Below are 56,401 nucleotides of genomic sequence, written 5' to 3'. Positions count from 1 at the left end.
CAACGGGACGCCCTGCTGCCGCCCGAGCCGATCGCGCTGGCCGGGCTGATCGTGATCGCGCCGTCGCTGATCTGGACGATCACCGACTGGATCATGCCGTGGGTGCGGATGACGGCGCTGATCGCCGCCACCGTCGTCCTGCTCATCGAGCCCGTGCTCCCGGATTTCGCGCCGTTGCTGCTGCTGGTCGCGGCCACCGAAGCGGGCAGTGTCCTGCGGACGACGTGGGGGATCGCGATCGTCACCGTCACGGGTGAACTGGTCCTGGTCGTCGCGGGGATCTGGGGTGGGCTGATCGGCGGGCCGGTGTACATGGTCGCGATCCTGCTCGGTCTCAGCGGCGGGCTCATGGTCCGCTGGTACACCAGGGTGCTGGACGCCGAACGCGTCAACCGTGACGCTTCCCGTGACAAGGCCCTGCTGGCCGAACGCCAGCGGATCGCGCGCGAGGTGCACGACGTCGTCGGCCATTCGCTCAGCATCACGCTGCTGCACCTGACCGGGGCCCGGCGCGCGTTGCAGCAGGATCGCGACGTCGACGAGGCGATCGAGGCGCTCACCGAGGCCGAGCAGGTGGGGCGCGCCGCGATGGCCGACATCCGCCGCACGGTCGGCCTGCTCGCCGACACCCCGTCGGGCAACACCCCGCTGCCGGGGGTGGAGGACATCGCGACGCTGGTGGAACGCACCCGGGTCGCCGGTCTGGCGGTGCGCTATACACAGGAAGGCGACCTCGGCCGGGTAGGCGCCTCGGAAGGATTGGGCCTCTACCGGATCGTGCAGGAATCACTCGTCAACGTCGTCAAACACGCCCCCGGCGCGACAGCGGAGGTCCGGCTGGACGCCGGCCGCTCGGGCGCGAAGCTCATCGTCAGCAACACCCTTCCCGCCGGTGCCCGTCGCACGTCCGAGGACGGATCTGGACTGGCGGGGATGGCCGTGCGCGCGGCCCAGCTCGGCGCCGACCTCAGCGCCGGGCCCAACGGCAGGCAGTGGATCGTGGAGGTCACCGTGCCGGGAGCCAAACCGTGACCGCCGCCGAGATCCGCGTGCTGCTGGTCGACGATCAGGAGCTCGTCCGCTCCGGGCTGCGGCGCATCCTGCGGCGCCGCGACGGATTCGTCATCGCGGGGGAATGCGGCGACGGCGCGGAAGTGCCCGCGGCGCTGGCCGGAGGCGAGGTCGACGTCGTCGTGATGGACCTGCGGATGAAGAACGTCGGCGGCGTCGAGGCGACAAGCAGGTTGCGGCGGTCCGGTGGTCATCCGCCGGTGCTCGCGCTGACCACCTTCGACGACGACAACCTCTTGGCGGACGCGCTGCGGGCGGGTGCCGCGGGCTACGTCCTCAAGGATTCCCCCGCCGAAGACCTGATCCGGGCCGTGCGAGCGGTCGCCGGGGGCGACGCCTGGCTCGACCCCGGGGTCACCGGCCGCGTGCTCGCCGCGTACCGGCAGGCCGCCGGGAACGGCAGCGGCGGACGTCCCCTCGAACTGCTGACACCGAGGGAACAGGACGTGCTCCGGGCGATCGGACGCGGGCTGACCAACGCGGAGATCGCCGCGACACTCGTGATTTCGGAGGTGACCGTGAAAAGCCACATCGGCCGGATCTTCACCAAGCTCCAGCTGCGGGACCGCGCGGCGGCGATCGTCTACGCGTTCGACCACGGGATCGTGGTGCCGGGCTAGCCATGCGAAACGAAGGGGGGATCATGCAGGACTCGCGGCTTCGCTTCGAGGTGCTCGGCCCGTTGCGGGCCTGGCAAGGGGAGACGAGACTGGACCTCGGTCCGGTCCGGCAGCAGGCCGTGCTGGCCGCGCTGCTGCTGCGCCCGGACGTGACCGTCAGCCACCACGAACTCACCGACGGGCTCTGGGAACGGCCGCCGGAGTCGAATGTGCTGCCGGTGTACGTCCGGCGGCTGCGGGATTGCCTGGACACCTCCGGGCAGAAGCCGCGGGACTCGGTGATCGTGTCCGACCGGGGCGGCTACCGCTTCGCCAGTGGCGGGGTGCGGCTGGACGTGGCGCGGCTGGAGGAGATCGCGGTCGTCGCGGCCGCCGCCGAGGAGACGGGCGACTTCATCACCGCGGTGGACACCTTCGCCGACGCGCTCGGGCTGTTCCACGGCGAGCCACTGACGGGACTGCCCGGCGCGTTCGTCCAGGGCGAGCGGCGACGGCTGGAGGAACGCAGGCTCCTGCTGCTGCGCCGGAAACTGCGCGCACAGCTGAAACTCGGCCGCTTCGACGAGGTGATCGGCGAACTGTCGGCGCTGGTGTCCGCGGACCCGCCGAGCGAGCCGCTGGCCGCGTTGCTGATGCGGGCGCTCTACGGCGGCGGGCGTCAGGCGGAGGCGCTGGAGGTGTTCACCGACGTCCGCGAGCGGCTGGTGGAGCAACTCGGTGTCGAGCCGGGCGAGGAACTGCGGCAGGTACAGGAAGCGGTGCTGCGCGGGGACGACGCGCTGCTCGGTGTCTCCCAGCGCAAGGAGACGCCGCGCCGGATCCGCAACGAGCTGCCCGCCACCAACGGCGAACTCGTCGGCAGGGAACGGGAATTCGCGCTGCTCGTCGAGGACGGCGACCCGGAGGCGGTCACGGTCGACGCCGTCGACGGCGTGCCGGGCGCGGGCAAGACGACGCTCGCGGTGCGCGCGGCCCACCGGCTCCGCGAGTCCTATCCGGACGGTGCGCTGTTCGTGGATCTGCACGGGTACACCGAAGGTCGCGAGCCGGTGACGCCGGAGCGCGCTCTCAGGCGCCTGCTGCGCGCTGTCGGTGTCGAAGACGGCGCCATGCCGGACGATCTCGACGAACTGGCCGCGTCGTGGCGGGCGGCGACAGTGCATCTGCGGTTGCTGCTGGTACTCGACAACGCGGAGTCCGCCGGCCAGGTGCGGCCCCTGCTCCCGTCCGGGCCGGGCAGCCGTGTGCTGGTGACCAGCCGCCGTCGACTGTCCGGTTTGGACGCCGATCGCCGCGTTTCCCTCGGCGCGCTGGGACTCGAGGCCGCGGAACGGCTGCTCGGCCGCATCGTGGGGGCGCCGAGGGCCGAGGGTGAACGGTTCGCCGTGCGCGCGCTCGCCGGACTGTGCGGCAGGCTGCCGCTCGCGTTGCGGATCGCGGGCGCCCGGTTGCAGAACCGTCCGATGTGGACGTTCAAGGATCTGGTGGACCGGATGTCGGACGACGAGCGGCGCCTCGGCGAACTGACCGCCGAGGACCGCAGCGTCGAGGTGGCGCTGCGCCTGTCGTACGAGCAACTGCGGCCCGCCGAGCAACGCGCTTTCGGCGTGCTCGGCCTGACCCCGACGCCCGAATTCGACCGGCTTTCGGTCGCCGCACTGCTGGACTGTTCGCCCGCCGAGGCCGAGCGTCAGCTGGAAAGCCTCGTCGACGCGAGCCTCGTGCAGGAACCGGCGAGCGGCCGCTACCGGCTGCACGATCTGGTGGGGGTCTACGCACGACGGCTCGCCGGGGAACTGCCCGGTGAGGTCGTCGAAGAGGCCCGAAAACGGGTGTACGGTCTGTATCTCGGCGCCGCTCGCCGGGCGAGCGAATGGGGTGTCGCGCGGTTCCCGCTCGAATCCGGCGATGGACCTTTCACCGGGCAACGTGACGCGTCCGCGTGGCTGGACGCCGTCGGTGACCTGCCCGAGGTCGTCACTCAAGCGGCTGAGGCCGGGCTGGACGGCCTCGCGTGCTCGATCGCCGAGGGGCTGGTCGACTATCTCGCGCGCCAGCAGCGGTACCACGAATCCCGGACGGCACTGCAGATCGCGCTGCCGCTGGCCGAACGGGCCGAAGACGAGCGCTTGGTCTCGTCGCTGCGGTTCTGCCTCGGCTACGCCTATGCCATGCAGGGGCAACTGGACCGGGCGCGCGGCTGGTTCGACGAAGCGCTGCGGGCGGGTCAGGCGTCCGGCGACCGCGGAGTGGAGGCGCGGGCGCTGGGCGGGCTCACCATGGCCGATCTGATCGCGGGGCGGCACGATCTCGCGATCCCCGGCATGCGGCGGGTGATGATCATGGCCGAGGAAGTGGGGGACGGCTGGCTCGCCGAACGGACGTTGTCCGCGCTCGGATATCTCGCCTATCTGCGGGGCGAGCACGACGAAGCGCTCGTCCACCTCGGCCGCGCCCGTGACCTGAGCGAGGAGATCGGCAGCCCCGGGATGCTGGCGAGGGTGCTGTGCCACAGCGGCACCGTCCGCCTCGAAACCGGCAGGTTCGCCGAGGCCGTGCTGGACCTCCGGCGTTCGGTCGAACTCGCCGAGGAGACCACGGACGGCCTGCTGATCGCGACCAGCCTGGCTCGGCTCGGCGCCGCGGAACTGGAACTCGGGAACCTCGGCGAGGCGTTCGAACTCCAGCGGCGGGCGCTGACGGCGGTCACCGAGGAGACCATCATCGGGATGGAGTCGGAGATCCGCAACCGGCTCGGCCGCACCCATCTCGCCGCGGGCGACCCGGCGGCCGCCCGCGAGCATTTCGAATGGGTGCTGACCACCATCGGACCCGACGGTGATTCCCTGCAACGGTCGCTCGCGCTGGAAGGCCTGGACCTCACCAGACAGTCGGCCCACCGGCGTTGATGATCGTGAAGCGGTGCCCCGCCATGCTCTTCCGCCACCGCGCGAAATAGGCGTCACCGGCGTCGGTCACATGGACCCCGGCGCGGACCTTGTGGACGACGCACGCCCAGTCCGCGGCGTCGCACAGCACCAGTTCCCGCGGTGCCCCGCGCTTCCGGAGCACGGACGAGCACAGGGCACCGCGCCTGCCGACGTTGCCGTCGTCGAGACAGCGACGGAGGTCGTCGACGGCCTGGGCGGCTGTCTCGAACAGCGTCCACCGGTACCGGGGCGACGGTCGGCCGTCGGCCCACGGCGTGGAGAACGCGACCCAGCTCCAGCCCGGCCCGAAGACCCCGGCCCGTTCTCCGGGGCTCGGCCGGTCGTCCCTGGGCATCACCATGTTGTACGGGGTCCGGCTCGCCGGGCTCATGCACGTCTCCTCGTGGCCTCCGGTCCGCCGGTGCGGATCCGTGCCCGGAACCGTAGGGCGGCGCCATGAAATCCCGATGAAACGCTTGCGGTGCTTTAAAAAGGGGGCCGGCCGGCACGGCAGGCGAAGGGCCGCTTCGGTCGCCTCAAATCTGCGGCACCGCGGTGAGGTGCCGTCCGTTGAGCGGCTGCGGCGCGCGGGCGTTGCCGCCGCCGAACAGGCCCTGGAACCGCGCGATCGTCGCGGGCGAGACGGTCCGCTCGGACATCAGGAACCACTGCACGCCTTCGATGAACGGGGCCGTGGTGAGCGAGCCGTCGTACCGGAGCGTGCCGCGGTCGCGGGGCAGGAGCGTGTCGAGGTCGAAGTCCGCCAGCGCCACCGTCTCGCCGCATTCCGGCGCGAGCTTCGCCAGGACGCGATCCACCGGCGACGCGGCGCCCGAGCGCAGCGGGACGCCGATCACCAGCAGTTTCCCGGCGGCGCTGCGGTGCACGAAATGCATTTCCAGCGGATCGGTCCGACCCTGGAAGCGATGCTCGGACGGGGTGTGGAAATGGAACTGTTCGAGTTCGTAGCGGACCCCGGCGAGCGTGACGTGCCCGGAGCCGGGTCTGACCACGGCCTCCTCGGTTTCTTCGTGATTTCTCGTACCGCACCCGTTGGCGTCCGATGCGTCCTTTCGGACGTATTCCAGGTCCAGATCCGAATGGCCGTAGGAGACGTTCAGCTTCGGCAGGGTGGGATCGAACCGGATCGCGCCGAGTGAGATGTCGACAGGGCTCTGTGCCGGTTGCCGCGACTGGGCGGTGCCGCCCGCGGTCAGCAGGAATCCGGCGAGGGCGAGGGGAACGACGAATGCGGTAAGGCGCCTGTGTGTCACGCTCTGAACCTTTCGAGGACCGCGCCAAAGGGGTGGGCGCGCGAGAGAAGAACACATCTTTTTCCTGCGCTGGAAATTGCGCAAGCCCCCTGAGTGGGGCAATTTCCGACATATTCTCTCCTTTCGTGCGAAACGGAGCGTGATTTGTGTCGGCCGTCCGCGAAAGATTCACTGTGCGCAGCCGGGTGGGCACCCGTAGTATCCGAACGTGTCGATCTTGTCTGTACTCCTCAGCCTGGTGGCCCTTTTTCCCGCCGTGGACCCGGTTTCGCGAACCGGCGCCTGTGACGGAGCGGAAGGGGTGACCGTCGCGGTGAGCAGGGAGACGGAAGTGCTCGTGCGCTGCGTGTCCGGCTCACCCGGTGACGCGCGGACCGCGCTCGAACACTCCGGGCTCGCGGTGCGGCTGGGGAGCGGAACCGGGCCGTACGGGGATTCCGGCTACGTCTGCCGCGTCGAAGGCTTGCCCGCGGACGACTCCTGTACCGGTCATCGGGACGGGGCGCCGTTCTGGAAGGTGTGGCGGGTCGGACTGGATCCCGTCGCCTGGCGGGAATCCCGGACTCAGGGCGGGCCCGCCGCGGTTCGGGTCTGCCCCGGCGGACTCGTCGGATTCGGCTACGGGTCGAAGACTTCGCAGATGACCGTGGCGCCCGAGAAGGTCGTCACCACTCCGGGCTGGCTTCCGCCACCGTGTTGACGGCTCAGGTCGCCGGGATGATGAGGGAGGCCATCACCTTCGGGATCAGTTCGCTCACGAATCGTCCGTCGCCGGGCAGTTCGGTGCCTTCCAACAGGTAGTTCTGCAACCCCTGCTCGTACAGGGCGACCAGGACGAGTACCGCGTCGTCCGCCGAGATCGTCAGTTCCCGGCCGATCCGGTCGAGCGCGCCGACCAGTACCTTGCCCAGTTCGGTGTGGAAGTAGCGGAACGCGGCGGCGATCCGGTCGCGGATCTCCGGCTGCCGCAGTCCCTGCGTGCGGAATTCCGCGCACAGCAGGTACCAGTTCTTGTCCGCGCTGAGCGCGACCATGAACAGGTCGGCGATCCGCCCGAGGGTGGGGGAGAGGTCGTCGTCCACGTGGACCACGAACTCGCCGAGCACGCTTTCGGTGGCCTCGCGGAATCGCTCGAGCCGGACCGAGGTCTCTTCTTGGAACAGGGCCAGGAAGAGATCCTCCTTCGAGCTGAAGTTCGAGTAGAAGGCGCCGCGGGTGAAGCCGGCGCGCTCGCAGATCAGCTCGACCGGGGTGTCCCGGATGCCGCGTTCGGAGAAGGCTTCGTACGCCGCGTCGATCAGCCGTCGGCGGGTGTCCGCCCGGCGCCTGGTCATGGTGGCGCCCCGCTCCTCGGTCATCTCGCCATTCTCCCGTATGCGTCCGGTTCACCCGGCTGTGGGACAGGATACATCGTGAATCGGATACAGAGTGTATTACGATACGCCATGTATCCAACGAGTGCCGGGAGCCGATCGTGTCGTCATTCCTCTACCGCCTCGGCAGGCTGGCCGCTCGCGGACGCGTACTGGTCACCGCGTTGTGGCTGGTGGTGCTGTGCGTCGCGGGCGGGGCGGCGCTACTGTTCGGCCAGGGCACCGACGACACGTTCGCGATCCCCGGCTCGGAATCCCAGGAGGCACTCGACCATCTCGGCCGGGTTTTCCCGCAGGTGAGCGGGACTTCGGCGCAATTGGTCGTGCTCGTCCCCGAAGGACAGCGGGCCGACTCGGCCGCCGTTCGCGACGCGGTCGGCGCCGTGGTGCCAGAGCTGACCAGGGCCCCACAGGTCTCGACGGTCGTGAATCCCTTCGACACCGCAGTGCACGACGCGGTGTCGAAGGACGGCCGAGCCGCTTTGGTCACCGTGCAACTCGACGTCGGGCTGGCCGACATCCAGCCGTCGACCCGGACCGCGCTGGCCGGCGTCGCGCAGGACCTGGAGAACCGGATCGGCCAGGGCACCGAGGTGCTCACCGGCGGCGACGCGTTCTCGGACAAGGTGCCGAAGCTCAGCCCCACCGAGGGGATCGGCCTCGTCATCGCGCTCGTGGTGCTGCTGATGGTGTTCGGTTCGTTCATCGCGGCGGGGATGCCGTTGCTGACGGCGATCCTCGGCGTCGGCGTTTCGGTGGCGCTCGTCTACGCGGCGACTTCGGTGGCGACCGTGTCCTCCACGGCGCCGATGCTCGCGGTCATGCTCGGACTGGCCGTCGGCATCGACTACGCGCTCTTCCTGCTTTCCCGGCACCGAGACCAGCTCGCCGAAGGGCTCGATGTCGAGGAGTCCATCGCCAGGGCGACCGCGACCGCGGGATCCGCCGTCATCTTCGCCGGGCTCACCGTGGTGATCGCCCTGCTGGGCCTTTTCGTCGCGGGGATCCCGTTCCTGACCACGATGGGAATCGCCGCGGCGGGCGGGGTCGCCGTCGCGGTGATCGTGGCCATCACCCTCATCCCCGCGCTGCTGGGTTTCGCCGGTGAACGGCTACGGCCCAAGAAACCGAAGAAGACCAAGCGCAAGAAGAAGTCGCGCTTCAGCCTGCGCTGGGTCCGTCTCGCCACCAAGTCGCCGTGGGTGACGATCGCGCTGATCGTCGGGGTGCTCGCGGTGGCGTCGGTGCCCGCGCTGGATCTCCGGCTCGCCTTGCCGGACAACGGAACCGACGAGGACGGCACCCCGGCCCGCGTCGCCTACGACGTCGTCGCCGAGCATTTCGGGCCCGGGTTCAACGGCCCGCTGATCGTCACCGCGGACATCCTCTCGACCACCGATCCGGTCGGGATCACGAACGGCATCGCCGACGACATCCGCCGGGTTCCCGGCGTCGCCGTCGTCCCGCTCGCCACGCCTAACCCCAAGGGCGACACCGCGATCATCCAGGTCGTACCCACGACCGGTGCCTCCGACGAGGCGACCGGAGATCTCGTCGAGCGGCTGCGGTCGATGGAGGGGCAGTTCAAGGACCGGTACGGCGTCCAGACCGCGGTCACCGGCTTCACGGCCGTCGGCATCGACGTGTCCACGCAGCTCGGCAGCGCGCTGCTCCCGTTCGGCATCCTGGTCGTCGGGCTTTCGCTGGTGCTGCTGGCGATGGTGTTCCGCTCGGTGCTGGTGCCGCTCAAGGCCACCTTCGGCTATCTGCTCTCGATCGGTGCCGCGTTCGGCGCCACGTCGTTCGTGTTCGGGCAGGGACATCTGGCCGAGGCGCTGGGCGTGACCCGGACCGGCAGCGTGATCAGCTTCCTGCCGATCATCCTGATGGGTGTCCTTTTCGGACTAGCCATGGACTACGAGGTGTTCCTCGTCTCCCGGATCCGGGAGGACTACGTCCATCACGGCGACGCGTACAAGGCGATCGAGACGGGTTTCGTGTCCGCGTCGAGAGTCGTGACCGCGGCGGCGGTGATCATGCTGGGCGTGTTCGCCGCGTTCGTGCCCGACGGCAGCGCCACGATCAAACCGATCGCGTTCAGTCTCGCCGTCGGCGTGTTCGTGGACGCCTTCCTCGTGCGGATGACCCTCGTCCCGGCGATCCTCGCGCTGCTGGGCCCGCGCGCCTGGGGCCTGCCGCCGTGGCTGGACCGCAAACTGCCGGTGTTCGACGCCGAGGGTGACGGCCTCGTCCACGAACTCCGGCTCGCCGACTGGCCAGCACCCGGTTCGGCCGAAGTGATCAGCGCCGCCGGTCTCCGCGTCGACGACGACCGCGGCCGCACCGTCTTCCGCGACGTCGAACTGCACCTCGGACCGGGCGAGATCCTCGCCGTGCACGGTTCCGGCCCGGCGGGCAAGAGCGCCCTGCTCTACGCGCTCGCCGGTCGCGTCCCGAACGTCCGCGGTGATCTCAAAGTCCTCGGCCGCGTGCTGCCGCAGCACGCGCACGCCGTCCGCCGGAGCGTCGCCTTCATCGCCTGCAAGGAGACCGACGATCCCGCCGGAGAGGTCCGCCGTGCGCTCGAGGAAGGCGTGGGTCTCGTCTTCCTCGACGATCTGGACACGGTCGTCGCCACCGCTCAGCGTGCCGGGTTGAGAGAGGCGTTCGCGAGCAGGGCCGCGACGTTCGCCGTGTCCTGCCAGAGCCTCGCCATCGTGCGGGATCTGCTGCCCACCACCGCCGTCGCGGGTCTCGCCATGACACCCGCGCTCGTCCCCGCCGAGGTCCGCTGATGTCCCGCTTCTTCACCGGTTCCGTCCGTGCGACCGCCTTCGGCCCGCTGACCTGGAAGACCTGGCTCGGGATCGTGCTCGTCCCGGTGATCGTCGCGCTCGGGCTGGCCTGGGCGTTCTGGTCGCCCGGCGACAACCACGGCGCGGCCAAGGCCGCCGTCGTCAACACCGACGAACCCGTGACCGTGAACGGCCAGCTGATCCCGCTCGGCCGTGAACTGGCCGGAAATCTCGTGCACGGCGAGGATTCCGCGTACACCTGGGTGCTCACCGACGCCGAGGACGCGAAGGAAGGCATCTCCGACGGGACGTACTCGGCTGTCGTGACCATCCCGCCGAACTTCTCCGCGCAGGCCACGTCGACTTCGGGCAAGCCGCTCGACGCGCGGCAGGCGATCATGCGCGTCGAGACCTCGCAGCGGACCGGCCTCGTCGATCCGGTGGCGAGCCGGGAGGTCGCGAACGCGACGCTCACCGCGCTCAACCGGCAGATCGTCGAGACCTATGTGGACAATCTGTACGTCGGGTTCTCCTCGATCCACCAGCAACTCGTGACCGCGGCCGACGGCAGCGACCAGCTCGTCGTCGGCTTGCGCGGACTGGCCGACGGGACGGGGAAACTGGCCTCCGGCGCCGGTGAACTCGCCGGTGGGGCGGGAAAGCTCAGTGGCGCGGCCGGACAGCTGGCCGACGGCGCGAGCAAACTCGCGAGCGGCACCGGGCAGCTCGCCACCGGTTCCGGGCAACTCTCGTCGGGGCTGACCCAGGCCGAGAAGGACACGGCCCAGCTGCCCCGGCTGACCCGGGAGCTGGCCGACGGGGCGCAGCAGGTCGCGAACGGCAACAAGCAGCTGGCCGACAAGATCTCGCCTTTGGCGGACAAGGTCGTCCGGATCATCGACGCGCTGCCCACCGCGGGTGATTCGGCGCGGAAGTTCGCCGAACTCGCGCAGAAGTGCAGTGGTGACACCAAGTTCTGCGCCGATCTGAAAGCCGCTTCGGAGAAGCTCACGGCCGACGCCGCGATCCTCGACGGCAAGCGCGCCGAAATCCGCGACGCCGTCGTACAGACGAAGAAGGCGGTGCAGGACCTGTCGGCGGGCTCCCAGAAGGTCGCCGACGGGAACAAGCAACTCGCGGACAAGTCGAAGGAGCTGGCAGGCGGTATCGGCTCGGCGGCCGACGGCGCACGGAAACTCGATGCCGGTGTCAAGGCCGCCGATTCCGGTGCTCGCCGGCTCGCCGGTGGTGCCGGCCAGCTCGCAGGCGGCGCGACGACGTTGTCCACCGGCGCGGGCGATCTCGCCACCGGCGCCCGCTCCGCCGCCGACGGCGCCCGGCGCGCCGAATCCGGCGCCTCGGAACTGGCCAAGGGCCTCAACGAGGGCCGAGGCAAGGTGCCCGACTACACCCAGACCGAACGCGACCACCTCAAACAGGTCGCCGCGACCCCCACGATCGCCGACTCGGCGGGCTCGGGATCGTTCGGCGAAGGCGCGGTGGCGCTGATCCTCGTGCTGGCGCTGTGGGGATGCGCGCTGGCGACGTACCAGGTGATCCAGGCCGTGCCGCCGAGCGTGCTCACCACCCGCGAACCGAGCTGGCGGATCATCCTCGCCGCGGCCGTCCCGGGCGCGACGCTGGCCGTGCTGACCGCCCTGATCCTGACCGGGGTGTTCTGGGCGTTCCTCGGCCTGAGTTTCGGCAAGGCGGTGACCCTGCTCGCGGTGCTGGTACTCGCGGCCGGAACGTTCACCGTGGTCAACCAGGCGCTGGTGGCGATCTTCAAACGCCCTGGCCGCTTCGTCGCGCTGGCGATCCTGGTGCTGACCGTCGGCGCTTCGCTGGTCTCGACCGTGCCCGGCTTCTTCGGGACCGTGCTGGGAATCCTGCCGACCAACGGCGCGTTGGTCGCGCTGCGTTCCCTGCTGACCGGGACGGACGGACTGACGTCGGGGATCGTGCAACTGGTGGTGTGGCTGGGAATCGGGACGCTGGCGATGATCCTGGTGACGGATCGGCGACGGTCCTTGCCGGGGCGGGAACTGCGGCTGGCTTGAGTGGCGCTCAGGGACGTGGCGGTTCAGGTGGGCGAACCTGCTCGTTGCGCCGCTGCTGGAGAGGCCCCGCCAAGCGCTCGTGTTGCCCGACGCCACGCTGACAAGGGAGAGCAGCCGTCGGTCACGCCGCCGGTGAGCAAACTCGCGACCGAGCTCAAGGTGAATCTCGGCTTAGGCGTGTTTCATGAGCCTGTTCGATGGGCTTCGTGATCCTGGTGGTGCGGCGGGATCGCCCTCGTACCGGGTCGTACTCGGGCGCATCTCGCCGTGCCGCCAGGGACCACCTGGGCGCGAAGACCGCGAACTCGGCTTATGAAACACGCCTTAGGTCAAGGGAACCGATGCCGGAGGGCGGATCCGGAAGCAGGACGTCAGGCGGCGCTACTTCGAGGTTCGGTCCCCGGGTTTGCGGCGCGAGAAATCCACGACCGCTGACTTCCGGTCGCTTTCCCGACTCTCAAGCACAACGGCCTATGTCCTGAGGTGCATGGTGTTGCGCCTGGGTTGGCCGGTGGGGTCAAGGTAGGCCGGGGCCGTGAATTCGGGCAGGCCATCCTGAGCGATCCGGACTTTCCATTCACTGTGGTGGATGAGCCGGTGGTGTTTGGTGCACAGCAGCACGAGGTTGTCGATTTTCGTTTCGCCGTGGTGTTCCCAGAAAACAATATGGTGAGCGGTACAGCGTGGTACCGGCATATCGCAGCCCGGGAACGCGCAACCACCGTCGCGAATGGTGAGCGCGTACTTCTGCGCCAACGACACGGTCCGTTTCGAACGGCCGATGTCCAAGGGTTCGCCCGCGGTGCCGAGGACTCCGGGCCGGACGCGGGCATCACAGGCGAGGATGCGGGCGTCGGTGGCGCTGATCGGACCGACCAGATCCAGATGGGCCTCGCCGATGTCTCGGATGAGGTCCTCGTAGGACATGGTCACCAGGATGTGGGTGGCTTCCCCGGCTTGGCCGGGAAGGTTCCGGCTGGTGGTCTTCAACCTCACGTAGTCGGTGAAAGCGTCCCCGTAGCGTTCGTCTTGGGTGCGGGAGTCCCGGACTCCGTCGATGGCCTTGTGCGGTTTGGCCATGGGGTCGAGGTCGGACTTCAGTCGTGCGTAGGTTTCGAGGTCGAGGGTGCCTTTGAGGCCGAGGGTGCCGTTGCGGTGTTTGACGAACCGCAACTCCGGCCGGGCGTCTTTCGGGTTCTCGTCCCGGGGCTCTTTCCCGTCCGGGTCCAGCTCATCCAGGAGTCGTCGTCCGGCTTGGGCGATCGCGCGGGGCCCGGCGTGGCGGGCGAGATCCACCAGGATCTTCTCCCCACCCCGCACATCGTCCTCCGGAACGAAGGACGGGATCCGCGCCAAAGCCCCGATGATCGCATCGATCTGCGAACCACCGATCGCGCCCTCCGCAGCGGCGTCGGCGGTCAGCGGCGCCAGAGGCGGGGCGGGATCGCCGCCGATCGACGGGCCGGGATACAAGGCCAGGACCCGGTCGGCGCGAGCATCGGCCTCCTTCGTCGTGACATGGAAGTCCTCGAAAATCATCGCCGCCAACGTCGAATGACCCGAACACCCCCGCACCCCACGGATATTGATTTCCGCGAGGATCGCGTTCTGCTCGGCATCCAGTTGGCGTTTGAGGACTTCGAGTTCCTGTTTACGGGCATGCAGCGTCGCCGTGTCGACACGCCACCACTCGGCGGGTGTCGTCTGGGGTGCATCGTTGCTGGCCACGACTCCAACGATACCCGCAGTCGAACACCTGTGCTATCACATATTCATGTGACACGGCTCGATTTCACATGGTCAATGAGCCGTGGCTGCTCACGAAGTTCGCGCTCGCTCTATCATCGACGGGGAGCAACCGCGGCGAGATAGAACAGCCCAAAGAATCACGGCGATCGCAGCCGTTGAGTCAGAACCTTTGTCAGGCTGTCGTCTCATCCCGGCGGAAGTCGCGTCTCTCGATGGTGGCGCGATTCGTGGTGTTTCAGAGGTCGCTTTGGTCGATCCACTCGATTGTGGAGACGGGCGTCGCCGAGTTCTTGAAGGGTTTGGATTGAGCACAGCTGTCCGAAACTGTTCAGTGTCGGCAGGGCGCGACGCTGCCCGCGCCGAGCCAAAGAACCGCAGCTCGATCTCGCTACTGTCCATCCCCTCCTCTGTTCGCCCAGGAGTTGTACATCTGGTTCGGAACGTTCGCCGTCTCGTCGGTTCCGTGACGACCGCGAGCGCGGCGTAGCCCACCATCCACCAGGTGAAGCCCGGCGGCGACCGGTGACTGAAGAACGGGTCGGTCAGGCTTGCGACCGCGAAGGCCGCGGGCGGTGCGAGCCAGCTGTCCTGGAAGCGCAACTCCCGGTCGACGGCGATCGACGCGGCGGCCCCGGCGCGTCACGGCCCAGATGAGGATCGTCGTGCATCAGAGCGCAGGCCAGCCGAGCGCGGCCAGCCATGTCCAGGCGAAGGTGCGCGACGAGGTCGTGAGATACATGGCCACGGCCAGCGCCGCGCCACCGACGAAGGTGATCTGGAACGAGGCCAGGTACCAGCCACCGACGACCCCCGTGGCGGACGGCCGCCGGGTCGGCGCCGGAAGGCCGCCCAGTTGCCGTTCTCGGTGGAGGATCGACGCCCACAGTCCGAGCATGATTGAAATGGACGTACCGGCTTTCCGGCATTTCCACGCCTCGCACACCGGGGAGTTTCTGCAGGTAATAGAACGTGATCGTGAGCGCGGAGGCGACGACCACGGCGATCATCAGCCAGAGGAACTTGGTCCTGGTCGCCCTCGCCTGCCGCGCGGCGATCCTGACCGTGAGCGGCCTGGACGGTGTTCTGACCCGGATGCCGCGTTTGCTCAGCCACGCGCTGGCCTCGGCTACTTCGATCGCGGTCGGTTGACTCCTCATGCTGAACGCACGTTCGCGACCCGGCCGGGGTTGCTCAGAGTCGCTCTATTCCCGCGAACCGGTCAGCGAAACCCGCCCCGCTCGCCGAGCCGGAACCCAAGCCGCCAGCGGAGCGGCGACCAGAGCCGCTGCCACCAGAACCCCCAACCGCCCCCAAGGCGGCGCGAACACGATCGGCTCGCCGCCGCCCGACGCCACCTCCGTGATCAGCCAAGCCGACCCGATCCCGACCAGCAGTCCGCAAGTGGCCCCGAGAACCGCGACGAACACCGACTCCACGGTCAAGGCGGCGCCGAGCCCGCCGCGGGTGAGGCCGAGCGCGCGCAGCAGCGCCGACTCCCGCGTCCGTTCCAGGACGGACAGCGAAAGCGTGTTCGCGATCCCGGCGAAAGCGATCAGCACGGCCAGCGCGGTCAAGGCCCACATGAGGTTCAGGGTCTCCCGCAGTGGCGCGGCCGCCTCTTCCTCGATCTCGTCGACACTGCTCAGTTTCGCGATCGGCGTGCCGGCCAGTTCCCGCTCCAGCAGCGGCCGCGCCCGATCGGGATCGTCGACCTTGACGAGCACGCTCCCGTCGTGGTTCTCCTCGTTCATGGCGATCTTTCGCTGCTCTGAGAGGTCGACCAGCGCGAATCCCAGATCGATGCCCGGTGCGTCCACGCCGTCATAGACCGCCACCACGCGCAGGGAGCGCACGGTGTCGCCGACGGCGAGCCCGGACTGGTCGGCGAGGTCCTTGCTGATGGCGATCTCGCCGGGGCCGAGCCGGTCGAGACGTCCGGAGAGCACTGTGGGGCGCAAAAGATCTCCGCTGACGGCGGTGAGTTGATACGTGCCGTACTCGCCGAGGTCGCCGGAGAAGGAGTGGCGGATCTCGGTGGCGGTCACGCCGGGAACGGTCGCCAGGGTGCCGGCGAGGGTGGCGGGCAGTGACCGGGCCGGGAGGACCGAGGTGACGGTGAAATCGGCGGCGAGTTGCTCGCCGATGCCGTGGCTCCGGCCCGCTTCGACGCCCGCCGCCACGGTGGTCGCGAGTGCGACGACGGCGAGGCCGATGGTGAGCGCGGCGGCGCTGGCGGCGGTGCGCTTGGGGTTGCGGTCCGCGTTGAGCGCGGCGAGTTTCGCGGGCTGCCCCGGTACGAGCGAGCCGAGCGCCCGGACGACCGGTCCGGCCACCAGCGGTCCGGCGGCCAGTGTGGCGCCGAGCAGCGCGACCATCGCCACCACGGCGAGGGCGGCGCCATCCTCCACTGTGGACCGAAGGGCCAGCACGCCCGCGCCGATACCGGCGGCGAGCAGGATCGCCGCGACGACCATACGGGGACGCCCGGCGCGCGCGGACTCGACAGGGGTCCGGAGTGCCTCGACAGGCGCGACCCTGGTCGCGGACCACGCCGGGATCGCCGCCGCGAGCGCGGTCACCAGGATGCCGATCGCCGGCGCGGCGGCCAAGGTCCGCGCGGTCAGCGGGACGTACACGGTCTCCTGACCCGCGACTGTCTGCAGGAGAGCGGCGACACCCAGCCCGCCGAACAGCCCGGCCACGGAGGCGATCGCGCCCACCACGGCCGCCTCGGCGAGCACACTGCCGAAGACCTGTCGTTTACCGGCGCCGACGCAGCGCAGCAACGCCAGTTCACGCGATCGCTGGGCCACGAGGATGGTGAAGGAGTTGGTGATCACCATCGCGGCCACCACCATGGCGAGGACCGCGAAGGCGGTGAAGAACTTCGCTATCCCGGCCGTGTTCGGCGCTGTCTCCCGGAGCAGCCTGGCAGCGGCCTCTTTCCCCGTGACCACCGGTGCGCCCACCGCCTTCTTCAGATCCGCGACGAGCTGTGCCGGGCCGACACCCGGTGACGCGTGGACGACGATCTCGCCGAAGGTCGCCGCCGGACTCAGCTGCCGCAGTGTTTCCTGCGACACCACCAGCGTCGCCCCGCCCAGCCCCGCGTCGGTGGGGCGGCTGAAAGTGCCGACCAGCGTCAGCGCGTGACGGCCGCCGGTCTCGTCCAGCACGGTCACGGGCTGCCCCGGCGAGAATCCCTCGGCACTGTTCCGTTCCATCGCGATTTCCCCCGCGCCCTGGGGAAAGCGGCCGTCCGCGAGGTCGTACGGGCGTAGGCCTTCGGTACCCAACGCGGTCGCGGCGGCGTCTCGCGGACGGCCGTCAGGGCCGAGGATCGGTGCGCTGACGGTGGCCCGGCCGTCCGCGACGGCGACACCGGGCACCGCGCGGGCCTTCGCCAGGGCCGTGTCGTCGAGTACGGCCCGGCTGGTGGCGTCGATCGACGCGTCCACGCCGCGCGTTTCGAAGGCGACCGCTTCCCGCAGCCCCGCGCCGACGGAGTCCGTGAGCACGAACGACCCCGCCACGAAGGTCACGCCGAGGGTGACGGCGACGGCCGACAGCAGCAGCCGCAGCGGCCGGGCCTTGAGCCCGGCGAGCACGGTTCGCAGCATCACGCCCCCAGACCGGAGAGCTCGGTGATCCGGCCGTCGGCCAGTACCACCCGGCGGTCGGTATACGAGGCGGCCACCGGATCGTGGGTCACCATCACCACCGTCTGGCCGAGTTCGCGGACCGAGGTGCGCAGGAAGTCCAGCACTTCGGCGCCGGAACGCGAATCGAGGCTGCCGGTGGGCTCGTCGGCGAACACGACGTCCGGCCTGCCGACGAGCGCGCGGGCACAGGCCACCCGCTGCTGCTGGCCGCCGGAGAGTTCACCCGGTTTGTGCCGCAGGCGCTGCCGGAGGCCCAGCGTGTCCACGACGGTGCCGAACCACGCCGGATCCGGGCGCCGCCCGGCGAGCCGGAGCCCGAGCAGGATGTTCTCCTCGGCGTTCATGGTCGGCAGGAGGTTGAACGACTGGAACACGAACCCGACGCGGTCCCGGCGCAGCCTGGTCAGGTCGGCGTCGGACAGGCCGGTGAGCTCCGTCCGTCCGATGTGGACTCGGCCGCTGTCGACGGTGTCCAGGCCGGCGAGGCAGTGCATGAGGGTCGATTTGCCCGAACCCGACGGCCCCATGATCGCGGTGAACCGGCCGCGGGGGAAGTCCAGCGACACGTGATCCAGCGCCCGGACCGCCGTGTCGCCCCGGCCGTAGACCTTCGAGACATCGATCGCGCCCGCGGCGGGACCGTCCATTGTGTTCATTCCGCGATCATGGCGGGAAGCACCTGAACGGTTCCTGAAACAACCTGAAGAACGCTTCAGGAAGGCTTTCGGCGATCTGAGAAGATCGAGGTATGCGCGTGCTCGTGGTGGAAGACGAAATGCGGTTGGCCGAGACCCTCCAATGGGGACTCGAGGCCGACGGTTACGCGGTCGACCTCGCCCACGACGGTCTCGAAGGGCTCGAACTCGCGCAGCTGTACCCGTATCAGGTGATCGTGCTGGACATCATGCTCCCGAAGCTGAACGGCTACCGCGTCTGCGCGGCGCTGCGGGAACGCGGGGTGACCACGCCGATCCTCATGCTGACGGCGAAGAACGGCGAGTACGACGAAGCCGAGGCGCTCGACACCGGCGCCGACGACTACCTGAGCAAGCCGTTCTCGTACGTGGTCCTCACCGCCCGCCTGCGGGCCCTGGTCCGCCGGGGCGCGGCGGGTTCGGCGGGGGTGCTGGAGTTCGGTGATCTCGTGCTGGATCCGGCGAAGCGGACGTGCCGCCGCGCTGGTGCGCAGGTGTCGTTGACCACCAAGGAGTTCTCGGTCCTCGAATGCCTGTTGCGCAACGGCGGGCAGCTGGTGACGAAGCGGGAGATCCTCGAGCAGGTCTGGGATCTGGCCTATCGGGGCGACCCCAACATCGTCGAGGTCTACGTGAGCGCGTTGCGGCGCAAACTGGACGCGCCGTTCGGACGGCACACCATCGCGACCGTGCGCGGCGCCGGCTACCGGCTGGTGACCGAATGACCGGCTGGTGGCCCTCGTCGGTGCGGCGGAGCACCGCGCTCTCGGCGGCGCTGCTCTGCGCGATCGTTTTCACCCTCGGCTGGCTGGGCACCCGCGAGCTGCTGAGCAGGCAACTGTCGGGCAGCGCCATCAGCGCCACCCGTGCCCAGCTGGACGGGCTGGCCGAGACGTACCGGGCAGGGAAGCCGATGCCGCCCTCCGGCGACGCCCTGTTCGAGGTGGTCGACGACGCCGGGCGGCCGGTGGCGAGCAGCGAGAACCTGCGTCGCTGGGATCCCGCGTGGACGACGCTGCCGCCCGCGCCCGCCGGGGCGCCCTCGGACTGGTCGGTCACCACCAAGGCCACGTTGAAGCCCGGTGACCATCCACAATGGCGCGAGTATCGCGAGTACACCGTGCTGGGCAAAGTGATCGGCGGCGGCGAGCAGCGGCTCACGCTCTACCTGTTCGTGCTGCCGTGGGACACGCTCCGGACGCTGGGGACCTTCGACGACACCCTGGCCTTCTTCGTCCCGCTCGCGGTGCTGATCACCGCACTGGTCGCGTGGCTCGCGGCGGGCCGGGCGTTGCGGCCGGTGGAGGCCATCCGCCGTGAACTGGCCGAAGTCAGCGGGAGCAGACTCGACCGCCGGGTTCCGGTACCCCCGTCCCGCGACGAGGTCGCCAGGCTCGCGACCACCACGAACGCCACCCTCGACAGGCTGCAGCAGGCGTATGACCAGCAGGAACGGTTCGTCGCCGATGCCAGCCACGAGCTGCGCAGCCCGCTCGCGAACCTCCGCGCCGGGTTGGAGGTCGCGCTCACCCACGTCGATCGCGCGGATTGGCCCGCCGTCGCCCGCCGTTCGCTGCTCGACATCCAGCGGCTCCAGCGCATCACCGCGGATCTCCTCCAGCTGGCCGTCGATCCGGCCGAAGTCCCGGCACCGGAAGGCGTCGTCGACCTCGCCGACGTGGTGGCGGAGCAGGTCGCCGAACGCGCCCTCGAAACGGGACCGGCCGTCGTGTCCGATGTGGAGGGTCGAACCGAGGTCGCGGGAGAACCCGTGCAGCTGGAACGGTTGTTGCGCAATCTGCTCGACAACGCCGTGCGGCACGCACGCTCTTCCGTCACCGTGCGGCTCCGGCGTGACGCGAGGGAGGCGGTCCTCGAAGTGACCGACGACGGACCCGGGATCCCCGCCGCGGATCGCGAGCGCGTCTTCGACCGGTTCGCCCGGCTCGACGACGCTCGCGCACGGGACGCGGGAGGCACGGGTCTCGGTCTCACGCTCGCACGGGACATCGCCGTCCGGCACGGCGGATCGCTGCGGGCGGAGGATGCCGGAACGGGCGCGCGCCTGGTGGCGAGATTACCCCTCGGGGGTATGTGACCCACGATACCCTGCTGGGGTATCCCCGGGCCATTGCGGTACCCCCCGGGGGTATGTACGTTGGGTTCATGAGCGAAACGACTTACACCGTCACCGGCATGACCTGCGACCACTGCGTGCGTTCGGTCACCGAAGAGGTCTCGAAGATCGACGGCGTCACCGGCGTCCGGGTCGATCTGCCGACCGGTGCGGTGACCGTCACCGGTTCCCGTGAACCCGCGGCTGCGGATGTCCGCGCCGCCGTGGAAGAAGCCGGATACCAGTTGACCGCCTGAGCGGCTCCACGATCGCGGGTGACCCCCGCACTAAGGACTCCCACGATGAACACAGCAGCGAAGCTCTCCGCCTACGGTGTGGCACTCGCCCTGGTCGCCGGTGGCGGCTGGGCGGCCGGCACCGCTGTCGGTCCGCATCCCGGCGCCGCCGGTGTGTCCGGTGGCGAGGACGCCGGGCATTCGGACACCCACAGCGGCACTGTCGCGGAAGCGGCGCAGGTCAAGCAGGACCATGAGCCCGCCGGGCTCGCGTCGTCCAGGGGCGGCTACACCCTCACGCCCACCACCACGACGCTAGTTCCGGGCACGACCCGTCCCTTCACCTTCCGGATCCTCGGCGCCGACGGCGCGCCGGTGACCGCCTACGACGTCGAACACGAGAAGCGGATGCACCTCATCGTCGTCCGCCGCGACACCGCCGGTTTCCGGCACGTCCACCCCGAACTCGGCGAGGACGGCACGTGGACCGTGCCGCTGGCCGTGGGTGAGGCGGGCGTCTACCGCGTCTTCGCCGACTTCAAGCCCAGCGGCGGAGAGGCGACGACCCTGGGCGCCGACGTCTTCGCCGGTGGCGACTTCCGGCCCGCCGAGTATCGGCCCTCGTACGTCGCGGAGGTCGACGGCTACCAGGTCCGGCTCGACGGCGAACTCACGCCGGGCACGTCGTCGAAGGTGGCGCTCACCGTCACCAAGAACGGTCGCGACGTCACCGATCTCCAGCCGTACCTCGGTGCCTACGGGCATCTGGTCGCGTTGCGCGGCGGCGACCTCGCGTACCTGCACGTCCACCCGGACGGCGAACCCGGTGACGGCCGGACCGCGCCCGGACCGGCGATCACCTTCTTCGCCGAGGTCCCGACGGACGGCACGTACCGGCTGTTCCTGGACTTCCGGCACGAGGACGAGGTCCGCACCGCCGAGTTCACCGTCACCACCGGGGAAGGAAGCCACCGATGACCACGGAAACCGCCAAGGTGGCCGAAACCGAAGTCGAACTCGCGATCACCGGCATGACCTGCGCTTCGTGCGCCCTGCGCATCGAACGGAAGCTGAACAAGCTCGACGGTGTCACCGCCACGGTCAACTACGCGACGGAAAAAGCGAAGGTCAGCTTCCCGGCGGACATCGAACCGAGACTGCTGATCGAGCAGGTCGAGGCGGCCGGGTACTCGGCCGCCCTGCCCTCACCGGAGAAGGAAGAGCCGGCCGAGGAGACCGATCCCATCGCGCCGCTGAGGCAGCGGCTGCTCGGTTCCGCCGTGCTGTCGGTGCCGGTGATCGTGCTCGCGATGGTGCCCGCGTGGCAGTTCACCTACTGGCAGTGGATCTCGCTGACGCTGGCCGCGCCGGTGCTGGTGTGGGCGGCATGGCCGTTCCACAAGGCGGCGTGGGCGAATCTGCGCCATGGCGCGGCCACAATGGACACGCTGATCTCGATGGGCACGCTCGCGGCGTTCCTGTGGTCGTTGTACGCCTTGCTGTTCGGCTCAGCGGGAACGCCGGGGATGACGCATCCCTTCGAGCTCACCGTGCAGCGGATGGCCGGTGACGGCAACATCTACCTCGAGGTCGCGGCCGGTGTCACGACGTTCATCCTCGCCGGACGCTATTTCGAAGCGCGGTCCAAGCGGAGGGCGGGCGCGGCGTTGCGCGCCTTGCTCGAACTCGGCGCGAAGGACGTCGCGGTGCTGCGCGACGGCGAGGAAATCCGTATCCCGATCGGCGAACTCGCGGCGGGCGAGGAATTCGTGGTGCGGCCGGGGGAGAAGATCGCCACCGACGGCGTGATCACCGAAGGCGCGTCGGCGGTCGACGCGAGCATGCTCACCGGTGAGAGCGTTCCGGTGGAGGTCGTCCCCGGTGACACGGTGGCGGGGGCGACGGTCAACGCGGGCGGCAGGCTCGTCGTCCGCGCGACCCGGGTCGGCGCCGATACGCAACTGGCGCAGATGGCGAAGCTCGTCGAGGCGGCCCAGACCGGGAAAGCGCAGGTCCAGCGGCTGGCGGACCGGGTCTCGGCGGTGTTCGTGCCGATCGTGATCGCGCTCGCCGTCGGCACGCTGATGTTCTGGCTCGGCACCGGCGGTTCGGTCGCGGCCGCGTTCACCGCGGCGGTCGCCGTGCTGATCATCGCCTGCCCGTGCGCACTGGGCCTGGCGACCCCGACGGCGCTGCTCGTGGGTACCGGGCGGGGCGCGCAGCTCGGCATCCTGATCAAGGGTCCGGAGGTGCTGGAGTCGACCCGCGCGGTCGACACGGTCGTCCTCGACAAGACGGGCACCGTGACCACGGGGCAGATGTCGCTGGTGGCGGTCCACGTCGCCGAGGGCGTCGACACGGAGAAGACGCTGCGACTGGCCGGGGCGTTGGAGAACGCGTCGGAGCACCCGATCGCGCAGGCCATCGCCCGCGCGGCGCGGGAACGCAGCGGTGAACTCCCGGCGGTCGAGGGATTCACCAGCCTCGAAGGCCTTGGCGTGCAAGGGATCGTCGAGGGTTCGGCGGTGCTGGTCGGCCGGAGCGCGTTGCTGGAGCAGTGGAGTCACCATCTGACGGCCGAGCTGGCGGAAGCCAAAGCCGCGGAGGAGAAGCTCGGCCGTACGGCGGTCGTGGTCGGCTGGGACGGCGAGGCCAGGGCGGTCCTGGTCGTCGCGGACACCGTGAAGCCGTCGTCCGCCGAGGCGATCTCGCGGTTGCGTGAGCTGGGGCTGACCCCGGTACTGCTCACCGGCGACAACGAGGCCGTCGCCCACGCGGTGGCCGCCGAGGTCGGGATCGACACGGTGATCGCCGAGGTGCTGCCGAAGGACAAGGTCGACGTCGTCAAGCGGCTCCAAGACGAGGGCAAGGTCGTCGCGATGGTCGGCGACGGCGTCAACGACGCGGCGGCGCTGGCCCAGGCCGATCTCGGCCTGGCGATGGGCACCGGCACCGACGTCGCGATCGAGGCGGGGGACCTGACCCTGGTCCGCGGTGACCTGCGGTCCGCGGTGGACGCGATCCGGCTTTCCCGCCGGACCCTGCGCACCATCAAGGGCAACCTGTTCTGGGCCTTCGCCTACAACGTCGGCGCGCTTCCCCTGGCGGCGGCGGGCCTGCTCAACCCGATGATCGCCGGTGCCGCGATGGCCTTCAGCTCGGTCTTCGTGGTGTTCAACAGCCTGCGCCTGCGAGGCTTCCGGGGCATCGCGGTCTGATCGCCCTGGTTGATCAACCGGCGTTCTGGGTAACCCGATCGTGCGACTTCAGCAGCGAGGCCGCGCGATCGGGAAGGGTGGCTCCATGATCAGTATCGCGGAGCATCCGGTGCCGGGAACCTGGGTGCTAGACCTGCGAGCCACGACGCCACGAGCGTTGCCGGACATGCGTGCCTGGGTGGTCAGATGCCTTGCCGACCTCGGTGAGGGCCATCGTGACGACGTCCTGCTGGCGGCGACGGAGCTGGTCGCCAACGCCTACGTGCACGGTGGAGGCGCCCGCCACATCCAGGTGTGGCGCGGCGTCTCCCCGTGCGCGGTCCGCATCGAGGTCGCGGACGTCAGCCTCGAACAACCCCGGGCGCGCCGCTCGCAGATCGAGGACCCGCGCGGACGCGGGTTGCTCGTCGTGGACGGGGTGGCGGTGCAGTGGGGCGTCCGGCGCGAGCGGGTCCGCGGCGGGAAGCTCGTCTGGGCGCATATCCGCTGTGACGGCGGTTGCCCGGAAGTGCCTCCGCGCGTGCGCGGGAAGCGCCCCCGGAGCTGATCGGTCACGCGTTTTCCTCGCTGTCGAAGGGATTGCGCTTCGCATCCTGTCGGCGCGGGGGCCCCGGTGATCGGACAAAACAGACGTGAATCACGTCACGTTTTCGTGCGGCCCTCGATGACGACACGGGCGGCCTCGACCGACTTCCGGACGACGACTTCGGTGGAATAGCCCTGTTTCGTGAAGACGCCGTCGAGGTAGAACGTGCCGTAGCCGTGGGCCTGGGTGAACAACTGCTCCATCAGTTCGAGCCCGTCCTGCGGCTGGTCGGCGACGGTGAGGCAGAGCATGACGAACTGGTCGGTCAGGCGGCGGGTCTGCTCGTGCAGCGCGGCGTGCTCCGGACCCTGCAAGCCGTCCGAGTAGATGACGTTCATCCCGGCGCGGCGTTCGATGAGGTACTCCGTGTACGCGCCGGCGGCCGCGGCGAGTGCCGCGACGGGCTCGCTCTCGGCCTCGATGGCCTCGTGCACCTTGTCGGCCAGCTGGCAGGCGACGGTGGCCGCGATCGCGGCCAGCAGGCTCTCCTTGCCCGGGAAATGCCGGTACGGCGCGCCGGGACTGACCTTCGCGCGCCTGGCGACCTCGGCGACGGAGAACGCGCCCAAGCCCTGCTCGGCGATCAGGTCGAGCGAGACCCGCACGAGTTCGGCGCGGAGGTCGCCGTGGTGGTACTTGCCGCCCATGTCGTGGATCACACCGTCCCGGTCGCGGAATATGTAAGAGGCCTCTTACGCTAGTTGTAAGTGACCTCTTACATGGTCTCACTGTTTCATCGGAGGGTTTCATGACGACGACCACGCACGCCATCGCCGCGCCGTCCCCGGGTGCCGCCCTGGCGCCGACGACCATCGAGCGTCGCGACCTGCGTCCGGACGACGTGCTGATCGACATCGCGTACGCGGGGATCTGCCACAGCGACATCCACCAGGTGAAGGAGGATTGGGGCAGCGCGATCTTCCCGATGGTGCCCGGCCACGAGATCGCCGGCGTCGTCGCCGCGGTCGGTTCCGGCGTGACGAAGTACCGGGTCGGGGACCGCGTCGGCGTCGGCTGCATGGTCGACTCCTGTGGCGAGTGCGAGTACTGCCTCGCTGGCACCGAGCAGTTCTGCGTCAAGGGCAATGTCCAGACCTATAACGGAGTCGGCTTCGACGGCGAGAACACCTACGGCGGCTACAGCCGTCAGGTCGTCGTGAAGGACGGTTTCGTCTGCCGGATCCCGGAAGGGATCGGCCTCGACGTCGCCGCCCCGCTGCTGTGCGCGGGCATCACCACCTACTCCCCGCTGAACCGCTGGGGCGCCGGACCGGGCAAGAAGGTCGCCGTCGTCGGCCTCGGCGGGCTCGGCCACATGGCGGTCAAGATCGCGGTCGCCATGGGCGCCGACGTCACCGTGCTCAGCCAGAGCTTGAAGAAGCAGGAGGACGGCCTGAAGCTGGGCGCGAAGGACTACTTCGCGACCGGTGACGCGTCGACGTTCCAGACGTTGCGCGGCCGCTTCGACCTGATCCTCAACACCGTTTCGGCGACCCTGCCGATCGACTCCTACCTCGGCATGCTGCGCGTCGGCGGCGCGATGGTGAACGTCGGCGCACCCGGCGAACCGCTGTCCTACAACGCTTTCTCGCTGCTCGGTGGGAACAAGGTGCTCGCCGGTTCGATGATCGGCGGTATCGCCGAGACCCAGGAGATGCTCGACTTCTGCGCCGAGCACAAGATCGGCGCGGAGATCGAGACGATCTCGGCCGACCAGGTGAACGTGGCCTACGACCGGGTCGAGAACAGCGACGTCCGCTACCGGTTCGTCATCGACGCGGCGACCATCGGCGCGTAACTCACGTGACCAGGCACGGATCTCGCGTGATGGGGGACGGAACACCGAGTGCGGTCTCCAGTCACGTGAGTTCCGTCCCTGATCACGCGAGTCACGTCACATCAGTAACAGGGGCAGGGTGTTCATCGCGGTGTGCGCGGCGATCGGCGCCCACAGGTTGCGGTACCGGGACCACAGGTAGCCGGTGAACAGGCCGAAGAACCCTTGGAAGGCGACGATCGCGCCCAGGGTCAGGGGGAGCGATCCCTGTCCGTGCGTCGGCAGGTGCAGCCAGGCGAACAGCAGTGACGCCAGCAGGATTCCGGGCCAGCGTCCGAAAAGCGCCTCGAGCCTGGTTTGCAGCATGCCGCGGAAGAAGACCTCTTCGAGGACGTTGGCGGTGAAGAAGGTCAACGTCGCGCCCACCGCGAGGTACACCGGATCGGGATAGTCCTCGGCGCTGGGGAGCGGCGGGGCGAGCGGACCCAGAACGGACAGCCAGCCGAAGACGGCCACCGCCGGAATCGGTGCGAGCCACTGCCAGGTCTGGCGAGGCCGCCACATGTGCCTGAGCAGGAACGGATCCGGCCGCGGGGTTCGCAGGAGAACCAGCGGCAGCACCAGGAACACGAGCGGTTTGGCGAGCGCCCAGATGTCGCGGACCAGCGCCGAATATCCCACCTCGGACACCACGAACAACGCCAGCGGCCACAGGAAGGCGATCAGCGCCAAGGTCGTCGCCTGCCTGAGCAGGATGCGCCGGTCGGTCGCCTCGGGCAGCAGTCTCGGTGCGTGGAGCGGGATCCCGTGGATCAGCAGGATCCCGGCCAGCGCGGGAATCAGCGCACCCGCCAGGGAAAGTTCCTTGGCCGAATCAGCGGACGGCTTGATCGTGTCGTGCCCGGTCGCCAGCAGCAGCGCGGGTGCGGCCACGAAGACCGCGAGCCCGCCGAAGAGGATTCCCCAGGCGGCACCCGTGCGGGTGCCGGTTTTTTCCATCACGGGGAAAGGATCATCGAAGCGGCGCGCGTTCGCGTCCTCCCTTCGGAGGACAGAAGTCCTCCTTTCTGGACGGCCCTTCGGCTCTTGCTCTGCTTTCCCGACCTCGCGAAGCTGCTGGAATGGTCGGTATGAAGCTGGGGATCAGTGTGCTGTGCGCCGAAGTACCGCCACGGGGCGCGTCGCTGGATTGCCGGGATCCCTACCTTTCCGGCTCGGGTTACGCGCTTTCCTGCTCGGGAACGGACTTCCACGTCTTCGTCGACTGTTCGAACGGTGACCGGTACGCCTACGGCCGGGGCGCGGGGGAGTACCGGATCATCTTCACCTGCCCCGGTGGTGCCACGGCGCTGCGCGGCGGCGCTTACGGCGACTGAGGTCTCAGCCGATCGCGATGACCTTTTCCAGGCTGCGCAAGCACAAAGTGAGCGCTTCGTGCTTAGGCGTCTTTTCGCGGACCATCTCCCACGCCGTGTAGAGCAGGCTCCACAGCAACTGCAGCAACCATTCCTTCGTCATCGCCGGGTCGATCGTGCCCTCGCGGTGCCCGCGTTCGACGAGCCGGAGCAGGTCGCGGTCGTCCTCGCTCTCTTCCTCCCATTCGGGCCTGGTCATCAGATCCGGCATGGTGAACAGCAACTGGAAGACGTCGGCGTGTTCGAAGTACTCCTGGCACAGCCTCGCCAGCGCCGCCGGGGCCGGGCCCTCGTCGAGCCGCGCCCGTTCGGTGCCCTGCGAGATCTTGTCGAGGGCGTCGTGGCTGATGGCGTCGATGAGGTCCGAGCGCTCCGCGAAGTACCGGTGCACCGTGGTCCGCCCGACGTTCGCCGCCGCCGCGATGTCGGCCAGCGTCGCGCTCGGTTGTTTCGTCAGCTTCTCGATGGCCGCGTCCAGGATCGCGCGCCGGGTCCTCGCCCGGACACCCGTCTCGGTGGCCACACCCTCACTCATGGCCGGTACCGTACCTCGCTCCCCGATATGGAACTCGCTTGACGATTTTAGAACATGCGTGTTCCATTGAGAACCATGAACACTCCACGATTGAAGGTGCTGTGGTCGTTCGCCCGGCCGCACAAGGGGGCACTCGCGATCGGCCTCGTACTCGCCCTGCTCGGCTCCGCGACGGGCCTCGCCACGCCCATGGTCACCAAATGGGTGCTCGACTCGCTCGGCTCCTCGGCGTCGCTGGCCGGGCCCGTGCTGGCCCTGCTCGGCCTGATGCTGGTGGGCTCGGTGATCTGGCTGACGCAGTGGATCCTGCTCGGCACGATCGGCGAGCGGGTGGTGCTGAAAGCGCGGGATTCGATGGTGCGGCGGTTCTTCCGCGCGACGATCCCGGCGATCACGAAGCGGCCGACGGGAGAACTGGTCACCCGCGTCACCTCGGACACGGTGCTGTTGCGCGAAGCGGCGTCGTCCAGCGTGATCGGCCTGATCAACGGCGTGGTCATGCTCGTCGGCACCCTCGTGCTGATGAGCGTGCTCGACCCGGTGCTGCTGGGCACGACGGTGGCGGCCGTGGTCGTGGTGATCGCGCTGTTCGCCTGGCTCATGCCCGCCATCGCGAAGGAACAGGAGAAGGTGCAGGACCGGGTGGGCCGTCTCGGTGGCGTGCTGGAGGGCGCGCTGCGGGCGATCCGCACGGTGAAGGCCAGCCGCGCCGAAAGCCGTCAGTCCGAGCGGATCTTGGTCGACGCGGAGGCCGCCACCGTGCACGGTATCCGGGCGGTGCGGCGGCAGGCCGTCGCCTGGGTGGTGGCGTGGTCGGGAATCCAGGGCGCGATCCTGGTGATCCTCGGCCTCGGCGCCTGGCGCGTCGACGCGGGCCTGCTCGAGGTGTCGAGTCTCATCGCGTTCCTGTTGTACGCGTTCGCGCTGATGGAGCCGATCACCGAACTGAGCCAGAACATGACCGCGTTGCAGTCGGGGATCGCCGCGGCCGGGCGGATCCGCGAGATGGACACGCTGGAGATCGAAGAGGACAAGGTGCCCACGCGGCCGGAACCGGTGGGGGACCAGGACGGCCCGGTGCTGGAACTGCGCGGGGTGACCGCGGGCTACGGCGGCGACCCCGCGCTGCGGGAAGTGTCGCTGAAGATCCCGAGACGCGGGCACACCGCGATCGTCGGGCCGTCCGGCGCGGGCAAGACCACGATGCTGTCGCTGATCATGCGGTTCGTGCGGCCGCAGTCGGGTTCACTGCTGCTGGACGGGCGTGAGTACGCGGACCTGCCGTACGCGGAGGTGCGGACACGGCTGGCCTACGTCGAGCAGGAGACGCCGATCGTGCCGGGGACGATCCGCGAGAACCTGCTCTTCACCCATCCGGACGCGACCGAGGAGGAGGTGCTGCGAGCACTCGGCGAAGTCCGGCTGAGCGACAAGATCGCCGCCCTCGAGGACGGACTGGACACGCCGCTGTCATCGACGTCGGTGTCCGGTGGGGAACGCCAGCGGATCGCGCTGGCGCGGGCGATCCTGCGCACGCCGGACGTGGTCCTGCTGGACGAGGCCACAGCGCAGGTGGACGGCCGGACCGAGAGCGCGATCCACGACTGCATCCGGCGGCGGGCCCGCGAGGGCGCCGTGGTCACCGTGGCGCACCGGCTGTCCACGGTGATCGACGCGGACACCATCGTGGTGATGGAGGACGGCCGTGTGCGGGCGAGCGGCAGCCACGAACAGTTGCTCGCCACCGACACGCTGTACCGCGAACTGGTGGAGGCGCTGCGGATCGCGGGGGAGGGCGCCCCGGTTCCCGGCTGATCCGCTCAGGCGGGGACCGCGCGGACTCCCGGCGGCATCTCGCGGTTGACCTCGTCGAGCCGGGCGGCGACGGTCCGGCAGGGTTCGCAGCCCGCCAGATGCGCGGTGATCAGGTTCGCCCGGCGGCCCGGCACCCCGCCGCGGAGCCACGCGCCCATCCGGCGCCGCGCCTCCTGGCAGCACGGCGTTCCCGTTTCGGGGACCTGCGCCTGCAGGAAGGCTTGGCGCAACCCTTCGCGGGCGCGCAAGGCGAGGACGGAGGCGCCGTTGGGGGACACGCCCAGCAGCGGGGCGACCACCTTCGGCGAATCGCCTTCGGCCTCGGTCCGCCACAGCACTGTCCGCCAGCGGCCGGGGAGCGCGCAGTACGCGGTCCACGCCAGCCTGGCGTTCGATCGGAGGATGAGGAGTTCCTCCGCGCCGACGGCCCCGGCGGCCTCCTCGGTCGCCGGGGTCGTGCCGTACAGCTCGACCCGTTTGTGGTGGTGGCTCCATTTGGCCACGAGGTTCCGCATGGTGACCGCGAGATAAGGGCGGAGGTTCTCCCGGGGGCCGCCCCCGGCGCGGATGACGCTCAGGACACGCACGAAGGCCTCGGCGACGAGGTCGTCCCGTTCGGCGGGCTCGGCGACCCAGCCCGCCGCGATCCGGCGTAGCGGCTCGGCGTGCCGCCGGAACAGCGCTTCGCCGGCGGCGATGTCACCGGCGCGGAAGGCGTCGAGCAGCGCCGCGTCCGCTGCGTCCGGCTCGACGTCGTCCCTCATCACGGGTCACGGTAACCCGGACGGTGGCGGATCGCGATGACCACGGTGTCATCGGCGTGCAAGACGATGTCGAGCATCTCGGTGGCCAGGACGTCCGGGATCTCCGCGGTCGGCCGTCCGGCGTTCCGCCGCGCGGCGGCGAGCAGACGTTCCTCTCCTTCGTGGAAGTCCTTGCGGCTTTCGACGAGCCCGTCGGTGTAGATGACGATCAGGTCGCCGTCGGCGAGGGTGCGGTGGATGAGGCTTTTGCTGCCGGGATCGGGAAATCCGACGCCCCGGCCCGAGGTCGCCGCGGCGAGCAATTCGGTACCGCCGGCGGTGACCAAGACCGGACGAGGATGGCTGCCGTTGGCGAAGGTGACGTCGCCGGTCGCCGGATCCAGCCTGGCCAGCAGCACGGTCGCCATCAGATCGGGTTCGATCGTCGCCAGCGTGCGGGCGGCGCGGCCGATCAGGTCGCGGAAGGGATGGCCTTCCAGCGCCAGGGTCCGGATGGCGTGGGTGACGGTCAGGGCGTGCCGGGTCGAAGTGACACCGTGCCCGACAGCGTCGACGAGGGTGATGTGGACGCAGCCGTCCGGCAGGACGAACCAGTCGTAGAGATCCCCGCCCGTCGGGGAATCCTGCTGGCTCGGTGCGTAGTGCACGGCCAGTTCGAACGGCCCGGCGGGCGGTGGCGGCGGGCGCAGCGCGTCTTCCAGCTCGCGGAAGATCACCGCGTGCGCCTTCCGGAGCTGCTCGTCTCGTTCCTCCGATTCGACGTACATCGCGAGCACGCCGCTGTTCGTCTCGGCCAGTTCGTGTTTGAGTTCGCGCTGGTCCTTGGCGACCGCGTCGGCGCGGGCGACCAGCGCCAGCATCTCGTCCCTGGTGGCCGTCTCGTCGTCGGCGGGCACCGGCACCGGCCCGGCGCCCGCGTCGAGATGCCAGGTCAGGCTCACGCCTTCGCCCGCGGAGGGGAGCAAGGGGAGGGCGTTGCGCTGACGCTGTTCCACCGGCCGCGACGACTCCAGCGTGACGGACAGCCTGCCGTCGGCGACGGTGGTCGAGAGTTCCGGCACGGGGCCGTTTCCGGCGAGCAGGGTCACCGCGAGTACGAGCCGCGCGCGTTGGTCCGCCGGGATCCCGGCGGCCGCGCAGGCTTCGCGCACCCGGCTCCGCAACCCGGCGGCGGAGGTGTCTGTCACGGAAGTCCCTTTCCCGGACCGAAGGCGATCAACGCGGCGTCGTCGCGAAGGTCACGGTGACGGTGGGCGAGATCCGCGGCGAAGAGGGTGGTGGCCGGGAGCGGCCCGAGCGCCGCCGGACCGCGCCAGGCGGCGCGGATCCCGTCGGTGTGCAGGACGAGGAGTTCGTGGCCGGTCAGCGGCAGGGTCCGCACCCGGACGGACGGCAGGGTGAAGCCGACGACACCGGGGATGCTCAGCAACGGCCGTGTGTGCCCCGGCGTCAGCACGAGACCGCTGATGTTGCCGACTCCGCAGAACTCGAGCCCGCTCTCGGAGAGCCGGGCGAGCGCGACGGCCGCGCCGCGGGTCTGCCGCAGCGTCCGGTGCATGGCGTTCAGATGCTCGGGCAGCGGCCTGTCGGGATCTCGCCGGAACACGGCGATCGCGGCTTCGGCGGCGTCACTCGCTTCGGGGCCGTGGCCGAGCCCGTCGACGAGGGCCGCCGTGCGGACGCCGGGAATCGCCGAGACGGCCAGCGCGTCACCGCACCGTTCTTCGCCTTCGCGGGGGAGCCGGACGTGCGCGAGATCGGCGACCTCGTGCCCTGGCGCGAGGATCCTGGCGGCCGCGACCGTGCCGACGCCCGCCGCGGACCGGATGCGGAACTCGGTCGCGAGCCTGCCGACGGCGCCGAGGCCGGTGCCCAGCGTTTCCGTGGTGCTGTTGCCGTCGACGCGCCAATGGTCCAGATCGGCCATCCCGGGGCCGGTGTCCACCGCGTGGATGTCCACCCCCGGCCCGGCCAGCGAGCACTGGACGAAGACCGCGCCGCCGCCGGCGTGCTTGTCGAGATTGCTCGCCAGTTCCGAGGCGACGACGGCGCTCCGTTCGGCGAGGACTTCGGGGAGTCCCGCCTCGTCCGCGACCTCGCGCGCGGCCCGCGTCGCCGCGTAGACCGCGCTGATGTGGTCGATGTGGATCAGCCGCGTGAGCGACGCGGCGGTGGTCGTCACGGCTTCCAGCGGACGACGGTGACCGTGGTGCCCTTGCCGGGCGCGGTGTCGATGGTGAACTCGTCGACCAGCCGCCGGGTGCCGCCGAGACCGTGTCCGAGACCGGCGCCGGTGCTGAACCCGTCGGTCATGGCCTGCTCGACGTCTCCGATGCCGGGGCCTTCGTCGCGGACGGACAGTGCCAGCCCCGCCCGCCCCCGCCGGTCGCGGACGACGGCGATGGTCATCGTGCCGCCACCGCCGTGGATGTAGGCGTTGCGCACGAGTTCGCTGGCGGCGGTCACGATCTTCGTCTGGTCGACGATCGAGAAGCCGGCCGCGACCGCGTCGGCCCGGACCGCGTGCCGGGCGGTGAGCAGATCCTCCTCGGCGCGCACGGCGTGTTCGCGCGCTTCAGGGGCGGTGAGCTCGTCAGGAAGCACGAGGTGCCTCTTCGGCGGCCTCGACGGGACGGCGCCACCCCAGCAGTTCCATGGCCTGTTCCGCGTTGAGCGCGGTCTGGACGCCGGTGAGCCCCAAACCCAGTTCGGACAGCGTGATCGCGACGGCGGGGCGCATCCCGGCGACGATCATCCTGGCGCCGAGGAGCCGTCCGGTGGCGGCCAGTTCCATCAGGACGCGGGCGACGAACGAGTCGATGATCTCCAGCCGCGAGATGTCGAGGATGACGCCGCGGATCTCCTCGTCGGAGATCCTGGCGGTGAGTTCACCGGTGAACTGGAGCGCGGTGGCGTCGTCGAGGTCGCTGAGCAGCCCGCTGATCAGGATGTCCCCGAGCCGCAGGATCGGCAGGCCCGCCCCGGCGTTCACCCGGTCACCACACCGGACCGGGCGTGGTCGCCGATCAGCCGCATCGCGGTGGCCAGCGCGTCGGCGAGCGAACCGCGGGTTTCGATATGCGACAGGTCGATGCCGAGTTGCGTGACGGTCTGCGCGATCGACGGCCGGACACCGCTGATCAGGCATTCCGCGCCCATGAGCCGGACAGCGCTGACGGTCTGCAGGAGGTGCTGCGCCACCGCGGTGTCCACTGTGGACACGCCGGTGATGTCGATGATGGCCACCCTGGCCTCGTGGGTCTGGATCGCCTCCAGCAGGCTGTTCATCACCACCTGGGTGCGGGCGCTGTCGAGGGTGCCGATCAGGGGAACGGCCAGCACCTGACGCCACAACCGCACCACCGGGGTGGACAGTTCCAGCATCTGCTGGTGCTGGCGGCGGATGATCTCGTCCCTGCCTTCGACGTACACCGAGAACGTGAGCAGGCTGGCGGCGTCGAGGAAACGGTTGACCTGCAGGGAAGCCTGGTAGCGGACCTCCGGGTCTCCGGTGTGGTCCTCCAGGGCGGCGAGCGTGGCCCGCTTGAGGCCGAAGATCGCCATGGCGGTGGAGGTCGGTGCGGCGCCGGCGCGGGCCCGCCGCTCGGACAGGCCTCGCAGTGCGGCGCGGACGGCTTCGTCGCGGTCGACGATCCGTTCCAGGCGCAGTTCGGTGTCGAGGGCCCCGCGGAGCGCGCCGAGCAGTTCCTTGGCCTCGCGCCGCAGTTCCTGCTCGCCGGTCCAGGCGGGCGAATCGGTCAGCTGACGGCGGACCCAGTCTTCGACCAGGTCTTCCTGACCGGCGTCGAAGATCCGCGACAGCAGGTCCCGGACGGCGGAGTCGTAGGTCGCCTGCACTCACACCTCCAGAGCATTGTTGTCATATGACAACAGTGACCCTACTCCAGTGGAGGTGGGGACACCCTCTGGGCGTCAGAACTCCGCCGCGGCCTCGCGGAACTCGCGGAGCCCTGCGGCGAGCGCCGACCTGGCCTCCGGGGTGAGCTTTCCCAGCACCGATTCCAGGCTTTCGCGGCGGCGTTCCCGCAGATCACGCAGGTAGGCGCGGCCTCGGTCACTGAGTCGCAGAGTGACCTCACGACGGCTGTGCGTACCGGGCAGCCTGTCGATGAAACCGACGGCTTCCAACCGGTCGCACAGGCGGCTCACCAAGGGCGGGGTCGAACCGAGCAGTTCCGCGAGAGCGCGCAGGTTCAGCCCGTCGTGGTGGTCGAGTGCCACGACAGCGCGTACCTGGGACGTCGACAGCGGACGCGGTGACGCCTCGCGAGCGCGTTCGAACATGATCTCGAGCAACTCGGCCGTCTCGGCCACCGCCGCCGCCACCGTTTCGGTGCCGGGCGGCTCGGAGGACCGATTCACGACACCCACTCTCGCATCCTTATGCTGAACTTGTCAGCTCAGCTCATCGCGGCACGCCCACCGGCCGGTCCGCCAACGCGGTGCGGACTGCTTCGCCGGTGTCCGAGTGAGACGCCGGTCACCCGGTGTGCGGAGGCGACGGAATGGACAGATCCTTGGCGGTCGAACGGATTTTGAGAAGTGTCCAGCCGCACCAGTTGCTCGACGGCCTGCGTTCCGCGCTCGAGGAGCATTTCGGTGCCGTGGCGGTCGACCTGCTGATGGCCGACTACAGCCTCACGGAACTGCGGCGGGTGACCGTGCTGCCCTACACCACCGACCCGGTCTCGGTGGTGGGCACGACGGCGGGCGAAGCCTTCACCACGCAGTGCGCGACGTTCGAGACCGTCGAAGGCGGCGTCCGCGCCCACCTCCCGGTCTCCGTCCGCGGCGATCGGCTCGGCATCCTCGCCGTCACTCTCCCCGAAGACCAGGAACCGCCCGTCTGGGCCGAACTCGGCCGGTTCGCCGAGGCCCTCGCGCACGAGGTCTTCGTCGCCGACCGCGACACCGACCTCTACGTGCAGGCGCGCCGGTCGTCCCGGCTCACGCTCGCCGCCGAAATGCAGTGGCAGCTGCTCCCCGGTCGCGCGTGCGCCCGTCCCGAATTCGCCCTCGGCGGCCAACTCGAACCCGCGTATGCCATCTACGGCGACTGCTTCGACTGGTCGGCCTCCGCGCGCAAGCTGTCGGTCACGCTGGTCAACGGCATGGGCGACGGCACGAGCGCGGCGCTGCTGACCAACCTCGCGATCAACGCGCTCCGCAACGCCCGGCGGGCCGGGATCTCGCTCGACGCCCAGGCCGAACTCGCCGACCAGGCCCTGTACGCCCAGCATCGGGGCCAGGAGCACGTCGCCACCCTCCTGCTGGAGTTCGACCTCGCGACCGGCGCGATCGACGCCGTCGACGCCGGGTCACCCCGCCTGTGGCGATTCCGCGACGGCAAGGCCGAGCGGGTCGACTTCGACGAGCAGTTGCCGCTCGGCACCTTCGAAGACACGTCGTACACCGTCGAGCGGCTGCAGGCACTGCCCGGAGACCGCTTCGTGTTCGTGAGCGACGGCGTCTACGACGTGGCCGGTCCGCACGGTGAGCTCTACGGCGATCGCGAACTGGCCGAGGCCGTCGTCACGACCGCTGATCTGCCCGCGGCCCACGTGCCGAGGGCGGTGCTCGCCGAACTGGGCGAGCACCGCGGCGGCGGGCCGGCCGCCGACGACGCCATGGTCGTCTGCCTCGACTGGTTCGGGCCGAACCCCGGCGCGGATCTCGCGGTGACCGCCGGATCCTGAGGCGAGGCGTGTTCAGGATGTGGGAGCGGGAATGAAAGCCCGCCGATCGATGTCGCAGCCGTCATGGTCTTCCCTCTCGATGATCCGGTCTGGGCCTCGCTGACCGGTTCGCACGCCCGCTTCGCCGAACGCTTCGGCCAGGTCCTGCGCTACCAGGTCGATGTCGCTCCGTTCTTCGCGCTGCCACCCGAACCGGACGAAGGCGTATGGGCCGACGTCGCCGGTCTGGCGGGCCCGGGCCAGACGGTCACGGTGCACAACTCGTTGCCCGCTCCGGCCGGGTGGGAGGTCCTCGACAGGATCGCCGGTGTCCGGCTGGTCGACGTCGCGCTCGAAGTCGCCGAAGATCCCGAAGCCGTCCTGCTGGGACCGGCGGACGTCCCGGAGATGCTGGACCTCGTCGAGCGGACCAAACCGGGGCCGTTCCGGAAGCGGACCGTCGAATTGGGGACATACCTGGGAATCCGGCGTGAAGGCGCGCTGATCGCGATGGCGGGGGAGCGGCTGCACCCGCCCGGCTGGACCGAGATCAGCGCCGTCTGCACCGACCCGGCGTATCGAGGTCAGGGGCTGGCGACACGCCTCGTCCGGGCCGTGGCCGCGGGGATCCGGGCCCGCGGCGAGACGCCGATGATGCACGCCGCGGCGACGAACACCCCGGCGATTCGCCTGTATCAGTCGATCGGGTTCGAACTGGTCCCGCGGCCGGACTTCGTCTCCATCCGTGTCCCCGAAACATCCGCCTTCACCGGCCCAGCGCGCGATACCGGTTCGCTGCCAGCGGGAGAAAGAGTGTCGTGAGCACGGCCGGCCAAAGCAGGGCGAGCGCGACGGAATGCGTGCTCGCCCAGTCGGCCGCGCCCCAGGTCGGGTTGCCGAACAGGTCCCGGATCGCGGTCGCGGTCGCGGACAAGGGATTCCCAGCGCCGATCGCGCCGAGCCAGCCCGGCATGGTCGACGGCGAAACGAACGCGCTCGAAAGGAACCCGACGGGCCAGACCAGGATCTGCACGGCGACGGCCGATTCCGGCGTCTTGAGCAGCAGGCCGAGGTAGATCCCCACCCAGGTGAAGGCGAACCGCAGCCACAGCAGCAAGCCGAACGCGGCCAGCGACGGCAGGAGACCGCGTTCCGGTGTCCAGCCCACCAGCAGCCCGGTCACCACCATGACCGCGAGACCGACGACGGCGTTGAGCAGATCGGCCACACCACGCCCGGCGAGGATCGCCGTCGCGGAGACCGGCATCGCGCGGATCCGCTCGGTGACGCCCTTCGCGGTGTCCGTGGTGACGGCCACGACCATCGCCTCCAGGCCGAACAGCATCGTCATCGCGAGCATGCCGGGGATCAGGAAGTCCAGGTAGTCCCCGTCGGGAACGGCCATCGCGCCGCCGAAGAGGTAGCCGAACATCAGCACCATCAGGACGGGGAAGAGGAAGCCGACCAGGATCGAGCCGGGCCGTTGCCGCCAGTGCAGCAGGATGCGGCCGGCGAGGGCGGTGGTGTCCGTGATCGCGGTCATACGGGCTCTCCGGTGGTAGTGGTGTGTCCGGTGAGGTGCAGGAACACCTCGTCGAGAGTGGGTTTGCGGGTGATGGTCTCGACTCGGTCCGGCCCGACCTTCGCCTTGAGCTCGTCCGGAGTGCCCGCCGCGACGACGCGGCCGGCGTCGATGACGGCGATCCGATCGGCCAGCTGGTCCGCCTCCTCCAGGTACTGCGTGGTCAGCAGCACCGTGGTGCCCGAGCCGACCAGGTCCCTGATCGACGACCAGACCTCGATACGGGCCCGGGGGTCGAGCCCGGTGGTCGGTTCGTCGAGGAACAGCACGGGTGGCGAAAGGATCAGGCTGGTCGCCAGGTCCAGCCGTCGTCGCATCCCGCCGGAGTACGCGGCGACGGGTTTCCCGGCCGCCTCGGTGAGATCGAACCGTTCGAGGAGTTCGTCCGCCCGGCGTTTCGCCGCCGCGCTCTTCAAGTGGCAGAGCCTGCCGAACAGCACGAGGTTCTGACGCCCGGTGAGGATCTCGTCCACCGACGCGTTCTGCCCGACCAGGCCGATCCGGTAGCGCACCGACCGGGGGTCGGCGACCACGTCGTGCCCCGCGACGCGGGCCGTTCCGCTGTCCGGGCGCAGCAGGGTGCTCAGGATCCGTACCGCCGTGGTCTTCCCCGCGCCGTTCGGGCCGAGCAGGCCGCAGACCGTGCCCGCCGGGACAGTGAGCCCGAACCCGTCCAACGCCACCTTGTCCCGGTACCGCTTGCGCAGGTCGACGGCTTCCAGCGCCGCTTCTTCGTATGGCATACGAAGTAAGATAGCACAAACTTCGTACGGGTTACGGAGTACTTCGCCTATGATGGCGCCATGACGCGGACCGAGAGCAACGGCGGCGGCGATCCCGCGCGGACGATCGCCACGCTGTGGGGTACCCGGCAGTTGCCGCGCCGCGGGCCGAAACACACGCTGACCAGCGAACAGGTGATCGCCGCCGCCGTCGAACTCGCCGACGGCGACCAAGACCTCGCCACCCTGTCCATGCGCCGGGTCGCCGAGTCGCTGGGTGTGGGCACGATGTCGCTGTACACCTACGTCGCGTCCCGCGAGGAGCTCCTCGAAGCGATGCTCGACCGGGTCTACGGCGAGGCGGTCCGGGAACTGGGCGAGCCCGGCGAGCGCGACTGGGTGGAGGGGCTGCGCGAGGTCGCGCGGGTGAACTGGGACCTCTGCCTGCGTCATCCATGGGTGTTGCAGGTGTTCACCGGCCGTCCGCCGCTGGGGCCCCGGTCGATCGCGAAGTACGAACGCGAACTCGCCGTCGTCGAGGGCCTCGGCCTCACCGATGTCGAGATGGATTCGGTGATCACGCTGGTGCACGACCACGTCCAGGGGACCGCGCGCCGCCGGATCGAGGCCGACCGTGCGGTCCGCCGCACCGGGATGGACGACGCGCAGTGGTGGGCGAAGGCCGGTCCGGCGCTCGCGGAGGTCTTCGAGCCCGAACGTTTCCCGCTTGCCGCGCGCGTCGGGCAGTCGGCCGGTGAGGCGCACAACGGCGCTCACGATCCCGAGCACGCTTATGCTTTCGGGCTCGCCCGGCTGCTCGACGGTGTGATCACTCTTGTGAAGACACGCTAACGAGGGATTTCAGAAACTCGCGATGGACTGAACAGCGTCGGCGGGCCAGACTTCGCGCAATGAAGGCATTGGTCAAAGCCGACCGAGCACCGGGGCTTGAACTCACCGACGTCCCGGACCCCTCGGTCGGCCCCGGCGACGTCGCCGTCCGCGTGCTGCGCGCCGGGATCTGCGGTACCGATCTGCACATCGACTCGTGGGACGACTGGGCGGCGCGCACCATCGCCGCGCCGCTGGTCATCGGGCACGAGTTCGTCGGCGAGGTGGTCGAGATCGGCCGGTCGGTGACGACGGTCAAGGTGGGCGACCTGGTCAGCGGCGAGGGGCACCTCGTCTGCGGGAGCTGCCGCAACTGCAAGGCGGGCCGGCGTCATCTGTGCGCCAGGACCAAGGGCCTCGGCGTGCACACCGACGGCGCGTTCGCGCAGTACGCGGTGCTGCCCGAGATGAACGCCTGGGTGCACCGTTCCCAGGTCGACCTCGACATCGCCGCGATCTTCGACCCGCTGGGCAATGCCGTGCACACCGCGCTGTCCTTCCCCGTCATCGGGGAGGACGTGCTGGTCACCGGCGCCGGCCCGATCGGCATCATGGCCGCCGCCATCGCGCGCCACGCGGGCGCGCGCAACGTCGTCGTCACCGACGTCAGCGAGCACCGGCTGGAACTGGCCCGCAAGGTCGGCGTCGACCTCGCGCTGGACGTCTCGTCGGCGACCATCGCCGACGCGCAGGAACGCCTCGGCATGGCCGAGGGCTTCGACGTCGGCATGGAGATGAGCGGACGGCCCGAGGCACTGCGCGACATGATCGCGAACATGTCCCACGGCGGCCGCGTCGCGCTGCTCGGCCTCCCCGCCTCCGACGTGTCGGTGGACATCGCCGCCGTCGTGCTGAAGATGATCCAGATCAAGGGGATCTACGGCCGCGAGATGTTCGAAACGTGGTACTCGATGTCCGTCCTGCTGCAAGCCGGGCTGGACATCTCGCCGGTGATCACCCACCGGTTCAACTACACGGAGCACGAGAAGGCGTTCGCCACGGCCAGGGAAGGCCGTTGCGGCAAGGTCATTCTGGATTGGACGGAGAACTGATGTACGGCGCGATGCGCGACGACCTCAAGGCCGGGCTCGCCGAGATCCGGGAAGCCGGGCTGTACAAGGGTGAGCGGGTGATCCAGGGCCCGCAACGGGCTTCGGTCAGTGTCGCCGACGGCGACGTCCTCAACTTCTGCGCCAACAACTACCTCGGCCTCGCCGACCACCCCGTGCTGATCAAGGCCGCGCAAGAGGCGCTGGACCGCTGGGGCTTCGGCATGGCGTCGGTGCGGTTCATCTGCGGGACGCAGCAGCCGCACAAGGAGCTCGAGGCGAAGATCTCGGAGTTCCTCCGCACCGAGGACACGATCCTCTACAGCTCCTGTTTCGACGCCAACGCGGGGCTCTTCGAGACGCTGCTGACCGACCAGGACGTCATCATCTCCGACGAGCTCAACCACGCGTCGATCATCGACGGTGTCCGGCTGTGCAAAGCGAAGCGGATGCGCTACCGCAACCGTGACGTCGCGGATCTGGAGGCGCGGCTCAAGGAGGCGTCCGGCGCGCGGTACCGGATGATCGCCACCGACGGCGTGTTCTCCATGGACGGCTACCTCGCGCCGCTCGACGAGATCTGCGCGCTGGCCGAACGCTACGACGCCCTGGTGATGGTGGACGACTCGCACGCCGTCGGCTTCACCGGTCCGACCGGTCGCGGCACGCCCGAGCTGTTCGGCGTGCAGGACAAGGTCGACGTGCTGACCGGCACCCTCGGCAAGGCGCTCGGCGGGGCCAGCGGCGGCTACACGTCGGGCCGCGCGGAGATCGTCGAGATGCTGCGGCAGCGTTCGCGGCCGTACCTGTTCTCGAACTCGCTCGCGCCGTCGATCACCGCCGCGGCGCTCGCCACGCTGGAGCTGCTGGACGAGTCGAGTGAGCTGCTGGGCAAGCTGCGCGCCAACACCGAGCTGTTCCGGCGCCGGATGACCGAGGCGGGTTTCGACCTACTGCCGGGTGAGCACCCCATCATCCCGGTGATGATCGGCGACGCCGCCAAGGCGGGCAAGATGGCGGATCTGCTGCTCGACCAGGGCATCTACGTGGTCGGGTTCTCTTATCCGGTGGTTCCGCACGGCAAGGCCCGGATCCGGACCCAGATGTCGGCGGCGCATTCGACCGACGACGTGAACCGGGCCGTTGACGCGTTCGTGACGGCAAGGTCCATGATGGACTGATGATCGATCCGCGACGGCTGCGGGTACTGCGCGCCCTCGCCGACCACGGCACCGTGACGGCGGCGGGCCAGGCGCTGCACCTGACGCCGTCCGCGGTCTCCCAGCAGCTGGCCGCACTCGAAGCCGAGTGCGGCCAGCAGCTGTTGAGGCGGCGGGGCAGGCGGGTTTCGCTGACCCCCGCGGGTGAATTGATGGTGGTGCACGCGAACGCCGTCGCCGCCGAACTGGAACGGGCGCGGGCCACCCTGGCCGCGCTCGACACCGGCGTCCAGGGGATGGTGCGGCTGGCGAGCTTCGCCTCCGCGATCACGATGGTCGTCGCGCCGGCGATCGCCGCGCTGCGCGCCGGTTCGCCCGGGGTTTCGATGCAGGTGCAGGACGTCGAGGGGCACGCGAGCATCCCGCTGCTGCTCGACGGCGAGATCGATCTGGCGATCACCGAGGAGTACCGGCTCTCGCCACGGACGGATGAAAGCAGGCTCACCCGGTTCCCCTTGTACGCGGAGCCGTTCGACGTCGTGCTGCCCACCGCGCACCGGCTCGCGGAAGCGTCCGAAGTGGACATCGACGCACTCGCCGACGACGAGTGGATCGCGCCGAAACCCGGGAATCCCTGCCGCGACGTGCTGATGATCGCGTGCGCCAATCCGGAGATCCGGCACGTCTCCGACGATTTCCACGCGATCACCACCCTGGTCGCCGCCGGCGAAGGGGTGGCCTTGGTGCCGCGCAACGCTTTCACCGCCGTTCCCGGCGCGGTGGCCGTCCCGTTGCGCGGTGAGCCACCGCTGCGCCGCGTGTTCGCCGCGGTCCGGCGGGGGAGCGCGGACCACCCGCTGCTCAAGACCGTTCTCGCGGCACTGCTCGAAGCGGCGCCCCGGCATGCGAATGCGGACCCGGGGACTCGCCCTTAGGATCGGGGCACCTGCCGTCGAAAGAAAGACAGGGCCCGGATGCTCCAGATCGATGGCCTCACGTGGATCGTCACGATCGGGTTGATACTCGGGCTCCTGGCACTGGATCTCATCCTCGCGGCCGTGCGGCCGCACAAGGTCGGCTTCGGCGAGGCGGTGGCCTGGTCGGTGGGCTACATCCTGGTCGCGGTGGCGTTCGGTGTCTGGCTGACACTGGCGCACGGTGGTGACTTCGGGCAGCAGTACTTCGCGGGTTACATCGTGGAGAAGAGCCTGTCTGTCGACAATCTTTTCGTCTTCGTGATCATCATGACCACCTTCGCGGTACCCGAAGAACACCAGCACAAGGTGCTCACGTTCGGCATCGTCGTGGCGCTGATCATGCGCGCGATCTTCATCGCGCTCGGCGCCACGCTGCTTTCGTTGTTCTCCTTCATGTTCCTGCTGTTCGGGTTGCTGCTGATCTACACCGGCGTCCAGCTGTTCCGGCACCGGGACGAGGATCCGGACGTCGAGAACAACGTGGTGGTGCGGACCGCGCGCCGCCTGCTGCCGCTGTCCACCGAGTACGACGGCGGCAAGCTGTTCACCCGCGTCGGGGGCAAGCGGGTCGGCACGCCGCTGGTGGTGGTGCTGCTCGCGATCGGCGGGATCGACCTGCTGTTCGCGCTGGACTCGATCCCGGCCGTCTTCGGGGTCACCGACGAGCCGTATCTGGTCTTCGCCGCCAACGCCTTCGCCCTGCTGGGCCTGCGCGCCCTGTACTTCCTCGTGAAGGGCCTGCTCGATCGGCTGGTGTACCTTTCGGCCGGGCTCGCGGTGATCCTCGGGTTCATCGGGGTCAAGCTGATTTTGCATTGGGCCCACGTCGACATCAACGAGAACGTTCCGGAGATCTCGACGCCGGTCAGCCTCGCGGTGATCATCGGCATCCTCGTCGTGGTGACCGTGGCGAGCCTGCTCAAGACCCGCAACGACCCGTCCGCGAAGGCGCATCCGGGCTCGCTGCGCGCCTCACGTCCACCTTCCGAAGAGGACTAGCGCCAGCCGTGGGCGAGGAGGTCGAAGATCTCCTCGACGGCCTTCTTGGGGTTTTTCTTGCCGCGGGTGAGCGCGGGGATGTCCAGGACGAATCGCGCGAGCGCGTGGCAGGCGACGTCGTCGTGGTCCGCGCCGGTGTCGTCGGCGATGGCGGCGCCGAGGGCCGCGGCATGCCGGGTCCACATGCGCTCGCCGTACTCCTGTAGCGCGGGGGTGCCGTTCACCAGGGCGGTGAATTCGGGGTACTGGGGATGTTCCGTGAGCGGGAGCCAGGTGGCGAGCACGTACTCGCGCAGCGCCTCGACGATGCTCTGCCCGGTGGCGCGCTCCCGTACGGCGGCGATCAAGCGCTCCTCCCGGTCTTGAGACTCGTCGAAGACCAGCGCTTCCTTGCCGGTGAAGTGCTTGAACAGCGTCGTGGTCGACACGTCGGCCGCCTCGGCGATGTCGCGGATGCTCACCTGGTCGTAGCCCCGCTTCAGGAACAGCTCCAGCGCTGCGTCCGCGAGCGCCTGGCGTGTCGCCGCCTTCTTGCGTTCACGCCGTCCCGGTGTCTCCATGAGCGCACTCTACCTCATGAGTTGTCACGGTCACTAAGTTGACTCGTTGCACTTTTTTACTCGTTCTGCTTTTCTGGATTCATGACGATCAGCATCATCGGAGCGGGCCCCGGCGGCCTGACCTGCGCCCGCATCCTCCAGCGGCACGGCATCCCCGTGACGGTCTACGACCGCGACCCGCATCCCCAGGTCCGTGACCAGGGCGGCACCCTCGACCTGCACGCGTACGACGGTCAGCTCGCCTTGCGCGAGGCAGGCCTGCTCGACGAGTTCCTCGCGCTCTGCCGTCCGGAAGGGCAGGAGATGCGCAAACTGGATTCCGCCGGGGAGCTTTTGGAGCACCACGTCCCGGCCGAAGGCGAACTCTTCAAACCGGAAATCGACCGAGGTCTGCTGCGAGGCCTCCTGCTCGACTCACTCGAGCCGGGCACTGTCCAATGGGGACGGTCCCTGGATCGCGTCGACGGCTCACGGCTGTTCTTCGCCGACGGGACGACCGTCGAAACGGACCTGGTCATCGGTGCCGACGGCGCTTGGTCGAGGGTCCGTCCGGCCGTGTCCTCGGCCGTTCCGCAGTACGCCGGGATCACCTTCCTGGAGGCCTGGTTCGACGATGTGGAGAACGCGCACCCCGAAATCGCCGCCCTCGTCGGCCAGGGCAGTGCCATGGCAGCCGACGGAGACCGCTGCCTTTTCGCCCAGCGTAACGGCGGCGACCACATCCGGGTCTACATCGTCCAACGTCTGCCCGCGGATTGGGCCGGTTCTCTTGGTACCCAGGAGATCCGGGCCAGGCTGCTCGACGCGTTTTCCGGCTGGGCGCCCCGGATGGTGCGGATGATCACCGACAACGACGGGCCCTACGTCGATCGCCCGCTGTTCGTCCTGCCCGTCCCGCACACGTGGGAGCACTCGCCGACGGTGACCTTGCTGGGCGACGCCGCCCACCTGATGCCGCCACTCGGCGTCGGCGTCAACCTGGCCATGCTCGACGCCAGCGAACTCGCCCTCGCACTGGCAGGCTCCGCGTCCCTTGGTGAGGCTGTCGCCGCTTACGAGAAGACCATGTTGCCCCGGTCGGTGGAAATGGCCCGGCGCCTCGAGAACGGCGCTGAAGGCTTGCTCGACGTGGACTAGTTGTGTGTCTGACAATGTTTCGGTCCAGGTGATCGCGGTGTGGAGGACTGCCGCGGATCGGTAGACGATGACCGGATTGTCGTAGCGTGTGGCCAGGCCGGGTTGGACCCGGCTCAAGGGGTCCGCAGGTGTCGCATCAGGTGCGGGAACATCGGTGCGTCACCGGCCTGTCCGGGGCCGACCAGAGCGACCAGTGGTCGGCCGTTTCCGTCGACGAGGTGGTGCACTTTGGTGCTCCAACCGAAACCTTTTTCAGACACACCCAAGTTGTGTTTCCGGAAATCGGCAACGGGGTTCTTGGGTTCCGGAATTGTCGGTGGCTGGTTGTAGGTTTGTCGGGTGGATACTTCTTTGGCTGTTTTGAAGGAAATGCCCGATCCTCGCACGTTGGGTGACGAGGAGTGTGTCGCTTTGGCGCAGGCGGTGTCGGCTGATATCGCGCGGTTGGAGGCGGTGCGGTTCCGGGCGCTGGCGCAGTTGTCACGGCATCGTGAGGGCGCGCGGAGTGTGGTGCAGGAAGTCGCTTTCGCGTTGTCTCTTGTGGACACTCACGCGGGTGCGATGGTCGCCGCGGCCGAAGCGTTGACCACCCGCCTGCCCCGCACCCTGGGGTTGATGGACCAAGGGAAACTCAGCGGGTTCGGGGCGATGAAAGTCGCGGCGGCGACCGCGTGGCTATCGGACGAGGACGCCCTCACCGCGGATGCTCTGTTGGAGGATCGATTGGAGGACAAGAATTCCGAGCAGATCCGCAAAGCGGCGGGGCATGCGGCGATCACGGTCGACCGTGAGGGGGCGGGCAGGCGTGTCGAGCGGCACCGTGACGGCCGTCGGTTGACCGTGCGCCACGGGGAGACAGGGGTGGCGTCGATCGAGGTCGAGGACGGCCCCGTCGAGAAAGTCGCCGCCGCTTATGTGCGGATCGATCGTGAGGCTCGGGCGTTGAAGACCGGCGGCGAGACCCGCACCCTCGACCAACTCCGTGCCGACGTGGCGCTCGATCTCCTGCTCGGCGGCCAGGGCGGGAAGACCGAACGTACCGAGGTGTTTCTCTACATGGACTTGTTCACCTACTTGGGGGTGAATGATGATCCGGCGGAGTTGGCTGGGCACGGTCATGTTCCCGCCACGCTGGCGCGGGAGATCGCGTCCGGTGCGGACACTGTGTTGCGGCGGATCATCACGGATCCGTTGTCGGGGCAGGTTCTGGACCTGGGCCGCAACCGGTACCGGCCGTCAGCGGGGCAGGGCGAGTTTGTTCGGGTGCGGGATCGTGAGTGCCGAAGACCGGGCTGTCACCGCCCGGCTCAGGCGTGCGATATCGACCACTCGGTGCCGTGGGAGTTCGGTGGGCACACCGATGCCGCCGATTTGATCGACCTGTGCCGCCGCGACCATCGGCTGAAGGACGAACCCGGTTGGATCTACCGGCTCGCGTCTGATGGCACTCTGACTGTCACCACGCCGACCGGGCAGAGTTACGACAGCACACCTCCACCGCTGCACGAACCCCGCCCGAAGGCGCCTCCAGTCGAGGAACCACCACCGTTCTGAGTCGTTGCCGCGAAACGGCGATGGCCGACGAGCCGCTACCGGCCTGTCCCTCCAGTAGCCGTTGTCACCAGGGAACCGCGAAGGATCCTTGCCGCAAAACGGCTATGGCTTCATGGCGGGCGGGCTTCTCTCTTCGCGACAAGCCCCGACCGACGAGCTGTCACTACCCCTGACCCCGTTGCCGCAAAACGGCGGTTACTGGGCCGCCACGTTCTGGGCTGTTGCTGGAAAGCAGCCCATTGCTGCCGCGACACCAGACCCCCGGCAGTCGCTGTCACCCCCGTACCTCCTTGGCCGAAGAGCTGCCATCGCTCTCGGCTGTTGCCGAGATCCGGCCACGGTCCGTCGCGGAAACCGTCCCTCATCGGCACCCACCTGTAACCCGCCGTCGCCAAAATCCGGCAAAACCTCACCTGACAAGAGAATCCCGGGCTGGCAAAGCTGAAACCTCCAGAGAGGAACCACGCGAAGGTTCCCGCACCACCAGAGTCGCCACGAACGTCAGCGCGATACATCCGGTGACCCACCAAAAGAACACGCTCTCGTGTCCGGCCTGCTTCAACGCCAGAGCGATCGGCTCCGACAGCCCGCCGAAGATCGCGGTCGCCAGGGCGTGCGGAAGTCCGACGCCGAGGGCGCGGACGTTGGTGGGGAACATTTCCGCCTTGATGATCGCCGACAAAGCCGTGTAGCCGCTGAGGAAGATCAGTGCCGTGATCATGAGCAGAAATGCCATCCACGGATCTGACGTCTTGCCGACGAGGGTCATGATCGGGACGGTCAGGAGCATGCCGCCGATGGAGAAGCCGAACATGACCGGGCGGCGGCCCCAGCGGTCGGAGAGGGCGCCGGCGACGGGCTGCATGAAGACGAACAGGAACAGGGCCGCGAAACCGATGAGCGAGGCGGTCGGTTTGGGGATGCCCGCGGTGTTCACCATGTACTTCTGCAGGTAGCTGGTGAAGGTGTAGAACGCCACCGTGCCGCCGATCGCGAGACCGAGCACCGCGAGGACCTGGCGGAAGTGCGAGCGAAGCAGGATCCGGAGCCCGCCGCGGGGGCTCGAACCAGACGCACGAGAGAGCTGGAAGTGTTCCGACTCCATCATGCTGCGGCGGAGGTACATCACGACGAGCCCGGCGATCGCGCCGAGCGCGAACGGGATCCGCCAGCCCCACGCGTACATCTGCGCTTCGGTCAGCAGCGACTGCATCACGATCATCACCAGCAGGGCCGCGAGCTGGCCGACGGTGATCGAGACGTACTGGAAGCTCGAGTAGAACCCACGTCGCCGCGAAGTGGCGATTTCGGACAGGTAGGTCGCGCTCGAACCGAACTCACCGCCGACAGAGAGGCCTTGCGCGAGCCTGGCGACCACGAGGATCACGGGCGCGAGGATGCCGATCGACGCGTAGCCGGGTGTGACGGCGATGGCCAGCGAGCCGAAGCTCATCAGCGTTACCGACAGGGTCAGCGCCGCCCGGCGGCCGAACTTGTCCGCGTACAGGCCCAGAAGCCAGCCGCCGAGCGGACGCATCAGGAAGCCGACAGCGAACACGACGGCCGTGGAGAGCAGTTGGGCCGTCAGATTTCCCTCGGGGAAGAAACTGGCCGCGAAATAAATACTGAACGAGGCGTAGACGAACCAGTCGTACCACTCGACCAGGTTTCCGAGGCAGCCTCGGATCACGTTCGCGACGACGCCGGGTTGCTTGTGCGGCAAGGGAAGCTCCTTCGCTCCGGGAATGCCGACCATCATGAGCTGTGATCCCCGCGGTTGAGAAATAGAAATCCGCGATGGGCACATACCCGGCAGGCATGGTCTAACCCAGGAAGTCGCCGACCAGATCACTCGCTTCCGGGCGGCATTCGTCGAAGTAGGCGTGCCGCGCTCCGGCGAAGAGATGCATGCGCGCGTCGGGAATCCGCTCGGTCAGCAGGGGCGCGTTCGCCGGCGGCGCGAGCAGGTCGTCGTCGCCGTGGAGGACCAAGGTCGGCGCCTTGATCTCCGGAAGCACGTCCCAGGCGTCGTGGGTGTTGCTCGCGACGAGATGCCCGCGGACCGCGTGCGGCGGCATGCCGTGAGCGCCCAGCACCCGGTACGGGCCGGGATGCGCGGCCCGCCAAGCGGGTGTGTACATCAGGTTCTCCAACGTCTCCCGCGCTTCGGCCGAGGAGCGCCGGGCGAGGGCGAGCCGCACGTCGTTCGACCGCTCGACACCGTGCGTGCCACCCGGTGAGGTGCAGCCGAGGACGAGCCGCCGGACCCGGCCGGGATACCGCGCGGCGACCCACTGTGCGACGCGGCCGCCCATCGAGGTGCCGTAGACGTCGGCCTCTTCGACGCCGAGTCCGTCGAGGACCGCGATCACGTCGTCCGCGAAACCCTGGGTCGAGTAAGCGATATCGGGTGCGTCGCTGGCTCCGGTCCCGCGATAGTCCATGGTGATCGTGCTCGGGAAATCCCCGCGCGTGCGGTCCCACCACGTGTGGTCGTTCGCCTGCCCGGCCAGCAACACGAGCGGCCTGCCCGTCCCGTGCCAGTGGTAGGCCAGCCGGGTGCCGTCCGGCGCGACGGCGTGGCCGGTGCGGGGGAGCGTGGTCATCCTTCTCCTGTTCGGTCGTCCCAGAGCCGGGCCGAGGGCCATTCGCCCTCCTTCACGGTCTGGTGGATCTGCTGGACCAGTGCCCGCGCGACGGCGTCCACGGCGGGTGTGACACGGCCGGTCCTGGGCATCCCGAGAACGACCGTGCGCCAGACCTCCGGTTCGCCGACCGGGGCCGCGCTCAGGGTGCCGTCGGCGACGTCCGCGGCGATACCGATGCCGGGCAGGATCGTCCAGCCGTGCCCGCCGAGCACGAGGCGTTTCTGCAGCGTCATGGAGTTGGTCTGCACGGTGACCTCCGCTTCGGCGCCCGCCTCGCGGGCCGCGCCGTCGATGAGGGTGCGCAGCGCGTGCCCTTCGGACGGCATGACGAGGGGATGCGCGGCCACCTCCGCGAAAGGCACGGGCCTCGTGGGGTCCAGCCCGGCAGACGGGGGAGCGACCGCCCAGAGCCGTTCGCGGACCAGCGGGCGGACGTTGAGCGACGGCGTGCTGGTCAGGTTGTAGAGCAGGCTCAGGTCGACGTCGCCGTCGTCGATCCATCGCTGGAGATGCCCCGAGTACGCGGTGAGCAGCCGCAATTCGATACCTGGATGGTCGCGCAGCACGGCCGTCGTCAAGGGCGCGGCGAGCCGTTCGGCGGCGCTCTCCAGCAGGCCGACCGTGACGATCCCGGTGACCACACCGGGCGTCGGAGCCAGCTCGGCCCTGGCCCTGTCGAGTTCCGTGAGCGCGCGCCGAGCGCGTTCGACGAGCGTCGCGCCCGCCTCGGTCGGGCGCATCCCGTGGCGGGTCCGCTCGAACAACGGGACGCCCAGTTCCTGCTCCAGGGTGCGGATCTGCCGCGTGACCGCGGGTTGGACCAGGTGCAGCAGTTCGGCCGCGCGGGTCACGCTGCCGACCTCGGCGATCGTCACCAACGCCTTGAGCTGCTTGAGGTCCACCGTCGTCCCCTGTCATCGCGGTCCGGTATGCGGCAATCACGATTCGGTATTTCACTTACCTTGTCATCATCGCTCATGATAACAACATGACCGAAGAAGAGGCTGCGATCGTCGAGCTGGTGGCGGAGTTCGTGGATCGCGAAGTCCGGCCCGTCGCACGAGAGCTCGACCACACGGACACGTATCCCGAAAAGCTCATCGACCAGATGAAGGCGATGGGCGTCTTCGGGCTGGCCGTACCCGAGCCCTGGGGCGAGACGCTGGTCTCCGCCCAGTGCTACGCGCTGGTGACCGAGGAACTCGCGCGCGGCTGGATGAGCCTCGCCGGCGCGATGGGCGGTCACACCGTGGTCGCGAAACTCCTCGCCACGTACGGCACACAGGAGCAGAAGGACGCCTACCTGCCGAAGATGGCGACAGGCGAGATCCGCGCGACGATGGCCCTCACCGAACCCGGCGGCGGCTCGGACCTGCAGGCCCTCCGCACCACGGCGCGCCGCGTCGGTGACGAGTACCTCGTCAACGGCAGCAAGACCTGGATCACCAACGCGCGCCGGTCGCAGCTGGTCGCGCTGCTGTGCAAGACCGACCCGGCCGCGGAACCGGCGCACCAGGGGATCTCCGTCCTGCTCGTCGAGAAAGGCCCCGGCTTCCAGGTCTCGCGGGATCTGCCCAAGCTCGGGTACAAGGGCGTCGAGAGCTGCGAACTCTCTTTCGACGACTTCCGCGCCCCGGTCACGGCGCTGCTCGGCGGCGAGGAAGGACGCGGCTTCGCCCAGATGATGCGCGGCCTGGAGATCGGCCGGATCCAGGTCGCCTGCCGGGCGCTCGGCGTCGGCCGCGCCGCGTTGGAGGATTCCCTGCGCTACGCCCAGGAACGCGAGAGTTTCGGCAAGCCGATCTGGCAGCACCAGTCGATCGGCAACTATCTTGCGGACATGGCGACCAAGCTCGAAGCCGCACGCCAGCTGGTGCACCACGCGGCGCGGCGCCACGACTCGGGAGAGCGCGCGGATCTGGAGGCGGGGATGGCGAAACTGTTCGCTTCCGAGGCCGCGATGGAGATCGCGCTCGACGCTGTCCGCATCCACGGCGGCTACGGCTACTCGACCGAGTTCGACGTCGAGCGGTACTTCCGCGACGCGCCACTGATGATCGTCGGTGAAGGCACCAACGAGATCCAGCGCGGCGTGATCGCGCGCCAGCTGATCGAACGGCACCGCATCCCGTCCTGACGCACCAAGGAAGGCAGTATGCGCCACCCACTCGAGGGAATCACCGTCGTCGCGCTGGAGCAGGCCGTCGCCGCGCCGTTCGCCTCGCGCCAGCTCGCCGACCTCGGCGCGCGGGTCATCAAGATCGAACGTCGCGGCGTCGGCGACTTCGCCCGCGACTACGACCGGACCGTGCACGGGCAGTCGAGCTACTTCGTCTGGCTCAACCGGGGCAAGGAAAGCGTCGAACTCGACATCAAGGATCCGGCCGACCGGGCCCTGCTCGGCGCGATGATCGGCCGGGCGGACGTGTTCGTCCAGAACCTCGTCCCCGGTGCGGTGGAACGGCTCGGTCTCGACGCCGCCACGCTGCGCGCCGAGCGGCCGGAGCTGATCCACTGTTCGATCTCGGGCTACGGTCCCGAAGGTCCATATCGGACGAAGAAGGCCTACGACCTGCTGGTGCAGTGCGAAACCGGGCTCGTGATGTCCACCGGCACCCCGGAGACCCCGGCCAAGGCGGGGATCTCGATCGCCGACATCGCCACCGGGATGTACGCCTACACCGGCATCCTCACCGCGCTTTACGATCGCGAGCGCACCGGAGAGGGCGCGAGCCTGCACGTCGCGATGATCGACTCGCTCGGCGAATGGATGAGCCAGCCCGCCTATTTCTCCCGGTACGGTCAGGAGCCACCGAGGCGTACGGCGGCGTCCCATCCGTCGATCTCGCCGTACGGGCCGTACGAAACCGGTGATGACAGGGTCTTCCTGAGTGTCCAAAGTGAACGGGAGTGGGTCGTGCTCTGCCAGGACGTCCTGGGGCGCGAAGAACTCGTCGACGATCCGCGCTTCCGGACCAACGACGATCGCGTCCGCAACGACGACGAACTCACCGCGATCCTCGAAGGGACCTTCCAAGGTTCGACCGCCGACGAGGTCGGCGAGCTGCTGGAGCGCGCCGGGATCGCCAACGCCCGGTTGCGGACGCCCGAGCAGTTCACCCGGCATCCGCAACTGACCGCGCGGAATCGCTGGCGCAAGGTGGACACCCCGGCCGGTGCGCTGGAGGCGTTGCTCCCGCCTGTCGAGGTGGCGGGCCGGGAACCGGTGATGGGGCCGGTTCCGGCGCTGGGCGCGCACAACGAGGCGATCCGGGCCGAATTCGGTCCGGGCGAGGAGGTTCGAGGGTGAAAGAGGTTCTGCAGCCCGGCCCGGCGGAGGCGCTGAGCTCACTGCTCGACGTCGAGATGCCGGACCTGGAGCGCGACGGCCTGCCGTTGCTGTGGCATTGGTTCTATCTGCTGGACCGGCCCGCGCAGGCCGATCTGGGGCCGGACGGACATCCGGTCCGCGCCACGATCCCCGCGCCGCCCGAGCCGGGACGCCGCCGGATGTGGGCGGGCGGACGGGTGAGGACGCTCGGGCCGCTCCTATGCGGACTGCCCGCGACCCGGCGTACGGAAGTGCTTTCCGTACAGGAGAAACAAGGTCGCACCGGGCGGCTGACCTTCGTCGTGACCCGACACGAGATCGTCCAGGACGGCCGGGTCGTGGTCGACGAGGAGCAGGATCTCGTCTATCGCGACGCCGCTTCCAGGCCCGCCGAGCCGGCCACCGAGGAGCCGGAGGTGCCGGTGGCCGAGGGGGAATGGGCGATCGACGTCTCGCCGACGCTGCTGTTCCGCTTCTCGGCGTTGACCTACAACGCCCACCGCATCCACTACGACCGCGACTACGTCCGGGATGTCGAGGGCTATCCGGGGCTGCTCACCCACGGGCCGTTGCAGGCGCTCGCGATGGCCGAGGCCGCGCGGCGGCGGGGGAGCGGTGGGGAGCTGGCCTTCGACTATCGCCTCGTCTCGCCGTTGTTCGACCACCAGGGCATGGTCGTCCGGGCCGAAGCCGGAGCGGACGGGACCGTCACCGCCGTGCGTGATCGCCACGGACGGCGGACCGCGACCGGAACGGTACGGAGCCTCGTCCGATGAGCGATCCCCTCGCCTCAGCGAAAACGTTCCTCTTCGTCCCTGGTCACCGGCCGGACCGGTTCGCCAAGGCCGCGGCCGGCGGTGCCGGCGTCGTGATCCTCGATCTGGAAGACGCCGTCGGGCCCGATCGGAAAGAGACCGCGCGCGAGCACGTCCGGGCGTGGCTGGAGGAAGGCCACCGGGCCGTCGTCCGGCTCAACGCCGCGGGAACCCCTTGGTACCAAGAGGATGTCGCGAGTGTCGGCCGCGCTCTCGCGGTGATGCTGCCCAAGGCCGAAGATCCCGCCGAGATCGACGCCCTCGCCGGACGGCTGCCCGGTATGCCGATTCTCCCGCTGGTGGAGACGGCGGCGGGGATCGTCGGCGCGGTGGCGATCTGCGGCGCGGACGCGGTGGTACGGCCCGCTTTCGGCAGCGTCGACCTGGCCGCGCAGCTCGGTGTGGACGATCGGTCGCACGAGGCGTTGCGGTACGCGCGATCCGCGCTCGTCGTCGCCGCCGCGGCCGCGGGAAAGGCGGCTCCGATCGACGGTGTCACCACGGCACTCGACGACGAGGCCGCGCTCATCGCGGATCTCGATCACGCCAAGACCTTGGGTTTCACCGGAAAACTGTGCGTGCATCCCCGTCAGGTGGCCGTCGCGAATCGCGGACTCGCCCCGTCGGAGAGCGAAATCGCCTGGGCGAGGGAGGTGGTCGCGCCGTCGGGCGACGGCTCGGTGGCCGTGGTGGACGGACGGATGGTGGACCGGCCGGTCGAACTGCGCGCCAGGGCGATCCTCGACAGCGCGGGTGAGCCATACCGACCAGCTTGATGACGCCGACTCGGACCTGGTAGTGCCCGCCGGTTGGCGGTAACGTTCCGGTAGCGGATTTTTCGTTACGGTGAACGGAAAAGAGGCGTAGCCGGTGCACGAACCGACAGTGACGGAGTTCGCGACCACCGATCCGGAACAGGCGCGTGCCTTGATCGCCGAGGCCTACCGCGACAATCGGTTGCGGGTGCGAGGCGCTGTCGCGAACTACCGTTTCGAGCACAAACGCTGTGACGTGGGAGATGTGCAGTTCGACCTCCTGCACAACACGCTGACCACGGAGGTCGTCATCCAGCCACTGGGCAGGTTGGTGCTGTTACGGGTGCTGGGCGGGGAAGTACAGGTCGAGGACGCCACCGGGGACCGCAGGCTGGCCACCGGTGACGTGTTCGTCGCCGCACATCCCGGCCAGGGCTACCGGACGGGGATGCACGGCACGCGTCTGCAGATCACCAGTATCGACCTGTCGCTGTTTTCCGGGATCGATCCGGCGCAGGACGGCGGGGCGATCGATCGGCTGTGCTACGAGCCGGTGGGTCAGGTGAAGGCGCGGCGATGGCGAAGGACGGTCGAGTACGTCAACGGGCTGTTCTCCGAACCGGACGTGGAGCACAATCCGCTGGTACTCGGCGCGGCGGGACGGCTGATGGCCGCCATGGCGCTGGAGACCTTCACCGCGGGTGCCGGCGACCCCCGGCCCGAGGATCGCGGCGACGCCATGCCGGACACGGTGCGCCGCGGGATCGCTTTCCTGGAGTCGAATCCCGATCTCGACCTCGGCGTCGCCGACATCGCCCGCGCGTGCCGGGTCTCGGTGCGTGCCCTGCAGCTGGCGTTCCGGCGGCATCTGGACACCACCCCCATGGCCTATCTGCGCCGGGTCCGGCTGGATCGGGCGCGGGCGGAACTCCGCGACGCCGAACCCGGAGCAGGCGCGACGGTCACCGGTCTCGCGGCGAAATGGGGTTTCCTGGACGGCAGCCGGTTCAGCGCGCAGTACCGCGCGGCCTTCGGTGAGTCGCCCAGCCAGACCCTGCGGAAGAACTGACGTTCGTTTTCGTCGGTGAAAGTCTGCGTTTTCGCTGGTAGCCCTTCGCTCCCCGGGCCTGTTTTGATGAAGCAGGCCCACCAGTACCGCCGAGCCCCCGCGCACTGGTGTGTCGTCGCCGGACCGGCCGGCTGGTTCTCACCGACGTGTCGCGATCCCGTCGTACATGACCCGTCGGACGGCCCGGCTCATCGCCGCCTGCCCCTCCGGGGACGGGTCGCGCAGCCCGGAGAGAACCGACGCGAGGATCATCCCGTTGATCGCCCGCGCGGTGGCGTCGACGTCCAGGTCCTCGTGCAGATAGCCCAGGTGGACGCCGTGGTGGAGGTAGCCCGCGGTCAGGTCCGCGGCGGTCTCGTAGAAGTCCAGCACCCGCTCCCGCATCTCGGCGTCGATACCCGCGGCCTCGAGCAGGAGGAACCGGGCCATCCGCGGGTCACTCCCGAAGATCTGCGCGAGCGCGTCGCCGATCCTCGCGCTCTGTTTGCGGTATTCGCCCAGGCTGCTGACCGCGTCCGGGGCGTTGTCCGCCGCCAGCGAGGCGACCACCTTCTCGACCAGATCCGTGATCACGTGGTCGACGATGTCCCGTTTGTTCTGGAAGTACCGGTAGAAGGTGCCGTGCCCGATGCCGAGCCGCGCGGCGATGTCGGCGATACCGGTCGCGTGGTAGCCGCGTTCGGCGAAACAGTCGAACGCGGTCTCCACGATCTCGCGCCGTAGTTCCTGCTTCTTCCGTGCGGCCCTGCTGACCGGGGTCTCCGT

54 protein-coding genes (2 of these 54 running past the window's edge) are annotated in these 56,401 nt (G+C 69.2%); 30 read left to right on the top strand and 24 right to left on the bottom strand.

Annotated features, from left to right (window positions below):
• The 3 genes in view from HDA45_RS04230 to HDA45_RS04220 are tightly spaced (at most 2 nt apart) and all read left to right on the top strand, a layout consistent with a single transcriptional unit that may run on beyond the window.
• Positions 1-1,032, top strand: partial view of a sensor histidine kinase gene (locus HDA45_RS04230; protein WP_221471010.1) — the 3' portion only. The gene continues 141 nt to the left of window position 1, outside the view; only the last 1,032 of its 1,173 coding nucleotides appear in the window; the start codon falls outside the window, past its left edge; it ends in the stop codon at positions 1,030-1,032.
• Positions 1,029-1,691 carry a response regulator gene (locus HDA45_RS04225; protein WP_184892000.1) on the top strand — a complete coding sequence of 221 codons (663 nt, stop codon included), beginning with the start codon at positions 1,029-1,031 and terminating at the stop codon, positions 1,689-1,691. Before HDA45_RS04230 ends, HDA45_RS04225 begins: the two co-directional genes overlap by 4 nt.
• A gap of 2 nt (positions 1,692-1,693) precedes the next feature.
• The gene (locus tag HDA45_RS04220; RefSeq protein WP_184891998.1) at positions 1,694-4,600 is read left to right on the top strand and encodes an AfsR/SARP family transcriptional regulator; all 2,907 of its coding nucleotides are present in this window, start codon (positions 1,694-1,696) and stop codon (positions 4,598-4,600) included.
• On the opposite strand, the gene HDA45_RS04215 is transcribed toward HDA45_RS04220, so the two are convergent.
• Together HDA45_RS04215 and HDA45_RS04210 are read right to left on the bottom strand one after the other, a co-directional pair.
• Entirely contained in the window at positions 4,572-5,012 is a 441-nt protein-coding gene (locus tag HDA45_RS04215; RefSeq protein ID WP_184891996.1) for a hypothetical protein, read from the bottom strand. The genes HDA45_RS04220 and HDA45_RS04215 overlap by 29 nt on opposite strands.
• Positions 5,013-5,157: 145 nt before the next feature.
• Entirely contained in the window at positions 5,158-5,895 is a 738-nt protein-coding gene (locus HDA45_RS04210) for a carbonic anhydrase family protein (RefSeq protein ID WP_184891994.1), read from the bottom strand.
• A 208-nt stretch (positions 5,896-6,103) separates the two neighbouring features.
• Here HDA45_RS04210 and HDA45_RS04205 point away from each other — a divergent pair, with 208 nt between their 5' ends.
• On the top strand, positions 6,104-6,595 hold the full coding sequence (locus tag HDA45_RS04205) for a hypothetical protein (RefSeq protein ID WP_184891991.1): 492 nt from the start codon (positions 6,104-6,106) through the stop codon (positions 6,593-6,595).
• Between the two features lie 4 nt (positions 6,596-6,599).
• Here HDA45_RS04205 and HDA45_RS04200 read toward each other — a convergent pair whose 3' ends face one another.
• Positions 6,600-7,253 carry a TetR/AcrR family transcriptional regulator gene (locus tag HDA45_RS04200; RefSeq protein WP_184891989.1) on the bottom strand — a complete coding sequence of 218 codons (654 nt, stop codon included), beginning with the start codon at positions 7,251-7,253 and terminating at the stop codon, positions 6,600-6,602.
• Positions 7,254-7,369: 116 nt separating this feature from the next.
• On the opposite strand from HDA45_RS04200, the gene HDA45_RS04195 reads away from it, so the two are divergent.
• Together HDA45_RS04195 and HDA45_RS04190 are read left to right on the top strand one after the other, a co-directional pair.
• The gene (locus HDA45_RS04195) at positions 7,370-10,063 is read left to right on the top strand and encodes an MMPL family transporter (RefSeq protein WP_184891987.1); all 2,694 of its coding nucleotides are present in this window, start codon (positions 7,370-7,372) and stop codon (positions 10,061-10,063) included.
• Positions 10,063-12,123: a YhgE/Pip domain-containing protein gene (locus tag HDA45_RS04190; protein ID WP_184891985.1), complete on the top strand. Its 2,061-nt coding sequence runs from the start codon at positions 10,063-10,065 to the stop codon at positions 12,121-12,123. Before HDA45_RS04195 ends, HDA45_RS04190 begins: the two co-directional genes overlap by 1 nt.
• Positions 12,124-12,594: 471 nt before the next feature.
• Here the strand turns inward: HDA45_RS04190 and HDA45_RS04185 are convergent, their stop codons facing one another.
• Positions 12,595-13,851 carry a DUF222 domain-containing protein gene (locus tag HDA45_RS04185; protein WP_184891983.1) on the bottom strand — a complete coding sequence of 419 codons (1,257 nt, stop codon included), beginning with the start codon at positions 13,849-13,851 and terminating at the stop codon, positions 12,595-12,597.
• Positions 13,852-14,539: 688 nt separating this feature from the next.
• Entirely contained in the window at positions 14,540-14,767 is a 228-nt protein-coding gene (locus HDA45_RS04180) for a hypothetical protein (RefSeq protein WP_184891981.1), read from the bottom strand.
• 80 nt (positions 14,768-14,847) lie between these two features.
• On the opposite strand from HDA45_RS04180, the gene HDA45_RS04175 reads away from it, so the two are divergent.
• Positions 14,848-15,021, top strand: a complete 174-nt coding sequence (locus HDA45_RS04175) for a hypothetical protein (RefSeq protein ID WP_184891979.1) — start codon at positions 14,848-14,850, stop codon at positions 15,019-15,021.
• Positions 15,022-15,074: 53 nt separating this feature from the next.
• Here the strand turns inward: HDA45_RS04175 and HDA45_RS04170 are convergent, their stop codons facing one another.
• The gene (locus tag HDA45_RS04170) at positions 15,075-17,492 is read right to left on the bottom strand and encodes an ABC transporter permease (protein ID WP_184891977.1); all 2,418 of its coding nucleotides are present in this window, start codon (positions 17,490-17,492) and stop codon (positions 15,075-15,077) included.
• The gene (locus HDA45_RS04165; protein ID WP_184905282.1) at positions 17,492-18,181 is read right to left on the bottom strand and encodes an ABC transporter ATP-binding protein; all 690 of its coding nucleotides are present in this window, start codon (positions 18,179-18,181) and stop codon (positions 17,492-17,494) included. The genes HDA45_RS04170 and HDA45_RS04165 overlap by 1 nt, the downstream gene beginning before the upstream one ends.
• A 101-nt stretch (positions 18,182-18,282) precedes the next feature.
• Here HDA45_RS04165 and HDA45_RS04160 point away from each other — a divergent pair, with 101 nt between their 5' ends.
• The 6 genes from HDA45_RS04160 (at position 18,283) to HDA45_RS04135 (ending at position 24,346) form a co-directional block, all read left to right on the top strand.
• Positions 18,283-18,954, top strand: coding sequence for a response regulator transcription factor (locus HDA45_RS04160; RefSeq protein WP_184891975.1), 672 nt, complete (start codon positions 18,283-18,285; stop codon positions 18,952-18,954).
• On the top strand, positions 18,951-20,327 hold the full coding sequence (locus HDA45_RS04155; protein WP_184891972.1) for an ATP-binding protein: 1,377 nt from the start codon (positions 18,951-18,953) through the stop codon (positions 20,325-20,327). The genes HDA45_RS04160 and HDA45_RS04155 overlap by 4 nt, the downstream gene beginning before the upstream one ends.
• A gap of 68 nt (positions 20,328-20,395) precedes the next feature.
• On the top strand, positions 20,396-20,602 hold the full coding sequence (locus tag HDA45_RS04150; protein ID WP_184891971.1) for a heavy-metal-associated domain-containing protein: 207 nt from the start codon (positions 20,396-20,398) through the stop codon (positions 20,600-20,602).
• 45 nt (positions 20,603-20,647) lie between these two features.
• Positions 20,648-21,559, top strand: coding sequence for a hypothetical protein (locus HDA45_RS04145; protein ID WP_184891970.1), 912 nt, complete (start codon positions 20,648-20,650; stop codon positions 21,557-21,559).
• On the top strand, positions 21,556-23,799 hold the full coding sequence (locus HDA45_RS04140; protein WP_184891969.1) for a heavy metal translocating P-type ATPase: 2,244 nt from the start codon (positions 21,556-21,558) through the stop codon (positions 23,797-23,799). The genes HDA45_RS04145 and HDA45_RS04140 overlap by 4 nt, the downstream gene beginning before the upstream one ends.
• A gap of 85 nt (positions 23,800-23,884) precedes the next feature.
• Positions 23,885-24,346: an ATP-binding protein gene (locus HDA45_RS04135; RefSeq protein ID WP_184891968.1), complete on the top strand. Its 462-nt coding sequence runs from the start codon at positions 23,885-23,887 to the stop codon at positions 24,344-24,346.
• A gap of 95 nt (positions 24,347-24,441) precedes the next feature.
• Here HDA45_RS04135 and HDA45_RS04130 read toward each other — a convergent pair whose 3' ends face one another.
• Positions 24,442-25,044 carry a TetR family transcriptional regulator gene (locus tag HDA45_RS04130; protein WP_184891967.1) on the bottom strand — a complete coding sequence of 201 codons (603 nt, stop codon included), beginning with the start codon at positions 25,042-25,044 and terminating at the stop codon, positions 24,442-24,444.
• 89 nt (positions 25,045-25,133) lie between these two features.
• On the opposite strand from HDA45_RS04130, the gene HDA45_RS04125 reads away from it, so the two are divergent.
• Entirely contained in the window at positions 25,134-26,183 is a 1,050-nt protein-coding gene (locus HDA45_RS04125; RefSeq protein WP_184891966.1) for an NAD(P)-dependent alcohol dehydrogenase, read from the top strand.
• Between the two features lie 96 nt (positions 26,184-26,279).
• Here HDA45_RS04125 and HDA45_RS04120 read toward each other — a convergent pair whose 3' ends face one another.
• Complete coding sequence (locus HDA45_RS04120; protein ID WP_221471560.1) at positions 26,280-27,161, bottom strand: CPBP family intramembrane glutamic endopeptidase; 882 nt, start codon at positions 27,159-27,161, stop codon at positions 26,280-26,282.
• A gap of 131 nt (positions 27,162-27,292) precedes the next feature.
• Here HDA45_RS04120 and HDA45_RS04115 point away from each other — a divergent pair, with 131 nt between their 5' ends.
• Positions 27,293-27,538, top strand: coding sequence for a hypothetical protein (locus tag HDA45_RS04115; RefSeq protein ID WP_184891964.1), 246 nt, complete (start codon positions 27,293-27,295; stop codon positions 27,536-27,538).
• A 4-nt stretch (positions 27,539-27,542) separates the two neighbouring features.
• On the opposite strand, the gene HDA45_RS04110 is transcribed toward HDA45_RS04115, so the two are convergent.
• A complete protein-coding gene (locus HDA45_RS04110) occupies positions 27,543-28,112 on the bottom strand; it encodes a TetR/AcrR family transcriptional regulator (RefSeq protein WP_184891963.1) in 570 nt (189 codons plus the stop codon).
• Positions 28,113-28,187: 75 nt separating this feature from the next.
• Here HDA45_RS04110 and HDA45_RS04105 point away from each other — a divergent pair, with 75 nt between their 5' ends.
• Positions 28,188-29,927 (top strand): ABC transporter ATP-binding protein, encoded by a 1,740-nt coding sequence (locus HDA45_RS04105; RefSeq protein WP_246480602.1) that lies wholly within the window; start codon positions 28,188-28,190, stop codon positions 29,925-29,927.
• 5 nt (positions 29,928-29,932) lie between these two features.
• On the opposite strand, the gene HDA45_RS04100 is transcribed toward HDA45_RS04105, so the two are convergent.
• The 7 genes from HDA45_RS04100 to HDA45_RS04070 form a co-directional block, all read right to left on the bottom strand.
• The gene (locus tag HDA45_RS04100; RefSeq protein WP_184891962.1) at positions 29,933-30,691 is read right to left on the bottom strand and encodes a zf-HC2 domain-containing protein; all 759 of its coding nucleotides are present in this window, start codon (positions 30,689-30,691) and stop codon (positions 29,933-29,935) included.
• Positions 30,691-31,878: a SpoIIE family protein phosphatase gene (locus tag HDA45_RS04095; RefSeq protein ID WP_184891961.1), complete on the bottom strand. Its 1,188-nt coding sequence runs from the start codon at positions 31,876-31,878 to the stop codon at positions 30,691-30,693. Before HDA45_RS04095 ends, HDA45_RS04100 begins: the two co-directional genes overlap by 1 nt.
• Complete coding sequence (locus HDA45_RS04090) at positions 31,875-32,873, bottom strand: ATP-binding protein (RefSeq protein ID WP_184891960.1); 999 nt, start codon at positions 32,871-32,873, stop codon at positions 31,875-31,877. The genes HDA45_RS04095 and HDA45_RS04090 overlap by 4 nt, the downstream gene beginning before the upstream one ends.
• Complete coding sequence (locus HDA45_RS04085; RefSeq protein ID WP_184891959.1) at positions 32,870-33,295, bottom strand: ATP-binding protein; 426 nt, start codon at positions 33,293-33,295, stop codon at positions 32,870-32,872. The genes HDA45_RS04090 and HDA45_RS04085 overlap by 4 nt, the downstream gene beginning before the upstream one ends.
• Positions 33,285-33,683, bottom strand: coding sequence for an STAS domain-containing protein (locus tag HDA45_RS04080; protein ID WP_184891958.1), 399 nt, complete (start codon positions 33,681-33,683; stop codon positions 33,285-33,287). The genes HDA45_RS04085 and HDA45_RS04080 overlap by 11 nt, the downstream gene beginning before the upstream one ends.
• Positions 33,680-34,549 (bottom strand): RsbRD N-terminal domain-containing protein, encoded by an 870-nt coding sequence (locus HDA45_RS04075; RefSeq protein WP_184891957.1) that lies wholly within the window; start codon positions 34,547-34,549, stop codon positions 33,680-33,682. Before HDA45_RS04075 ends, HDA45_RS04080 begins: the two co-directional genes overlap by 4 nt.
• Before the next feature lie 75 nt (positions 34,550-34,624).
• Complete coding sequence (locus tag HDA45_RS04070) at positions 34,625-35,083, bottom strand: MarR family transcriptional regulator (protein ID WP_184891956.1); 459 nt, start codon at positions 35,081-35,083, stop codon at positions 34,625-34,627.
• 134 nt (positions 35,084-35,217) lie between these two features.
• On the opposite strand from HDA45_RS04070, the gene HDA45_RS04065 reads away from it, so the two are divergent.
• On the top strand, positions 35,218-36,408 hold the full coding sequence (locus HDA45_RS04065) for a PP2C family protein-serine/threonine phosphatase (RefSeq protein ID WP_184891955.1): 1,191 nt from the start codon (positions 35,218-35,220) through the stop codon (positions 36,406-36,408).
• A 63-nt stretch (positions 36,409-36,471) separates the two neighbouring features.
• On the top strand, positions 36,472-37,209 hold the full coding sequence (locus HDA45_RS04060) for a GNAT family N-acetyltransferase (protein ID WP_184891954.1): 738 nt from the start codon (positions 36,472-36,474) through the stop codon (positions 37,207-37,209).
• On the opposite strand, the gene HDA45_RS04055 is transcribed toward HDA45_RS04060, so the two are convergent.
• Both HDA45_RS04055 and HDA45_RS04050 read right to left on the bottom strand, forming a co-directional pair.
• The gene (locus HDA45_RS04055; protein WP_184891953.1) at positions 37,154-37,930 is read right to left on the bottom strand and encodes an ABC transporter permease; all 777 of its coding nucleotides are present in this window, start codon (positions 37,928-37,930) and stop codon (positions 37,154-37,156) included. The two genes, HDA45_RS04060 and HDA45_RS04055, sit on opposite strands and share 56 nt — an antisense overlap.
• The gene (locus HDA45_RS04050; protein ID WP_184891952.1) at positions 37,927-38,712 is read right to left on the bottom strand and encodes an ABC transporter ATP-binding protein; all 786 of its coding nucleotides are present in this window, start codon (positions 38,710-38,712) and stop codon (positions 37,927-37,929) included. Before HDA45_RS04050 ends, HDA45_RS04055 begins: the two co-directional genes overlap by 4 nt.
• A gap of 60 nt (positions 38,713-38,772) precedes the next feature.
• Between HDA45_RS04050 and HDA45_RS04045 the strand changes: the two genes are divergently transcribed.
• Genes HDA45_RS04045 through HDA45_RS04025 form a run of 5 tightly spaced genes read left to right on the top strand, consistent with a single transcriptional unit; the run spans position 38,773 to position 43,767 of the window.
• The gene (locus HDA45_RS04045) at positions 38,773-39,543 is read left to right on the top strand and encodes a TetR/AcrR family transcriptional regulator (RefSeq protein WP_184891951.1); all 771 of its coding nucleotides are present in this window, start codon (positions 38,773-38,775) and stop codon (positions 39,541-39,543) included.
• A 59-nt stretch (positions 39,544-39,602) separates the two neighbouring features.
• Complete coding sequence (gene tdh / locus HDA45_RS04040; protein ID WP_184891950.1) at positions 39,603-40,634, top strand: L-threonine 3-dehydrogenase; 1,032 nt, start codon at positions 39,603-39,605, stop codon at positions 40,632-40,634.
• A complete protein-coding gene (locus HDA45_RS04035) occupies positions 40,634-41,812 on the top strand; it encodes a glycine C-acetyltransferase (RefSeq protein ID WP_184905278.1) in 1,179 nt (392 codons plus the stop codon). Before tdh ends, HDA45_RS04035 begins: the two co-directional genes overlap by 1 nt.
• Complete coding sequence (locus HDA45_RS04030) at positions 41,812-42,726, top strand: LysR family transcriptional regulator (RefSeq protein ID WP_184891949.1); 915 nt, start codon at positions 41,812-41,814, stop codon at positions 42,724-42,726. The genes HDA45_RS04035 and HDA45_RS04030 overlap by 1 nt, the downstream gene beginning before the upstream one ends.
• Positions 42,727-42,765: 39 nt before the next feature.
• Complete coding sequence (locus tag HDA45_RS04025; RefSeq protein ID WP_184891948.1) at positions 42,766-43,767, top strand: TerC/Alx family metal homeostasis membrane protein; 1,002 nt, start codon at positions 42,766-42,768, stop codon at positions 43,765-43,767.
• On the opposite strand, the gene HDA45_RS04020 is transcribed toward HDA45_RS04025, so the two are convergent.
• Complete coding sequence (locus HDA45_RS04020; protein WP_184891947.1) at positions 43,764-44,327, bottom strand: TetR/AcrR family transcriptional regulator; 564 nt, start codon at positions 44,325-44,327, stop codon at positions 43,764-43,766. The two genes, HDA45_RS04025 and HDA45_RS04020, sit on opposite strands and share 4 nt — an antisense overlap.
• An 81-nt stretch (positions 44,328-44,408) precedes the next feature.
• On the opposite strand from HDA45_RS04020, the gene HDA45_RS04015 reads away from it, so the two are divergent.
• Both HDA45_RS04015 and HDA45_RS04010 read left to right on the top strand, forming a co-directional pair.
• Positions 44,409-45,464: an FAD-dependent oxidoreductase gene (locus tag HDA45_RS04015; RefSeq protein WP_184891946.1), complete on the top strand. Its 1,056-nt coding sequence runs from the start codon at positions 44,409-44,411 to the stop codon at positions 45,462-45,464.
• 351 nt (positions 45,465-45,815) lie between these two features.
• Positions 45,816-47,018 (top strand): HNH endonuclease signature motif containing protein, encoded by a 1,203-nt coding sequence (locus HDA45_RS04010; RefSeq protein ID WP_378317365.1) that lies wholly within the window; start codon positions 45,816-45,818, stop codon positions 47,016-47,018.
• Positions 47,019-47,427: 409 nt separating this feature from the next.
• Here HDA45_RS04010 and HDA45_RS04005 read toward each other — a convergent pair whose 3' ends face one another.
• The 3 genes from HDA45_RS04005 to HDA45_RS03995 form a co-directional block, all read right to left on the bottom strand.
• Positions 47,428-48,777 (bottom strand): MFS transporter, encoded by a 1,350-nt coding sequence (locus HDA45_RS04005; RefSeq protein ID WP_184891944.1) that lies wholly within the window; start codon positions 48,775-48,777, stop codon positions 47,428-47,430.
• 64 nt (positions 48,778-48,841) lie between these two features.
• Positions 48,842-49,624 carry an alpha/beta fold hydrolase gene (locus HDA45_RS04000; protein ID WP_184891943.1) on the bottom strand — a complete coding sequence of 261 codons (783 nt, stop codon included), beginning with the start codon at positions 49,622-49,624 and terminating at the stop codon, positions 48,842-48,844.
• Positions 49,621-50,568 carry a LysR substrate-binding domain-containing protein gene (locus HDA45_RS03995; protein WP_184891942.1) on the bottom strand — a complete coding sequence of 316 codons (948 nt, stop codon included), beginning with the start codon at positions 50,566-50,568 and terminating at the stop codon, positions 49,621-49,623. The genes HDA45_RS04000 and HDA45_RS03995 overlap by 4 nt, the downstream gene beginning before the upstream one ends.
• An 86-nt stretch (positions 50,569-50,654) precedes the next feature.
• Between HDA45_RS03995 and HDA45_RS03990 the strand changes: the two genes are divergently transcribed.
• The 5 genes from HDA45_RS03990 to HDA45_RS03970 all read left to right on the top strand — a co-directional run bounded on the left by HDA45_RS03990 (position 50,655) and on the right by HDA45_RS03970 (position 55,636).
• Positions 50,655-51,803: an acyl-CoA dehydrogenase family protein gene (locus HDA45_RS03990; RefSeq protein ID WP_184891941.1), complete on the top strand. Its 1,149-nt coding sequence runs from the start codon at positions 50,655-50,657 to the stop codon at positions 51,801-51,803.
• An 18-nt stretch (positions 51,804-51,821) separates the two neighbouring features.
• Positions 51,822-52,976 (top strand): CaiB/BaiF CoA transferase family protein, encoded by a 1,155-nt coding sequence (locus HDA45_RS03985; protein ID WP_184891940.1) that lies wholly within the window; start codon positions 51,822-51,824, stop codon positions 52,974-52,976.
• On the top strand, positions 52,973-53,773 hold the full coding sequence (locus HDA45_RS03980; protein WP_184891939.1) for an FAS1-like dehydratase domain-containing protein: 801 nt from the start codon (positions 52,973-52,975) through the stop codon (positions 53,771-53,773). Before HDA45_RS03985 ends, HDA45_RS03980 begins: the two co-directional genes overlap by 4 nt.
• A complete protein-coding gene (locus HDA45_RS03975) occupies positions 53,770-54,588 on the top strand; it encodes an HpcH/HpaI aldolase/citrate lyase family protein (RefSeq protein WP_184891938.1) in 819 nt (272 codons plus the stop codon). The genes HDA45_RS03980 and HDA45_RS03975 overlap by 4 nt, the downstream gene beginning before the upstream one ends.
• A 94-nt stretch (positions 54,589-54,682) precedes the next feature.
• Positions 54,683-55,636 carry a helix-turn-helix domain-containing protein gene (locus HDA45_RS03970; protein ID WP_184891937.1) on the top strand — a complete coding sequence of 318 codons (954 nt, stop codon included), beginning with the start codon at positions 54,683-54,685 and terminating at the stop codon, positions 55,634-55,636.
• 138 nt (positions 55,637-55,774) lie between these two features.
• Here HDA45_RS03970 and HDA45_RS03965 read toward each other — a convergent pair whose 3' ends face one another.
• Positions 55,775-56,401, bottom strand: the 3' portion of a protein-coding gene (locus HDA45_RS03965; RefSeq protein ID WP_184891936.1) for a TetR/AcrR family transcriptional regulator. The gene runs 6 nt beyond the window's last position; the window shows 627 of its 633 coding nt (coding positions 7-633); its start codon lies beyond the right edge, outside the window; its stop codon occupies positions 55,775-55,777.

The sequence above is a fragment of the Amycolatopsis umgeniensis genome, from assembly GCF_014205155.1.
Lineage (GTDB): Bacteria > Actinomycetota > Actinomycetes > Mycobacteriales > Pseudonocardiaceae > Amycolatopsis > Amycolatopsis umgeniensis.
Note: the sequence above shows the minus strand (reverse complement) of the source record. Positions and strands in the feature narration are given on the sequence as shown.

Coding starts and splice junctions, on each gene's coding strand:
- HDA45_RS04100 (WP_184891962.1), bottom strand. CDS start 30,691: ATGAGGGACGACGTCGAGCCGGACGCAGCGGACGCGGCGCTGCTCGAC.
- HDA45_RS04025 (WP_184891948.1), top strand. CDS start 42,766: ATGCTCCAGATCGATGGCCTCACGTGGATCGTCACGATCGGGTTGATA.
- HDA45_RS04015 (WP_184891946.1), top strand. CDS start 44,409: ATGACGATCAGCATCATCGGAGCGGGCCCCGGCGGCCTGACCTGCGCC.
- HDA45_RS04045 (WP_184891951.1), top strand. CDS start 38,773: ATGACGCGGACCGAGAGCAACGGCGGCGGCGATCCCGCGCGGACGATC.
- HDA45_RS03985 (WP_184891940.1), top strand. CDS start 51,822: ATGCGCCACCCACTCGAGGGAATCACCGTCGTCGCGCTGGAGCAGGCC.
- HDA45_RS04055 (WP_184891953.1), bottom strand. CDS start 37,930: ATGACCGCGATCACGGACACCACCGCCCTCGCCGGCCGCATCCTGCTG.
- HDA45_RS04150 (WP_184891971.1), top strand. CDS start 20,396: ATGAGCGAAACGACTTACACCGTCACCGGCATGACCTGCGACCACTGC.
- HDA45_RS04160 (WP_184891975.1), top strand. CDS start 18,283: ATGCGCGTGCTCGTGGTGGAAGACGAAATGCGGTTGGCCGAGACCCTC.
- HDA45_RS03990 (WP_184891941.1), top strand. CDS start 50,655: ATGACCGAAGAAGAGGCTGCGATCGTCGAGCTGGTGGCGGAGTTCGTG.
- HDA45_RS04170 (WP_184891977.1), bottom strand. CDS start 17,492: ATGCTGCGAACCGTGCTCGCCGGGCTCAAGGCCCGGCCGCTGCGGCTG.
- HDA45_RS04135 (WP_184891968.1), top strand. CDS start 23,885: ATGATCAGTATCGCGGAGCATCCGGTGCCGGGAACCTGGGTGCTAGAC.
- HDA45_RS04110 (WP_184891963.1), bottom strand. CDS start 28,112: ATGAGTGAGGGTGTGGCCACCGAGACGGGTGTCCGGGCGAGGACCCGG.
- HDA45_RS04065 (WP_184891955.1), top strand. CDS start 35,218: ATGGACAGATCCTTGGCGGTCGAACGGATTTTGAGAAGTGTCCAGCCG.
- HDA45_RS03975 (WP_184891938.1), top strand. CDS start 53,770: ATGAGCGATCCCCTCGCCTCAGCGAAAACGTTCCTCTTCGTCCCTGGT.
- HDA45_RS04020 (WP_184891947.1), bottom strand. CDS start 44,327: ATGGAGACACCGGGACGGCGTGAACGCAAGAAGGCGGCGACACGCCAG.
- HDA45_RS04115 (WP_184891964.1), top strand. CDS start 27,293: ATGAAGCTGGGGATCAGTGTGCTGTGCGCCGAAGTACCGCCACGGGGC.
- tdh (WP_184891950.1), top strand. CDS start 39,603: ATGAAGGCATTGGTCAAAGCCGACCGAGCACCGGGGCTTGAACTCACC.
- HDA45_RS04105 (WP_246480602.1), top strand. CDS start 28,188: ATGAACACTCCACGATTGAAGGTGCTGTGGTCGTTCGCCCGGCCGCAC.
- HDA45_RS04140 (WP_184891969.1), top strand. CDS start 21,556: ATGACCACGGAAACCGCCAAGGTGGCCGAAACCGAAGTCGAACTCGCG.
- HDA45_RS04155 (WP_184891972.1), top strand. CDS start 18,951: ATGACCGGCTGGTGGCCCTCGTCGGTGCGGCGGAGCACCGCGCTCTCG.
- HDA45_RS04005 (WP_184891944.1), bottom strand. CDS start 48,777: ATGATGGTCGGCATTCCCGGAGCGAAGGAGCTTCCCTTGCCGCACAAG.
- HDA45_RS04145 (WP_184891970.1), top strand. CDS start 20,648: ATGAACACAGCAGCGAAGCTCTCCGCCTACGGTGTGGCACTCGCCCTG.
- HDA45_RS04030 (WP_184891949.1), top strand. CDS start 41,812: ATGATCGATCCGCGACGGCTGCGGGTACTGCGCGCCCTCGCCGACCAC.
- HDA45_RS04220 (WP_184891998.1), top strand. CDS start 1,694: ATGCGAAACGAAGGGGGGATCATGCAGGACTCGCGGCTTCGCTTCGAG.
- HDA45_RS04035 (WP_184905278.1), top strand. CDS start 40,634: ATGTACGGCGCGATGCGCGACGACCTCAAGGCCGGGCTCGCCGAGATC.
- HDA45_RS04060 (WP_184891954.1), top strand. CDS start 36,472: ATGGTCTTCCCTCTCGATGATCCGGTCTGGGCCTCGCTGACCGGTTCG.
- HDA45_RS04050 (WP_184891952.1), bottom strand. CDS start 38,712: ATGCCATACGAAGAAGCGGCGCTGGAAGCCGTCGACCTGCGCAAGCGG.
- HDA45_RS04200 (WP_184891989.1), bottom strand. CDS start 7,253: ATGACCGAGGAGCGGGGCGCCACCATGACCAGGCGCCGGGCGGACACC.
- HDA45_RS04000 (WP_184891943.1), bottom strand. CDS start 49,624: ATGACCACGCTCCCCCGCACCGGCCACGCCGTCGCGCCGGACGGCACC.
- HDA45_RS04180 (WP_184891981.1), bottom strand. CDS start 14,767: ATGCTCGGACTGTGGGCGTCGATCCTCCACCGAGAACGGCAACTGGGC.
- HDA45_RS04215 (WP_184891996.1), bottom strand. CDS start 5,012: ATGAGCCCGGCGAGCCGGACCCCGTACAACATGGTGATGCCCAGGGAC.
- HDA45_RS04165 (WP_184905282.1), bottom strand. CDS start 18,181: ATGGACGGTCCCGCCGCGGGCGCGATCGATGTCTCGAAGGTCTACGGC.
- HDA45_RS04190 (WP_184891985.1), top strand. CDS start 10,063: ATGTCCCGCTTCTTCACCGGTTCCGTCCGTGCGACCGCCTTCGGCCCG.
- HDA45_RS04120 (WP_221471560.1), bottom strand. CDS start 27,161: ATGGAAAAAACCGGCACCCGCACGGGTGCCGCCTGGGGAATCCTCTTC.
- HDA45_RS04125 (WP_184891966.1), top strand. CDS start 25,134: ATGACGACGACCACGCACGCCATCGCCGCGCCGTCCCCGGGTGCCGCC.